At 71.4% G+C, this 55,660-nt stretch carries 57 protein-coding genes; 37 read left to right on the top strand and 20 right to left on the bottom strand.

Annotated features, from left to right (window positions below; all coding sequences use genetic code 11):
- The first annotated feature begins 354 nt into the window (after positions 1-354).
- Entirely contained in the window at positions 355-765 is a 411-nt protein-coding gene (locus ACF1BH_RS29860) for a hypothetical protein (protein ID WP_391647528.1), read from the top strand.
- A gap of 76 nt (positions 766-841) precedes the next feature.
- On the opposite strand, the gene ACF1BH_RS29855 is transcribed toward ACF1BH_RS29860, so the two are convergent.
- The 3 genes from ACF1BH_RS29855 to ACF1BH_RS29845 are packed head-to-tail and all read right to left on the bottom strand — an operon-like array spanning position 842 to position 3,041.
- Positions 842-1,021 carry a hypothetical protein gene (locus tag ACF1BH_RS29855; protein ID WP_391647527.1) on the bottom strand — a complete coding sequence of 60 codons (180 nt, stop codon included), beginning with the start codon at positions 1,019-1,021 and terminating at the stop codon, positions 842-844.
- Between the two features lie 38 nt (positions 1,022-1,059).
- Positions 1,060-2,178 (bottom strand): tyrosine-type recombinase/integrase, encoded by a 1,119-nt coding sequence (locus ACF1BH_RS29850; protein WP_391647526.1) that lies wholly within the window; start codon positions 2,176-2,178, stop codon positions 1,060-1,062.
- Positions 2,175-3,041 carry a helix-turn-helix domain-containing protein gene (locus tag ACF1BH_RS29845; RefSeq protein ID WP_391647525.1) on the bottom strand — a complete coding sequence of 289 codons (867 nt, stop codon included), beginning with the start codon at positions 3,039-3,041 and terminating at the stop codon, positions 2,175-2,177. The genes ACF1BH_RS29850 and ACF1BH_RS29845 overlap by 4 nt, the downstream gene beginning before the upstream one ends.
- A gap of 111 nt (positions 3,042-3,152) precedes the next feature.
- Here ACF1BH_RS29845 and ACF1BH_RS29840 point away from each other — a divergent pair, with 111 nt between their 5' ends.
- The 3 genes from ACF1BH_RS29840 (at position 3,153) to ACF1BH_RS29830 (ending at position 5,701) form a co-directional block, all read left to right on the top strand.
- Positions 3,153-3,527, top strand: coding sequence for a hypothetical protein (locus ACF1BH_RS29840; protein WP_391647524.1), 375 nt, complete (start codon positions 3,153-3,155; stop codon positions 3,525-3,527).
- Positions 3,528-3,833: 306 nt separating this feature from the next.
- Positions 3,834-5,210 (top strand): hypothetical protein, encoded by a 1,377-nt coding sequence (locus ACF1BH_RS29835; protein ID WP_391647523.1) that lies wholly within the window; start codon positions 3,834-3,836, stop codon positions 5,208-5,210.
- Positions 5,207-5,701 (top strand): hypothetical protein, encoded by a 495-nt coding sequence (locus tag ACF1BH_RS29830; protein ID WP_391647522.1) that lies wholly within the window; start codon positions 5,207-5,209, stop codon positions 5,699-5,701. The genes ACF1BH_RS29835 and ACF1BH_RS29830 overlap by 4 nt, the downstream gene beginning before the upstream one ends.
- A 783-nt stretch (positions 5,702-6,484) precedes the next feature.
- On the opposite strand, the gene ACF1BH_RS29825 is transcribed toward ACF1BH_RS29830, so the two are convergent.
- The 10 genes from ACF1BH_RS29825 to ACF1BH_RS29780 all read right to left on the bottom strand — a co-directional run bounded on the left by ACF1BH_RS29825 (position 6,485) and on the right by ACF1BH_RS29780 (position 16,946).
- A complete protein-coding gene (locus ACF1BH_RS29825) occupies positions 6,485-7,705 on the bottom strand; it encodes a zeta toxin family protein (protein ID WP_391647520.1) in 1,221 nt (406 codons plus the stop codon).
- A gap of 19 nt (positions 7,706-7,724) precedes the next feature.
- On the bottom strand, positions 7,725-8,222 hold the full coding sequence (locus ACF1BH_RS29820) for a hypothetical protein (protein WP_391647519.1): 498 nt from the start codon (positions 8,220-8,222) through the stop codon (positions 7,725-7,727).
- A 113-nt stretch (positions 8,223-8,335) separates the two neighbouring features.
- Positions 8,336-8,917, bottom strand: a complete 582-nt coding sequence (locus ACF1BH_RS29815) for a hypothetical protein (protein WP_391647518.1) — start codon at positions 8,915-8,917, stop codon at positions 8,336-8,338.
- Positions 8,914-10,695, bottom strand: coding sequence for a type IV secretory system conjugative DNA transfer family protein (locus tag ACF1BH_RS29810; RefSeq protein ID WP_391647517.1), 1,782 nt, complete (start codon positions 10,693-10,695; stop codon positions 8,914-8,916). The genes ACF1BH_RS29815 and ACF1BH_RS29810 overlap by 4 nt, the downstream gene beginning before the upstream one ends.
- On the bottom strand, positions 10,692-12,233 hold the full coding sequence (locus ACF1BH_RS29805) for an ATP/GTP-binding protein (RefSeq protein ID WP_391647516.1): 1,542 nt from the start codon (positions 12,231-12,233) through the stop codon (positions 10,692-10,694). Before ACF1BH_RS29805 ends, ACF1BH_RS29810 begins: the two co-directional genes overlap by 4 nt.
- An 11-nt stretch (positions 12,234-12,244) precedes the next feature.
- Positions 12,245-13,753 (bottom strand): SCO6880 family protein, encoded by a 1,509-nt coding sequence (locus tag ACF1BH_RS29800; RefSeq protein ID WP_391647515.1) that lies wholly within the window; start codon positions 13,751-13,753, stop codon positions 12,245-12,247.
- Entirely contained in the window at positions 13,743-15,080 is a 1,338-nt protein-coding gene (locus tag ACF1BH_RS29795; RefSeq protein ID WP_391647514.1) for a hypothetical protein, read from the bottom strand. Before ACF1BH_RS29795 ends, ACF1BH_RS29800 begins: the two co-directional genes overlap by 11 nt.
- Before the next feature lie 20 nt (positions 15,081-15,100).
- A complete protein-coding gene (locus ACF1BH_RS29790) occupies positions 15,101-15,883 on the bottom strand; it encodes a hypothetical protein (RefSeq protein ID WP_391647513.1) in 783 nt (260 codons plus the stop codon).
- 23 nt (positions 15,884-15,906) lie between these two features.
- Positions 15,907-16,161: a hypothetical protein gene (locus ACF1BH_RS29785; RefSeq protein WP_391647512.1), complete on the bottom strand. Its 255-nt coding sequence runs from the start codon at positions 16,159-16,161 to the stop codon at positions 15,907-15,909.
- Entirely contained in the window at positions 16,158-16,946 is a 789-nt protein-coding gene (locus tag ACF1BH_RS29780; protein WP_391647511.1) for a hypothetical protein, read from the bottom strand. Before ACF1BH_RS29780 ends, ACF1BH_RS29785 begins: the two co-directional genes overlap by 4 nt.
- 422 nt (positions 16,947-17,368) lie before the next feature.
- Here ACF1BH_RS29780 and ACF1BH_RS29775 point away from each other — a divergent pair, with 422 nt between their 5' ends.
- The 7 genes from ACF1BH_RS29775 (at position 17,369) to ACF1BH_RS29745 (ending at position 24,912) form a co-directional block, all read left to right on the top strand.
- Positions 17,369-18,265, top strand: coding sequence for an NlpC/P60 family protein (locus ACF1BH_RS29775; protein WP_391647510.1), 897 nt, complete (start codon positions 17,369-17,371; stop codon positions 18,263-18,265).
- The gene (locus ACF1BH_RS29770) at positions 18,262-18,897 is read left to right on the top strand and encodes a hypothetical protein (RefSeq protein WP_391647509.1); all 636 of its coding nucleotides are present in this window, start codon (positions 18,262-18,264) and stop codon (positions 18,895-18,897) included. The genes ACF1BH_RS29775 and ACF1BH_RS29770 overlap by 4 nt, the downstream gene beginning before the upstream one ends.
- The gene (locus tag ACF1BH_RS29765) at positions 18,894-20,495 is read left to right on the top strand and encodes a hypothetical protein (protein WP_391647508.1); all 1,602 of its coding nucleotides are present in this window, start codon (positions 18,894-18,896) and stop codon (positions 20,493-20,495) included. The genes ACF1BH_RS29770 and ACF1BH_RS29765 overlap by 4 nt, the downstream gene beginning before the upstream one ends.
- 133 nt (positions 20,496-20,628) lie before the next feature.
- Positions 20,629-21,558 (top strand): ParA family protein, encoded by a 930-nt coding sequence (locus ACF1BH_RS29760; protein ID WP_391647507.1) that lies wholly within the window; start codon positions 20,629-20,631, stop codon positions 21,556-21,558.
- Positions 21,558-22,739 (top strand): hypothetical protein, encoded by a 1,182-nt coding sequence (locus ACF1BH_RS29755; RefSeq protein ID WP_391647506.1) that lies wholly within the window; start codon positions 21,558-21,560, stop codon positions 22,737-22,739. Before ACF1BH_RS29760 ends, ACF1BH_RS29755 begins: the two co-directional genes overlap by 1 nt.
- 134 nt (positions 22,740-22,873) lie before the next feature.
- Positions 22,874-23,671 carry a hypothetical protein gene (locus ACF1BH_RS29750; RefSeq protein ID WP_391647505.1) on the top strand — a complete coding sequence of 266 codons (798 nt, stop codon included), beginning with the start codon at positions 22,874-22,876 and terminating at the stop codon, positions 23,669-23,671.
- Positions 23,668-24,912 carry a hypothetical protein gene (locus ACF1BH_RS29745; RefSeq protein ID WP_391647504.1) on the top strand — a complete coding sequence of 415 codons (1,245 nt, stop codon included), beginning with the start codon at positions 23,668-23,670 and terminating at the stop codon, positions 24,910-24,912. Before ACF1BH_RS29750 ends, ACF1BH_RS29745 begins: the two co-directional genes overlap by 4 nt.
- 127 nt (positions 24,913-25,039) lie before the next feature.
- Here ACF1BH_RS29745 and ACF1BH_RS29740 read toward each other — a convergent pair whose 3' ends face one another.
- The 3 genes from ACF1BH_RS29740 to ACF1BH_RS29730 form a co-directional block, all read right to left on the bottom strand.
- Positions 25,040-25,702, bottom strand: a complete 663-nt coding sequence (locus tag ACF1BH_RS29740) for a hypothetical protein (RefSeq protein WP_391647503.1) — start codon at positions 25,700-25,702, stop codon at positions 25,040-25,042.
- A gap of 31 nt (positions 25,703-25,733) precedes the next feature.
- Entirely contained in the window at positions 25,734-26,447 is a 714-nt protein-coding gene (locus ACF1BH_RS29735) for a hypothetical protein (protein WP_391647502.1), read from the bottom strand.
- Positions 26,448-26,533: 86 nt separating this feature from the next.
- Positions 26,534-26,938 carry a hypothetical protein gene (locus ACF1BH_RS29730; protein ID WP_391647501.1) on the bottom strand — a complete coding sequence of 135 codons (405 nt, stop codon included), beginning with the start codon at positions 26,936-26,938 and terminating at the stop codon, positions 26,534-26,536.
- Between the two features lie 1,438 nt (positions 26,939-28,376).
- Here ACF1BH_RS29730 and ACF1BH_RS29725 point away from each other — a divergent pair.
- From ACF1BH_RS29725 to ACF1BH_RS29710, 4 genes are all read left to right on the top strand, one after another.
- Positions 28,377-28,910, top strand: a complete 534-nt coding sequence (locus ACF1BH_RS29725; RefSeq protein ID WP_391647500.1) for a winged helix-turn-helix domain-containing protein — start codon at positions 28,377-28,379, stop codon at positions 28,908-28,910.
- The gene (locus tag ACF1BH_RS29720; protein ID WP_391647499.1) at positions 28,910-29,230 is read left to right on the top strand and encodes a hypothetical protein; all 321 of its coding nucleotides are present in this window, start codon (positions 28,910-28,912) and stop codon (positions 29,228-29,230) included. Before ACF1BH_RS29725 ends, ACF1BH_RS29720 begins: the two co-directional genes overlap by 1 nt.
- A 359-nt stretch (positions 29,231-29,589) precedes the next feature.
- Positions 29,590-30,105 carry a hypothetical protein gene (locus ACF1BH_RS29715; RefSeq protein WP_391647498.1) on the top strand — a complete coding sequence of 172 codons (516 nt, stop codon included), beginning with the start codon at positions 29,590-29,592 and terminating at the stop codon, positions 30,103-30,105.
- A gap of 26 nt (positions 30,106-30,131) precedes the next feature.
- Positions 30,132-30,341, top strand: coding sequence for a hypothetical protein (locus ACF1BH_RS29710; protein WP_391647497.1), 210 nt, complete (start codon positions 30,132-30,134; stop codon positions 30,339-30,341).
- Between the two features lie 177 nt (positions 30,342-30,518).
- On the opposite strand, the gene ACF1BH_RS29705 is transcribed toward ACF1BH_RS29710, so the two are convergent.
- A complete protein-coding gene (locus ACF1BH_RS29705) occupies positions 30,519-31,334 on the bottom strand; it encodes a GntR family transcriptional regulator (protein ID WP_391647496.1) in 816 nt (271 codons plus the stop codon).
- A 558-nt stretch (positions 31,335-31,892) separates the two neighbouring features.
- Between ACF1BH_RS29705 and ACF1BH_RS29700 the strand changes: the two genes are divergently transcribed.
- The 17 genes from ACF1BH_RS29700 to ACF1BH_RS29620 all read left to right on the top strand — a co-directional run bounded on the left by ACF1BH_RS29700 (position 31,893) and on the right by ACF1BH_RS29620 (position 45,202).
- Positions 31,893-32,294 carry a hypothetical protein gene (locus ACF1BH_RS29700; protein WP_391647495.1) on the top strand — a complete coding sequence of 134 codons (402 nt, stop codon included), beginning with the start codon at positions 31,893-31,895 and terminating at the stop codon, positions 32,292-32,294.
- A 112-nt stretch (positions 32,295-32,406) separates the two neighbouring features.
- Entirely contained in the window at positions 32,407-32,694 is a 288-nt protein-coding gene (locus ACF1BH_RS29695) for a hypothetical protein (RefSeq protein WP_391647494.1), read from the top strand.
- A complete protein-coding gene (locus tag ACF1BH_RS29690; RefSeq protein ID WP_391647493.1) occupies positions 32,691-33,332 on the top strand; it encodes a hypothetical protein in 642 nt (213 codons plus the stop codon). Before ACF1BH_RS29695 ends, ACF1BH_RS29690 begins: the two co-directional genes overlap by 4 nt.
- Positions 33,329-33,745 (top strand): hypothetical protein, encoded by a 417-nt coding sequence (locus ACF1BH_RS29685; RefSeq protein WP_391647492.1) that lies wholly within the window; start codon positions 33,329-33,331, stop codon positions 33,743-33,745. Before ACF1BH_RS29690 ends, ACF1BH_RS29685 begins: the two co-directional genes overlap by 4 nt.
- 163 nt (positions 33,746-33,908) lie before the next feature.
- Positions 33,909-36,161, top strand: a complete 2,253-nt coding sequence (locus ACF1BH_RS29680; protein ID WP_391647491.1) for a hypothetical protein — start codon at positions 33,909-33,911, stop codon at positions 36,159-36,161.
- Between the two features lie 106 nt (positions 36,162-36,267).
- Positions 36,268-36,729 (top strand): hypothetical protein, encoded by a 462-nt coding sequence (locus ACF1BH_RS29675; RefSeq protein WP_391647489.1) that lies wholly within the window; start codon positions 36,268-36,270, stop codon positions 36,727-36,729.
- The gene (locus ACF1BH_RS29670; protein WP_391647488.1) at positions 36,729-36,950 is read left to right on the top strand and encodes a hypothetical protein; all 222 of its coding nucleotides are present in this window, start codon (positions 36,729-36,731) and stop codon (positions 36,948-36,950) included. The genes ACF1BH_RS29675 and ACF1BH_RS29670 overlap by 1 nt, the downstream gene beginning before the upstream one ends.
- Positions 36,951-37,238: 288 nt before the next feature.
- Positions 37,239-39,233: a hypothetical protein gene (locus ACF1BH_RS29665; RefSeq protein WP_391647487.1), complete on the top strand. Its 1,995-nt coding sequence runs from the start codon at positions 37,239-37,241 to the stop codon at positions 39,231-39,233.
- Between the two features lie 2 nt (positions 39,234-39,235).
- Positions 39,236-39,655: a hypothetical protein gene (locus ACF1BH_RS29660; protein ID WP_391647486.1), complete on the top strand. Its 420-nt coding sequence runs from the start codon at positions 39,236-39,238 to the stop codon at positions 39,653-39,655.
- 99 nt (positions 39,656-39,754) lie between these two features.
- Entirely contained in the window at positions 39,755-40,612 is an 858-nt protein-coding gene (locus ACF1BH_RS29655; RefSeq protein ID WP_391647485.1) for a hypothetical protein, read from the top strand.
- On the top strand, positions 40,612-42,009 hold the full coding sequence (locus tag ACF1BH_RS29650) for a DNA/RNA helicase domain-containing protein (protein ID WP_391647484.1): 1,398 nt from the start codon (positions 40,612-40,614) through the stop codon (positions 42,007-42,009). The genes ACF1BH_RS29655 and ACF1BH_RS29650 overlap by 1 nt, the downstream gene beginning before the upstream one ends.
- 90 nt (positions 42,010-42,099) lie before the next feature.
- A complete protein-coding gene (locus tag ACF1BH_RS29645) occupies positions 42,100-42,606 on the top strand; it encodes a hypothetical protein (protein WP_391647483.1) in 507 nt (168 codons plus the stop codon).
- Between the two features lie 23 nt (positions 42,607-42,629).
- The gene (locus tag ACF1BH_RS29640) at positions 42,630-43,085 is read left to right on the top strand and encodes a Pycsar system effector family protein (RefSeq protein ID WP_391647482.1); all 456 of its coding nucleotides are present in this window, start codon (positions 42,630-42,632) and stop codon (positions 43,083-43,085) included.
- 30 nt (positions 43,086-43,115) lie between these two features.
- A complete protein-coding gene (locus ACF1BH_RS29635; protein ID WP_391647481.1) occupies positions 43,116-43,271 on the top strand; it encodes a hypothetical protein in 156 nt (51 codons plus the stop codon).
- A gap of 149 nt (positions 43,272-43,420) precedes the next feature.
- Positions 43,421-44,182: a hypothetical protein gene (locus ACF1BH_RS29630; protein ID WP_391647480.1), complete on the top strand. Its 762-nt coding sequence runs from the start codon at positions 43,421-43,423 to the stop codon at positions 44,180-44,182.
- 121 nt (positions 44,183-44,303) lie between these two features.
- Entirely contained in the window at positions 44,304-44,681 is a 378-nt protein-coding gene (locus ACF1BH_RS29625; RefSeq protein WP_391647479.1) for an HIT family protein, read from the top strand.
- Positions 44,678-45,202, top strand: a complete 525-nt coding sequence (locus ACF1BH_RS29620) for a nucleoside 2-deoxyribosyltransferase domain-containing protein (protein ID WP_391647478.1) — start codon at positions 44,678-44,680, stop codon at positions 45,200-45,202. Before ACF1BH_RS29625 ends, ACF1BH_RS29620 begins: the two co-directional genes overlap by 4 nt.
- A 172-nt stretch (positions 45,203-45,374) precedes the next feature.
- Here ACF1BH_RS29620 and ACF1BH_RS29615 read toward each other — a convergent pair whose 3' ends face one another.
- A complete protein-coding gene (locus tag ACF1BH_RS29615) occupies positions 45,375-45,527 on the bottom strand; it encodes a hypothetical protein (RefSeq protein ID WP_391647477.1) in 153 nt (50 codons plus the stop codon).
- 53 nt (positions 45,528-45,580) lie between these two features.
- Positions 45,581-45,832 carry a hypothetical protein gene (locus ACF1BH_RS29610; RefSeq protein ID WP_391647476.1) on the bottom strand — a complete coding sequence of 84 codons (252 nt, stop codon included), beginning with the start codon at positions 45,830-45,832 and terminating at the stop codon, positions 45,581-45,583.
- A 154-nt stretch (positions 45,833-45,986) separates the two neighbouring features.
- Here ACF1BH_RS29610 and ACF1BH_RS29605 point away from each other — a divergent pair, with 154 nt between their 5' ends.
- From ACF1BH_RS29605 to ACF1BH_RS29595, 3 genes are all read left to right on the top strand, one after another.
- Positions 45,987-47,231, top strand: a complete 1,245-nt coding sequence (locus ACF1BH_RS29605) for a hypothetical protein (protein WP_391647475.1) — start codon at positions 45,987-45,989, stop codon at positions 47,229-47,231.
- Positions 47,224-47,763, top strand: a complete 540-nt coding sequence (locus ACF1BH_RS29600) for an N-acetyltransferase (RefSeq protein WP_391647474.1) — start codon at positions 47,224-47,226, stop codon at positions 47,761-47,763. The genes ACF1BH_RS29605 and ACF1BH_RS29600 overlap by 8 nt, the downstream gene beginning before the upstream one ends.
- A 97-nt stretch (positions 47,764-47,860) precedes the next feature.
- On the top strand, positions 47,861-48,373 hold the full coding sequence (locus ACF1BH_RS29595; RefSeq protein WP_391647473.1) for an HNH endonuclease: 513 nt from the start codon (positions 47,861-47,863) through the stop codon (positions 48,371-48,373).
- Between the two features lie 361 nt (positions 48,374-48,734).
- On the opposite strand, the gene ACF1BH_RS29590 is transcribed toward ACF1BH_RS29595, so the two are convergent.
- Positions 48,735-49,259: a hypothetical protein gene (locus ACF1BH_RS29590; RefSeq protein ID WP_391647472.1), complete on the bottom strand. Its 525-nt coding sequence runs from the start codon at positions 49,257-49,259 to the stop codon at positions 48,735-48,737.
- Between the two features lie 414 nt (positions 49,260-49,673).
- Here ACF1BH_RS29590 and mobF point away from each other — a divergent pair, with 414 nt between their 5' ends.
- Positions 49,674-54,170, top strand: a complete 4,497-nt coding sequence (gene mobF, locus ACF1BH_RS29585; protein WP_391647471.1) for a MobF family relaxase — start codon at positions 49,674-49,676, stop codon at positions 54,168-54,170.
- Between the two features lie 98 nt (positions 54,171-54,268).
- Positions 54,269-55,540 carry a PQQ-binding-like beta-propeller repeat protein gene (locus ACF1BH_RS29580; protein WP_391647470.1) on the top strand — a complete coding sequence of 424 codons (1,272 nt, stop codon included), beginning with the start codon at positions 54,269-54,271 and terminating at the stop codon, positions 55,538-55,540.
- Positions 55,541-55,660 lie beyond the last annotated feature (120 nt).

Here is a 55,660-nt window from a genome sequence, read left to right as displayed (position 1 = left end):
GTTCACGACCGCGCCACCTCGCCTGCGGGTGTGAACCCCCTGGTGGCGCGGGCGGCCGCAGCCGCCTGGCTCAGGAGTCTGCCGTCCGCGCCACCCCGGTCGGCGGGATTCCGGCGCTCCCTCGGAAACCGCCACGGTGCGCCACCCCGAACCTGCGGGGCATATGCCACGTCTGGGAAGGAATCGCCAGAGGGGAATGTCGTCATCCGGCTGCGCCGGTCGAGCCGTTGGCCTCTGACGTGGCGCTCAGCCGGGTCGTCCCCTGCGGCGTGTCCGGGATGCCGTGCAGCGGATGCGACGTACCTGCGACATAAGGGTGCTTTCATGTCGGAACCCCCTTACCTCGGAGGACCCATGGACGAGTTGACCGCCATGCGCTGCACCCGCAACTTGCTGGAGGTGCTGGAGCCGCAGGAACGTGACGCCGCCGTCGACTGGCTGGACGCGATGCTCGGCGACGGAGACCTGTCGGAGGTGCATCTCGCGACGGCGACCGCCATCCTGACCGACCGGCATCTCCCCTATGGCCTCATGGCGCGCCGGACCGCGTACCAGATGCTGGCGATGTTCAACCCCATCGCCCGGCGCCGGGCGATGGAGTGGCTGCGGCCGGCGCTCTCGGTCACCACGGGGCGAGGGCCCGGCGTCCGGCCGAAGGGCCCGCTCCCTGACGGAAGGCGCGCCCCCGCCCGCGACTTCCTGTGCGTCTGCCGCCGCCGGTGCCGCTGGGACGGATGTACCGCTTCGTCCCGGACAATCTCCTGATATGCGAGATAGAGACAGCACAGCACACCGCCGCGTGGTCGACCTCGCGCGTGGCCTGCGAGACAGCCGCGTGCACTCAAGCCGGTTCGACATGGTGGAAGAGCTGGAGCGCCTCACGCCGCTGGTCGACGTTACGGACCTCGTCGAGGCGCTTCTCGATTCCCTTCTGCTCGTCATCGGCGAAGCCGCCGCGGAGTCCGGGCGGGACGCGGAGGATTACCTCCTGACGGTGGAACTGGAGCGGACCGACCGACACGGATGAGTGGCCCAGGGGACGACCAGGCTGAGGCGATGTCAGCTCGCGTCCGAGACGCCGCCGGTCTCCAGAGCCCCGGCGAGGTCGGCGCCGAGGCCGTATCCGGGGCTGTCGTCGAGGAGTTCTTTGCGCCGGTTGTAGCGCTGGGTGGTACGGGAGTCCTTGTGGTCGGCCCAGCGCTGGACCTTGTCGGGGCGGGCGTTGGGCTTCTCCAGAGCGTGGGTGACGGCGTCGCCCTTGACGCCGTGCGCGCCGCGGGGTGTCAGCCCGGCGCGTTTGGCCAGGGAGTGCAGCAGCCGCCACACGGCCGGCTCGTCGAGCCGGCCGCCGGACGCGGTCTGGAACAGCCAACCGTCCGTGCGGCCGGCGAGGTAGGTCTGCAGGGCGTCCCAGGCCACCGGCGGGATGGGCTTCTTCTTCCGCCCGCCGCCCTTCATCTTCTCCAGGAGCAGCACGTGGTGGCCCTTGTCGTACCCGAGGTCCTCGACGCGGGCGTTGAGCAGGGAGTCGATGCGCAGGCAGAGGGTGTAGAGCATGAGCAGCAGGGCGTAGGCGCGGGCGCGGTACGCGGCGGCCCGGTGGTGGTCGCGGGCGGTGCGCAGCAGGGTGTGCCACTCCTGCTCGGTGTAACCGGGGGTGGGTGAGTAGTCCGGGTCGATGTAGGGGCGTTGCACCGCGTCGAAGGGGTTCTTCACCCCGTCGTCGCTGACCTTGTCGAGGTAGCCGAAGAAGGAGCTGGCCGCTGACAGGGCGTTCGCCCGGGACGCCTCGGAGTACGGCTTTCCGGTGCGGGTCATCTCGCCGGGGCGGCCGCCCTTGACCCGCACCCAGGTGGGGGCCGTCTCCAGGTGCAGGCGGAAGGTGTCGGCGAGGCCGAACTTCACCGCCATCGGGTGCGCGCCGTGTTCCCGGGCGAACTCCTCGAACACCTTGAAGCCCCGGGCGTACGACTTCTGTGTGTTGGCGGAGCGCTGGTGGGCGATCCATCCGCCGGCGAGCGTGGGCAGCGCGTCGTCCGCGCCGTACAGGCCGACGAGGTGGTCGTACAGCTTCCGGGCGTGCTCGGGCCACAGGTCCCGGGGGTCGCGGTGGACCGTGGCCAGGGTGCCGCGCGCGTCGCGGGGGGCGAGGGCGTCTCCCGTCGGGACTGGCCTCATGCTCCCGCCGTCCCGCCCGGAGCGGGGCCGTCGGAGAGGTGGTCCGGGTCGGTCTGCTCCAGTAGGGCCGCCAGGTTCATCACCTGAGCGGCGACCAGCGGGTCGGTCTTCAGCTGCCCGTGGGCGATCAGGTTTCTCACCAGGCGGAGGTTGCGCTCGAACTCGGCGAACGTCTCCTCCGGTCCCGGCTCGGCGGGGGGCGGTTCGGCCTGGGCGTTGGCGAGAGCCCGCCGGACGCCTCCTTCGAGAGGGCGGCGGGCTCGCCGGCGTACCGGGTACGTGCGGCGGACGAATTTGTACACGTCCGCGAACTGCCCGTTCCTCCCGTACTCGCTGGGCGGTAGGAAGTCCAGCAGGGTGCTGGCGACCCCCAGGGTGTGGCCCGGGGGCGGCAGAGTCGTCCTGCGATGGCGATGGGCCTCTACGTAAGCCAGCAAGACGCGGTGGACGGTGCTCCTCGGGATGCCGGACCGTTCCGAGACCATCCGGACTGACGGGTATCCCGCGGCGGCATACAGCTCATGGAACCGGCCGGACACGGCCATGTTCGCGATCCGGGCGTCGATGGGCCAGGGCTGCGGTACCAGTTGCGAGGCGTCCTGGGCGTCACGCAATCGCTTGCGCCAGGCGTGGAATTCGTCCGCCGGGACCGCGCACGCCTTGAGGAAGGCGAACAGCACCTCCTCCGTGGGGGCCTGCCGGCCGGATGCCGCCCGCGAGAGGGAGGCGGGGCTGAGACGGGATCGCTCGCCCATGGCGTGGTAGCTGAGTTGTGCGGCGGCCTTCAGGTCCCGTAGCCCCTGGGCGAGTTCCCGGAGCGGCTGCGGGGCGTCCTCGGGCAAGGGCGTTTCGGGGCGGGCCATCAGCGCTGACCTCCTTCATTGTCGCGTTGTTTCATTATTGCGTAGAGTTTGGGACAGCGTGAGAATCCGGGGGTGCGCTGTCCCCGCAGGTATGCCCTCGAAGGGGAATTGATGTCTCTACTCCAGGTCCAGGTGCTGGGGTTCGTCCTGGTCGTCGCCTTCATCGCCGCGTTCACCGGACACCGGCTGGCCGTCGCCGACGGCGCCGCGGCCGGGACGGCATGGGGCTGGGCCGGGCTCAGCGCGGCGGCTGCCGTCGTCGACCTGGGCATCGTGTACAGCGCGTTGGAGCTGTCCAAGGGCTCGCCCAGTCCCGCCCGGATCGGCGCGACGCTCCTCGGTGTGCTGTGCGCGGTCGCCGTCGCCGTCGTTGCGTACGGCCTCGCCGGCACCACCGCCAGCCGCGGCTGCCGGTGGTGCATCACGGCAACCGCCTTCAGCGTCGCCATGAGCGTCTTCGCCGTAATGCTCAACCTTGTGGGCTGACCGACCCGCACCCCACGTCCGGCCCGATGCCGGGCGGAGCGAGCGCTCCGCCCGGCATCGCCGTGTCCGGAGACGGATGTGCCGGGCCGGGGCGCGGCGAGCGCCGTCCGGGGCGAATGTGCGACCTTCGAACCCGGCAAGGCGAACAATTCACCTGATTCCATCACATCCTGATCCCGAGACAGCATGGGCACAGGATAACCGTAATTATCCTGTGCGTTCGTTCCGGCCGCTCGGATGGATGAACCTCGACCTGATTGTCAAGGAAACCCTGACAGTGCCATCCGTCAGGACTATCTTGACGACATGGAAGAAGCGAACGAACCCGCCGAGCGCGAGCAGCCCCCGGCCCTCGCCCCGGCCGACGAGGCGATGCTCGCCCGCGCGCAGATCCTGCGCGAGATCACCGACGCCGCCCTGCGCGACATCGCCGGGCCCTACCCGGCCAACGATTCCGGCCGCGTACTGCGCGACGCCCTCTACATCCAGGGCCTCGCCGACAAGCTGGTCGACCAGGCCGTCATCGCCGAACGCGAACGCCGCGCCAACTGGACCGACATCGGCCACGCCGCCAGCAGCTCCCGCCAGGCCGCCCATGAACGGTGGAACGCGAAGGTGGGCGCATGGGTCCTCATGGAGCGCCGGCGCACGGGCATCGGCCGCGGTCCGGCCGACCCCGCCGCCCACGCCCGCCACCTCGACGAGTGGTACGAGGACCTGATCGGCGAACCGCGGGCTGTCAGCACTCTGCTGACATCCCTGGAAGACGAGGCCGCCCGCGCCGAGGGCAACGCCCGCCGCACCGAGGCCCGCCAACTGCACGACCGGGCCGAGGCACTGCGCACGGAGATCGACGCCGCGTACAACGCGGCGATGGCCGCCATCGGCACCCCGGCCGCCGAGGAGAAGAAGGAGGTGTGGGCCGCCAAGCACCACGCCCGCTCCGACGTCTACGAGCGGCTCGCCGTCGTCGAAGAACCCGTCGCCCCCGAGCACCGCCGCCGCGCGGCCGCCCAGCGCAAGCTCGCGCAGGACATCACTCGGGACCGCGCCCCCGCGAACCTGCCGGCGGACGACGGGACCCGCCAGCAGATCCGCGCCGCCTACCTCGACCTCACCGACGCCGAGCGCCACGGCTCCAAGCGCGCAGTGGCCGCCCTGCTCGCCGAACGCCTCGACGGGGTCGACCCCGACAGCATCCGCAAGCAGCTCGACGCCGTGATCGAAGCGGAGCGAGCGTCCTTCCTCCTCGACATCGCCGCCTGCGCCGACCCGGACACCGCCCAGTCGACGGCGACCTCCCTGCTGCAGGGCTACGCACCGAACACCGACTTCCGGCAGAGCACGAGCCACCGGCTCCTGTCCCGCTACCTGATGGCCGCCGCCCTGGACGGCGCCGACGCGAACACGCTCCACACCTGGTTCACCCACCCCGACGACCGGCGCCCCATCGAGCTGCTGCGCTCCGGGCCCGTACCGGAATGGGCTGACGAGTACGAGGAGACCCTCTCCTCCACCCTCAAGACCCACGGCAACGCGCTGACCGTCCTGCAGTCCGTTCTGCAGGCGCACGTCCCCTCAGGTCACGAGGAACGCCCGATGACCGAGCCCATCCAGGCCCAGCTGGCCGCGGAGCGCAAGAGCACCGACGACATCACCGAGGAAGCGAGCACCGAGCGATGAGCACACCCGAGTACGAGCACTGGCAGAACCTGACCGTCCGCCGCCCCGACGACGTCCGCACCGTACAAGGTGGCCCCGTCCCGCTGCCGTGGCAGATGGAAAAGCAGGTCCTGCACAACGACCGGCTGACCAACAACGTGCTGCCCGCCGACTTCCCGCACCAGGTCGAGCGCGGCGACGCCGGCGACGCCCTGACCTGCCTGGCTCTACGTGAGTCGATCCGCCGCGACATCGAACGCGGTACCGGCAGCCGGATCCACGAGGCCGTCGAACTCGGCGCCACCTGGAACGAGGTTGCCGCCGCCCTCGACATCACCCCGGACGATGCCCGCGACCTCCTGCGCCGGTGGGCCGAAGGTCAGCACCACCTGTTTCGCCACGACGTCGAACGCGCCCGGGACAACCCCTTCGGCCTCGGCCCCGACCAGCATGCCGCCGTCCTCGCCCTCGCCGAACTGGGCAACGACGAGCGAGCCACGGAGGGACGCTGATGTCCGCTGACGAACCGCCGCTGCCCCGCATCGGCCGACCCGCCAACGGCAACCGCACCTTCCACGGCCCTGTCACGACCGAGACCCACGAGGGCGGGGTCGCCGTCATCACCTTCACCGGCGCGGAGGAGAGCGATGTCCTGCACGCCGCCGGCGCCTGGATGAACGAACACAGCAGCGTCCTGCTCATCAGCGTCAACTGGTACGGCGACTTCCTCTCCCCCTACGACGAGGTTGACGACGTCCCCGGCCCGCCCCGCCACCGCCTGGACCTCACCGTCGACCGGACCGGCGAACGCTGGCCAAACTGGTCGAGGGCCCCGGCGAGATGCTTCGCCGGGGTCCTTCGGCGTTCAGGATCACGTGGCGTGGGCGCAGGTGGCGCGCGGGCGGCGGCAGGCGTAGACCGGAGATATGGCAGGCGCGCGACGAACCTGTGCGATGTGCCACGAGCCGCTGCCCTCCGGCGCGGCACCGCGGCGCCGCTACTGCTCAACCGCGTGCAAGTCGGCCTGGTTCCGGCAGTACCGCCGCAACGCCCGCGCGCTGGACCTCATGGCCGCCCACACGAGGGGTCAGGGGCCCACCTGCCCCACGTGCGGACACCGCCTCGCCCCGGGCTACTTCACCCGCTCTGACCAGACTTTTTGTTCTGGCCGCTGCCGGACCGCGGCGTGGCGTGAAGCCCGTCGGGCGCGCCATGCGGAGGTGGTCGTGTGACGGCTACGCGATCCGGTCGGCCACCCCGCGCCGGGTGGCCTTCGCCCCCGCAGAGGGGCGGCTTCAGCGTTCCGGCCCGCGATCCCGGTCTCTGGCCCGGCGCTGCTCGTCCCGTTCGCGGGTCGGTTCAGCCCGGTCACGGCTGGCCGGTCGTTCAGGGTTGCTCCGGGACGGGCGAGGGGCCTGCGGGCTGTTCGATGACGGGAGCGGCTGTCGGCCGGCCATCCGGGCGCGGAGCTGGTCGAGCTTGTGCTGGACGCCGGGGCTGCGGCCGTCCTCCCCGCGCTCCGGCCGAGCCTGTTCGCGGTCGTCCTGCGCCGGGGCATCGCGCTGCTGCGGGACGCTCCGGGGTTGCTCGGCCTCGTACGTGCGGTGCGTGATCTGACCGGACCCGTCCCGCTGCCAGCTCTCGGTGTGCTGAGGCGCCGCCGTCATGTGCGGGGTGACGTAGCGGTCGAGGCCACGGACAGCTTCGTGCCGTTCGATGAGGGCCTCGGCGTTGTCGGCGCACACCGTACGCTCCGGCCCGTTGGCGTACATCGGGTCGAGGACCTCGCCGGGCACCCAGCGGCCGCCCAGTTCGCCGGAGACGTCCTGGCCCAGTTCGGCGCGGGCCTCGATCTGCTCGTAGGGGCCCTGCCAGCGGCCGACGACCCGCTCCCGCGCGACGTGTTCGGGGGCTTCCACATCCACGACGTGGATCTGGTAGCCCTGCTGTTGCAGGGTCTCCGCCAGGCGGTGCGCCTTCTCGCCGTTGGCGAGCGTCCCGTCGATGACGACGTTCTCGCCGTCGGCTATCGCCTGCCCCTGGGCCTGCTTGGACAGCAGGGACGACTCCTCGTGCACCAGGGCGGCGAGTTCGCGCGGGTAGAACCGCTCCCCCGGTTCGCCCATGCCCTCCGGTACCAGTTGGGCGTAGGAGCCGTCGCGCATCGCCTGCTGCAGGAGGCGGTCCTTCATCTCGTCCGGGTCGATCTGCCGCCATGGCTCAGGGCTCAGGCGTTGGCACACGTCCGGTAGGACGGAGGACTTGCCGGCGCCCGAGGGCCCGGCGGTGATGACTGCGATCCGGTCGCGGCCGGGTTCGGGCGTCTCGGCCTGCCAGGCGTTGAGGAGTTCGCGGTGCGTACGTGTCCGGGCGGCCGTGGGCTGGGGCCGGCCGTCGATGTGGACGAACCACTGCGGGTTGCGGATCGTCGCCGTGGGCGCGTCGAGGTCCAGCCGACCGTCGCGGCCGGCCTCTTCCAGGGCGCGGCGGTGCGCGGCTACCTTCTCCGGGTCCAACGGGCTTCTCTCCCTGTTGTTACTGCTGCGCGGCGCGGCGGCGCAGGATTTCGTCGTACGTATCGTCGTCGATGAACCCTTGGACCAGGGCGTCGTGCACCTCGTCGAACGACCCGGGCGTCGTCGTGGCGGCCGCGTCGTCGTGCAGCCCGTCGGTGAAGGCGCCGGCCGATGCGTAGGGCCAGGTGGTCAGCTCCTCGACGAGGGTGGTGCGGTCGATCTCGTCGGCGGCGTAGCGCATGGCGACGTGGAGCGGGCTGCGGCCGGCCCGCCCCTCGGGAAGGGCCGGCAGGTCCCGGGCCTCGGTGACCAGGGTGCCGACGGCGACGTGGGAGAGCCCCATCTCGCGGCCGATGTCGCGGTGGGTGACGCCGGGGGCGTCGGCCGCTGCGAGGGCGGCAAGGGCGGTGCGCTCGTGGGCGAGCGCGGCGCGGGCCTTGTTGGCGGCGCGTACGGCGAGTTCGGCGGCGCGGGCGTCCCGGGCGGCTGCAAGCGTCTGTTCGGTGGTCGGTGTCACGACTCCCCCTCTTGGTAACCTTCACTTACCAGCTTGGTAAGTGAAGGTTACCGCATCGGATTCGAGGGCGGTACCACGGGGCGCGTACTCCGCTCCCTCCCGTCGGCCCGGTCTCAAGGCCCCTGCTCGTCCAGGGGGTCGGACGGTGCTGGCAGCGTGCTCCGGTCGGTGGCCGGCACCGGCTTCGGGGCGGCGTGAGTGCCGTTGAAGCAGGCGCGGGTGATGCTGCTGCAGGCCCGGCGCAGGGTGTCCTCCCGGTACCGGTCGTGCCAGTACACCGCGGCGTCGCCGGTGCCGTCCGTCTTCATGTCGGTGAGCATCGCGGCCTTCCACGCCGCGTGGAGTCCGTGCAGCTCCTCGGCGGCGCCCTTGTGCCGGGGCCAGCACGGCGGGAGCCGGTGCTCGCCGCTGACCTCGTAGTGGCCCTGGTACCAGTCGACCCAGTCCGCCAGGTCCGCCCACTGCTCCGGCGTGGCCCGCTCCACCCAGCCGGCGGGCTGAGGCGGCTCCTCCTCGCCGGCACCTTCCTCTTCCCCGGCGGCCAGGTCGACGACTTCCTGCAGCTGCTCGCGCAGCGCACCGACCGCCTTCTCCAGGCGGCCGGTGCGCTCCATGCCGTCATCGGCCACCGCCGAGACGAGCATGACGAGTTCGTCGAGCTGGTCCTCCAGCCCCTCCAGCGTCAGACGGCTCACGACTTCTCCAGCGAGACGGCGCCATCACCGTCGGGGGCGTCGGCGGGGGCCGGTTCGCCGTACAGCCGCTTGCTGTCCGCGACCAGCTGCGCCAGCTCGCTCTCCCAGTACGGCTCGGCCTCGATCATCATCGGGGCGACACCCTGCATTATCACGACCATGCGCCGCGGCGCGAGACGGCCCAGCTCCGACACCGGCAAGATCGCCTTCTCCCGCGTGCCCTCGGACAACTGCTGCACGCCGACGAGGGAGCGACTGTCGTTGGAGCGGGTGACCTGCGGGGCGTCCCACTCCCCGACCAGATCGCTGACCCGCTTGAGCAGAACGGAGGTGTCGGACAAGCCGCCCCCGTACGTCTTGCAGGCCGCGGCGTCCCACAGGGTCTCCATCCCGTGTTCGCCGAACGCCTCGACGCCCTGGCCCCAGGTCTGCAGCCACGCCAGGACAACGATGCCCTTGCTGCGGTAGTACGTGTAGAGGTCCGGGAGCTGGCGCCACCGCACCGTGTTGGCGACCTCGTCGAGCGGGGCGACGAGCGGCGGGTTGAGGCGGCTGCCCGGTGCCCGGTCGGCGGCGCGGTCCGCGGTGGTCAGGACGGCGGCCGACAGCGCGGTCGTCAGCGGGGCCGCGGAACCAGCGCCCTTGCGGGAGAGCAGATACAGCGTGTCGGTGGAGGCGACGAAGTCCTCGGGGCGGAACTCCGGCCGCGTCGCCAGCTGGTCGTCGGGGCAGGTCACCCACCGGGTGATGTCCGGGTTGGTCAGCCACCCCACGAACACCTCCGCCGTCGCGAACACGCTCTCACGGGTCTTCTCGGGCAGCCGACGCATGCCCTGCAGGCCCACCGCGGCGACCGTCGCGCCGTGCGCACGCAGGATGTCGTCGGGGTCGGTGTTCTGCGAGTCCGTCAGCCACTCGTAGACGACGGTGACCTGCCGGCCATCCAGCGCGGCCGCCAGCAGGCACCACGCCAGGACGCTCTTGCCCTTCGGATCGAAGAAGCCATCCGCGCGGGCGCGCTGCTCGGCATCGGAGTTGGCATCGGCGAGGACGCCCATCAGCTCCTCGGCATCCGACAACTTCCGGATCTGCCGCAAGGGGTTCCACCACCACGAGGGCGGCTCCCCGACGATCTCCTGCGGGTCGAAGACCCACGTCTCGCCCTTGTAGGAGCGGCCGAGGCGGGTGAGCTTGACGACGTCGTCCTTGTTGGTCGAGGCCATGCACGGCCCGGGGGCCCGCAGGATCGCCGGCACCACCTGGGCGACCGACTTGTGACGGCCGGGACCGGCGATCGTCAGGTGCAAGAACTCCCACGGCGCGAAGACCCGCTGGCCGGTCGTCACCGAGCGGCCGACGCAGATCCCGGGCGCGGCCCCGTCGATCTGCAGCCGCTGCGCGGTGCGCTCGACCTCCGCCCGCAGCGCGACGTGGTCACGGCGCGTGGACATCCGGCGCGCGGCATCGTCGGTGACCTGGGTGGACACGCCCGCCCGCCACCGGCGCCGTACGGCGCGGATGACGACGGCGCCGACCGCCACCGCGACGGCGCCCTCGATGAGCGCGAAGACGGTGGCCGCGCCGGTCCACTGCCACTCGCCGGTCGCCAGGCCCAGCAGCGGCGTGAACGGCGCGGTGATCTCCCATACGCCGGTGGCCCACCACTGGGCGGCGGTCAGGGCGAGGTAGACCGCCGCGACCAGGAGGAGGACGCAGCCGGCCGCGACCGCCGCGGCGATCTGGCCCGGGGCCAGCCGCTCACCGCCGCCGCGCCTCACCGCTCCGCCTTGGTCAGCTCGGTGCCGCCGGTCTCGTCGGCGATACGGTTGGCCCACTTCTGGTTGGTGTCGTTGAGCTGGATCTCCGCCGGCGTCAGCGCCGTCTGCACCGGGATGCCGGCGTTCGCACCCGCCTTGACGAGGAACTTGCCCCGGCCTGGCGGCGGCATCTCCTGGCCGGTGCGGATGTCGATGCTCGGGGGGATCGACCACTCGACGATCAGCTCGCGCTCGCGTGAGGACAGCGGGACGATGCCGCCCAAGGCGTCCATCTCCGCGCGCGGCAGCCCGCCGAGGAACACCATCCCGGACCGCTCGACGAAGCCCTTCGCTTTGCTCCGGTCCTCGGGGTTGGGCAGGGAGAGCAGGTCATCGGTGGAGTGCGTGGTCATCGACTGCCCGATGCCGATCTGCCGGTTCAGGCGCGTCAGCTCGTCGACCCGGTCCACCAGGCCCACACCGGCGCGCAGGATCCGCCACAGTTCATCCAGGACGAGGAAGAAATTCCTCCTCGGGGCGAGGCCGGCCTCGGTGAGCCGGTCGTGCGCCTCGATCGTGGCGAACGCCTCGGCCCAGCACGTCAGCAGGACCGCACCCTCCAGCGTCTTCTCGGAGGCGGGGATCGCGGACAGGTCGATCGACACCGGCCGGTCCAGCGACAGCCGGTGCGACGTCTGCCGGTTGAAAGTTCCGGCGAGCGTGCCCTCGACCAGCGACATCAAAGATTTCAGCAACGGCTTCACCGCCGCCCGGTACTGGCCTTCGTCGTCGGCCAGGACCATGGCCCGCAGTCCGTCGGGCCCGGTCTTGAGGAGTTCGACCAGGTCGCCGAGGAGCGCTGGCCGTCCCAGGTCGACGTCGTCGAGCAGCTCGATCGCCTTGCCCAGGAGGGCTTCCTCGTCACCGCTGATCGGGGATTTGCGGACGATGGAGACCAGCGCCGCCACCATCGTCGAGCGCCTGCCGGTGGCCTCGTCCAGCAGGCGGCGGCGGGCGGTGCCGGTCAGCCGGGCCGCGGCCGCGCCCATCTCGCCCAGGTCGAGGGGATTGAGCGAGCCCATGCCGCGCCCGAGCTGGATGACCTGCCCGCCCAGGGCGCGGATCAGGTCGGTGTACTCGCCCTTGGTGTCGCCGGGCACCAGCGAGACCGTGCCGCGGAAATCCAGCCCCACGATCATGCGGCGGTTGATGGTGCTCTTACCCAAACCTGGTTTGGCCAGGGTGAACATGGACGGGTTGGCGATCAGCCCGGCCCGCTCGAACCAGGCGATCGGGTCGCAGCACAGCGTTGCGCCGGTCACCAGGTTGCGGCCGAGCGGCACCCCCATCATGGGAGTGCCGGCGCCGACCGTGAACGGCCACAGCCCGCACACCTGCTTGGACGTGCCGCGGTATTCGGTCGGCAGGTCCAGGTACGAGGTCCGCCCGCCGTTCGGGCCGCGTAGCCCGCGGGCGCCGATCCGCGCTGGCAGGCCCCACGTACGGCCGCGCACCGCCAGCCCGGCCTCCTCCTCGGTCTTCTTCGTACGCCGAGCCACGGCGCACCCCCTTACTTGAGCGTGTTCGGCAGCTTCAGCGAGACGTGCTCCGGCAGGATCACGCCGATCGGCAGGGCGGCGAGGAACGCCGCGTCCTGGCTCCCCCAGGCGTAGCGCAGCGCGATCCGGGCCGGGGCCGAGAGGTTGTCCACCGCGGTCTCCGCCGCCAGGACGCGGTGTTCGCCGTCGTCGCTGTCGTTGACCGTGGCGGTGACCACGAGGCCGAACAGCGTCAGCCCGGCGCCGCGCGCCTCTTCCTGGCGGGTCTTGCTGGCGGCCAGGTACTCCGCATCCGCGCGGGCCTGCCCGTTGCGGGACGTCTCCGTACGGGAGCGCGCCGCGCGGAAGTCCCTGTCGGCGATGGCCGCGGCCTCGGCCGCCGAGTGAGGCCGGTAGATCAAGGACACCCGCTTGCGATCGATGTCGCCGTGCGAGGACAGCAGCGAGCGCAGCACGTCGGAGAACACCTCGCCGCGCGGCGCCTCGCCCATCATCCACGTGACGCTGGTCGCGCCGTCGTGCCAGTAGGACTTGGGCTTGGCGACGTGCGTGGTGGGGCCGGCCTGGGACCAGGTGAGCCCGGAGTCGGTACCCGAAGCCCGCGCCTGGTCGATGAGCTGAGCGGCTCCCGGCTCGTAGGCGGTGCGCACGATCTCGGCGAGTTCGGTGGCCGACAGCGGGCCGGCCGCCCCGGCGCCGGTGGAGGCCAGGCGGTTGGTCAGCGACGGCAGGCGGCGGCCGATCTCCACGGCCATCTCCGAAGGCGACCGCACCTTGCGGCCGAGCGAACTGGCCGCGTTGTAGACGAAGGACACGTAGGTGTTGATCGTCGGAGAGCCGGACGGGTAGGTGCGGTCGATGTCCGCCATCACCTGCTGGGCGAGCGGGGAGGCGTTGGCGGAGCGCTGGTGGGCGATTTCGGTGTGCAGCTTCTCGCCCGAGTCCGGGGCGACCTCGACCACCACCTGGAACCCGACCAGGTTCGGCTCGCCGCCCATGGACTGCATGAACTGGCCCCAGTTGGCGACCCAGGTGTCGATGTCGCCCTGGTCGACGAGGGAGCCGCCCTGGGCGCTGCAGGACAAGGTCACCGCGAAGTGCTCAACCTGGCGGTAGTGGATCATGCCGAAGGCGCGGGCCAGGCCGTCGGTCGCCTCGTACATGTCGGAGGCCATCGCCAGGCCCGGCAGCAGCGACTTGCCGCCGGGAACCTTTGAAAGCACGCCGGATCGGTACACGTTTTGACCTTTCATCACGCCCCGTGCCCAGGCCAGGCGCGAGTAGAGCAGGGTGCCCATGTGGCGGCCGTAGCGGTCGCGTACGGCCAGCGGCACGAGCACGAGCGCGCCGACGAACGCCGTGGAGGCCGCGAATGCGAGGTTGATCGGTGCGGATCCGCCGGCCACCGCGAGGAACACGAACAGGACGGCCGTGGGGACCAGGCCGAGCCCGCCCAGGCCCGGCGGGCGGGGGCGGCGCCAGTTTCCGTAGGTCCGCAGCGGTTCGGTCTCAGGAGCCACTGGGGCCACCTCCCTCGGTCGCGTCCTCGAATCCCTCGACGACCTTGTCCTTGACGGCCTTGGCGGTCTGGGCGCCGATGGCGACCGCGACACCGGCGGGCCCGGCGGCGGATCCCGCCGCTGCGGAGCCCGCTGCGGCGGAGGACGACCCGGCCGTTGCCGTGCCCGCCGCTGCCGTGCCGCCGCCCGCGGAGGCCGTTCCGGCTGCGCCACCGGCGGAACCGGTGCCGGCCGCCGTGGTGCTGCTGCCGAGCGACCCGCCGTCGGAGACACCGCCGGACGGAGTGGACCTGCTCAGCCCGACGTTGGAGGACCCCGTGGGGGAAGACTCCGGGGCGGCCGCGCTGGACGAGGAGACGCCGGACGAGGAGGACCCGGACGGGCCGCCGCCGGAACCCATCTCGGACAGGCGGCCGACGGCGTCCCCAGCGCCGCCGATGGACCCGCCACCCGTGAGCGCGACACCGGCAGGCTGCAGCAACCTGAGGAGGGCCGGCAGCACGATGACCGTGGCGGACAGCAGCACGAAACCGGTGATGCCGCTCCCCAGGTCCTGGTTCGTGCCGGAGCCCATCAGCCGGTAGGCCGCCGCATACACCGTTGCGGCCGCGGGCTTGAGGAGGAGGAAAGCCAACGTCCACGACAGCCAGCGGGCCAGCCAGCGCGAGCCCAATCCCGTCACGGCCGTCGAGGCGGGAATGGCGACGGTGCCGGCCAGCAGGACCAGCACAGCCGCCCGGAAGTACATGATGATCAGCTGCAGCAGACTGAAGATGCAGGCGAACAGGACCAGCAGCAGCGGCACTCCCGGGCCGCCGAGTTGCCCAGACAGCCCTACGATCGCCAGCGCGGCCAGGCCCAACTTCTCGTCGGCATGCGCGCCGAGCGACTGGTCGATGATCCAGCTGGTGTAGGAGTCGCCGATCGCGATGGCGATCTGCACGCCAGGGATGAACATGCCGTTGATCAGCACCAACTTGACCATGCCCTGGAGAATGTTGCGCATCTCCTCGCCGCTGCCACGCAGCGAGTACGCCATCCGCGCACCGGCGATGACCAGGCATATCCCGGTCAGCGCGGAGGAAAGCCACAACGTGTGGGTGTCCAACCACTGCGCCACCGACGTGGCCCCGTTGACGGACTCGCCCGCCTTGCCAGTCACGGGGTCGACCCCGGGCGTGGAGACCTTCAACCACAGCGACGTGATCGACTGGACGACCTTCCCCAGACCGGCGGCGAGGGACCGCAGCAGGTCCTCGATCCAGTTGCCGACGGTGTCGCCCACGACATCCTTGGCGCCGTCGCAGCCCCACGAGATGGGGGGCACGCTGCACAGGCCGCCGGGCACTACACGCCCCCGAAGGGGATGTAGCCGTCGAGGCTGGTCAGCTGGACGCCGGGGGTGTTCAGGCCGCCGCCGGGCGGCGGCACGACCTTCCAGTCCCCGCCGGCCCACTGGACGGTGATGTCGGACGACTTCAGCGACTGCGCGGCCTGCGAGCCGTTGACGAGGGAAACGACGGTGGTGGCGTCGGTGTAGGACACGATGCGGAAGCCCGAGATCTGAGCCATCTGCCCGCTCTGGACAGGCTGGTCGATCTTCTTCAGCTGCTTCTCCAGCGCGTCCCGGGCGGGGCCGGGCAGAGCCTGGGCCCGCAGCGGCGCGGTGTCCGGCGCGGACAGAATGGAGCGGTAGAACCCGTTGGCCGCGGCCATGAGCGCCCCGCGCGGGGTGTGCGCGTAGCAGGTGGCCGTCTGCCCGTCGATCTTGAGCGGGCCTGCGCTCTTCGAGCGGGGCAGGGCAACGGTGTTGACGAGGTCCCAGGAGACGTCGTCGGGTGCCGTGGTCGGCACGGTCTTGTCCGTGTCGGACGGTGTGCAACCGTTGTTGTCGCCGTGCTCCGGCGCCTGGTCCCCGCCGCCGGACGTCCCGGAGCCGGGCGACGCCGCGGCGCTGGTCCCGCCCGGCCGGGCCCCTGCTGTTCCCCCGCCGCCCTGGTCGTCATCACCCGAGGTGACGACGACGAAGACGCCCAGCAGGACCACAACGAGGATGATCGCGGCGGATGCAATGAAGAGCCGGTTGCCGCCGGCAGCTTCGTCGCCGTCGCCGGTGGTGCGCTTCGCCATGTGGCGCTCCCCCTAGAGGTTGATCAGACGAGCAGTGCGTTGGCCAGCGTGGACCCGGCGGAGATGATGATGGAGCCGACGCAGGCACCACCGAGCGCCTTCATCGCGCGCTGCGAGCCGTGGCCGCCGAAGTAGGCCCAGCACAAGATCGCGCCGGAGATGATGAACGCCAGGCCGGCGGCCCAGGCGGCGACCCAGGTGACCCAGTCACCGATCCGCGTGATCTTGCTGCAGGCGCCGGGCGGGCACTCTCCGATGGCCAGCAGAATCGTGTTCACCGTGGTTCCTCCGTTGGGTGAGTCAGGTTCAGGTCGAGACGGGTTCGCGGGTCGGGCGGCGGCAAGGCCGAGCCTGGCGGGCCGCCGGGGTAGCCGGTTGCTGCCGGCAGCGGGTCCTGGGCGGGCTGCGGAGCGTACTGCGGCTGCGGGGACGGGCCGGGCGGCAGGGCCAGGGTGATGTGCGGCGGCGGAAGCTGGCGCAACGTTTCCTCCAGCGCGACCAGCGCCTTGATGCGCTTGGCGGGCCGTCCCCCCTCGCGCCACTCCTCGATCCAGGGCACCTCCCAGCTGGCCTCCACCGCGCCGGTCAGCACCCGGATGCGGTCGCGGACGGACCGCGGGGCCTTGGTCGGCGCGTCGGCCATGAGCACCAGGCCAGCGACACGCGTGCTCGCCGGGGCCAGGCCGGTGTGCCATTCCTGCAGGGCAGCCTGCGCGCAGGCGAGGCCGTGCGCGTCCGCCCGCGCCACCAGCACCACATGGATGTTGGAGACGGCGCCGTGGATGTCCGGCCAGTGCCGCATCGCGTCAGCGCCGCCGCCGACGGTGCGCAGAAGCGTGGAGACGCCCGCGCCGCCGTGCACGCCCAGTGCCCACCAGATCGTTCCCGGGGAGGGTGGCATCGGCAGGGTGCCGAGCTGTATCTGCGGGGCCTGCACCGACAGCTGGCGCTGAGCCGGCTGCAGGGTGCGGTGCGTCTGCGGCGGAGGTGCGGGCCGGTGTTCCTGCGGTGGCATGGCGGTGGTCTGCGGGGTCACCCACAGATCGGTTCGTTCGTCCCCCATCCCTGTCCCTTTCTCCGCTACCACAAAAAGCGTGATCGCGGACGATTACAGTACCTTCTCAATCGACCAGGGTGACGAACAGATTCGAACGGCGCGGAATGGCCGTTGATGCCGCGCGAGCTCTATTGGGGCCGACAGGGGGTGTGGGTTATGCGAACTCAGAGAAATGGAAGGCCGCCTGACGGGATATCTGCGGGCTGCGCTTCCCGTTTCCGTGTTCCGAGGCGCCGCAAAGGGTTCATATCGGGCACTCGTGCGCGAAGGGTCCAACTGAACCCACCCAAGACGGGTCTTAGTGGACGTTACATTCCTGTCGGAATGTTTTCTTGGGGATTTGGGCGTGCCGCATGACGGGAATTCAGAAACGAGCTTTTCGCGCCTGCGCAGTAGCAACCGCCCTGAGCTTGGCGGCCGGTTGCGGAATGGTCGACGGCGGCACCACCCGAGGCGGGCTGAGCGACGCCGTCCCGAGCCAGTACCGGGCCTGGATATCGAAGGCGGGCAGCATCTGCTCTCAGATACCGCCCGCCGTCATCGCCGCGCAGATCGAGGCGGAATCCGGGTGGAATCCCCACGCACGGTCGCCGGTCGGCGCGCTGGGGCTGAGCCAGTTCATGCCCGGCACGTGGCAGACGTACGGCACGGACGGCGACGGCGACGGTAAAGCCGACCCGTTCAACCCGGCCGATGCCATCCTTTCCCAGGGCACCTATGACTGCGTGATCGCCAAGGAATTGCTGCCGGGTATCGCCAGCAAACAGCTGTCCGGCGACATCGTCTCCCTGACGCTGGCCGGCTACAACGCGGGATCCGGCGCCGTGCGGCAGTACGGCGGCATCCCGCCCTACTGGGAAACCCAGGGGTACGTCGCCCGGATCCTGAAACTGGCCCGCAAGTACCAGGGCGCGAACGCCTCCGACAGCGGACCGGCGGGAACCGGCGCGGGCGCCAAAGCGGTTGCCGCGGCAAAGAAGTACCTCGGGGCCCCGTACATCTGGGGCGGCGGCGGCGCCTCCGGCCCCACCGGCGGCGGCTTCGACTGCTCGGGCCTGACCCAGTACGCCATCTACGCCGCCACCGGCAAAACCATCCCCCGCACCTCGCAGACGCAGCGCGGCGCCGGCACCTCCGTTGCCCGCGACGCGATGCAGCCCGGCGACGTCATCGTCATCAACAACGACGGGGTCTGGGGACACGTCGGCCTCTACGTCGGCAACGGCCAGATGATCCACGCCCCCCACCCGGGCGACGTCGTCAAGCTGGTCCCCCTCGACGCGTACTGGAAGAAGTACCCGTGGGACGTCAGGAGATTCACATGAGCACGACCACAAGGACCAGGGCGCGCCGCACCGCCGCCGCGGCCGCCGTGGCGATGCTGGTCGCCACGGCGGCGGCCTGCAGCAGCGAGGACCAGGACCGCCCGGCGCCGAAGCCGTCCACCTCCTCCCCCGCGCCGACCGCCCACCCCACCGCCACCTACTCACCCCCGCCGACGATGCCGACAGGGAAGCCCGGCACCCCCAAGGGCGGACTGCCCAAGGACGTCGACGAGAAGGACGCCACCGCGGTGGCCAAGGCCATCGCCGAGGTGGCGTTCACCTACGACACCCAGCTCGACCGCACGCGGGCCGACGCCCAGCGCCGGACCGCGCGATGGCTCACCCCCGCCTACGCCAAGACGGCCCTGGGCCAGCCCGTCGCCCCGCCCGGCGCCAACTGGGACCAGATGGCCGCCCACCACGGCTACACCACCGTCACCGCCCGCCAGGCCCACGACACCGCCCCCGCCGGCACCCCGACGAGCGCCTACCGCCAGTTCGAGGTCACCGTGAAGTTCCGCGGCCGCGGCAGCTGGACGGGTCCCGACGAGCACTGGGTGACCTGGCTTCACCTCACCCGCAGCACCGCCAGCAGTCCCTGGAGAGCCGACAGCATGCGAGTTTCCGCGTGACCCAGCACACCGACCCCGCCGCCGTACCCGCCTGGCCCGCACCCGAGGTCCGCCTCACCGGCCAGGGCACCGTCGACGTCGACGGAGTCACCCTGCGCCCACCGGCGGACCTCGACCCCGCCGAGGCCCGCCGGTGGGCGGTCCAGCACGTCGCCAGCAAGTACGCACGCCTCGGCCGGCCGATCCGCGTCACCGCCATCGAAACCGACGGCGCCCGCATCCCGCTCATCGTCCACCCCGACGGCACCGTCCAGGCCGCTCCCGTGGAAGTACCCACCCGTCGCCGCGGCCTGCGCCTGCCCGCGCCCGCCCCCCGCAAGGGCAGCGTCGACCTGAACAAGAAGCCCGGCCAGCAGGAACCCGCGGCCGCCGCATCGCAGGCCCGCGGGCTCATCGCCGCAGGCGTGTTCCTCGGCGTCATCGCCCTGATCGCCGTGATCGTCCTCACCGCCGGCGGCAGCGGCGACCCCACCCAGGCCCCCAACACCCGCACCCGCGCCACCGCCTTGTCACCCGCCACCCCGCCACCGGCGAACCTCCCCGTACCAGCCCCTGACGGATGGACGACCCGCGCGGCCTGGGCCCTGCCCGTCACCGCCGACGTCACGCCCGCCGTCGCCCCCGACGGAACCGTCGCCGCCGTCAACGATGACGGCGACCTGGCCGTCATCGACCCGGCCACCGGCATCACCCGCTGGACCGCAGACCTGTCCGGCAGCGCCGGAGCGCTTGTGTTCACCCGCATCGACGGCCACGACGTCCTCGCCCTCAGCAGCGGCCAGACCCTGAACTACTGGCCCCTCGACGGCACCGAGCACCCACGCACCACCGTGGACCTCCCGGCCAGCGGCGGCACCCTCTCCTTCACCGGCACCTCTCCCCTGGCCGCCCTCGACCAGGCGACCGCCGGCGTCATCCGCAGCGACGCCGTCCGCACCGTCGACCTGCCGGTGAAATCCACCGCGCTCGCCGCCGACGGCACCGACGTCCTGGCCGCCGACGCCACCGGCCACGTCTGGCACCTCTCCCCCGACCAGCAGCGCCCCGGAAAAGCCCTCAAACTGCAGCCCCCCGGCGGCAAGAACAACAAGAGCGGCGCCCACCTGACCCGCGTCCTGGGCGTCGACAGCACACGACTGGCCGCCCTCTGGCAGACCGGCAACACCGTCTCCGCAGTGGTCTACGACGCCCGCAGCGGCAAGCAGCTCGCCACCGCCAAGGCCGGAACCGACGCCGACACCTCCACCATGCGCGCCGACGGCGACCTGGTGGCCATCGGCCCGCTGCTCCTCAACACCGCCGACGGCAGCGGCCGCAACGTCACCGGCACCACGCCCCAGGCCGCGGCCGGCGGCCGCATCTACGCCGTCGACCAGCAACAGCGCACCCACGCCCTGACCGCCGACACCGACACCGTCATCGGCGGCGACGACGTCGCGCTCCCCCTAGGCGTCGCCGACCGGCGTGCCCTGGTCGTCGCCGACAAGCTCGGCCAGCGGATGCTGTACGCCCTCACCCCCGGCACCGGCGGCCAGCAGCCCGCGCCGGACGCCTCCGGCCAGGTCGACCCTCCGCAGCCCCCGGGGCAGGGCCGGTAGAGGCAACGCGGCAGCAGGTACGTGTAGTTGAGCCGGGGCGCGGACAACCCCTGGCACCACTAGCGGAATCGCCCCGTCCGGCAACGAGACCGACGGGGCGACCGCCGTGCTTCACCCGCTACGGTTGCGGGCTATGCGAGAAACACAAGCACAGACCGTACAGGTACCGCCTCTGCGCGACGACCTGGCGTTCCTCGACATCGTCACCGAATGGGACATCGAGTCGGACTACCAGAAGTGGCGGCCGGGCATCGTCGTGCCCGCCACATTCCTGTCCGGCCCCCAGCTGTCGTACGTCATCGCGGTGGCTAACCAGAAGGGCGGCGTAGGCAAGACGCTGACCGCCTTCGAGCTGGCCATGGCCATGGTCGCGCGCGGCAAGCGCGTGCGCCTGATCGACGCCGACCCGCAGGCAGCCTCCCTGACCTCCTGGCTCCGAGTCGTCTACCCCGACGGCCTGCCCGTCGAGGAGCGGCGCTCCCTCACCGACGTGTACTTCGACCGGTGCACGTTGAAGGAGGCCACCTACCCGACGGCCTATCAGGGGCTCTACCTGGTCCAGTCCTTCCCGGACCTCGCCACGGTCGAAAGTGAGCAACCGACCGGTTCGGAGACCTGCCTGCGCTTTCATCTGCGGGAGGAGAACGACGACGTCGACGTGACGATCATCGACTCCGGGCCCAGCCTCGGCACGCTCACCGTATCGGCCCTGGTCGCCGCGCATGACGTGGTGATCCCCGTTCAGGCGGCAAGCGGCCTGGACATCGAGGGCGCCGCCGCGCTGCACCAGACCCTCGGAACCGTCACCACCCGCATGAACAGAGACCTGCGAGTGGCCGCCATCTTCCTCACCGACTTCGAACGCTCCAAGCTGGCCCGCAAGATCGGCGGCGAGATGGCGAAGGCATTCCCGGACGCGCTGGTTGTACCTGCCCGAACCTGCGTGAAGATCGGCGACGCCCAGTTCGCCAAGCAGGCCCTGCGCCACTACGCGCCGGAAGCCACGACGGTGCTGGACTACGACCGCGGCGCCGGTTTCCTCCTCAACGGGGCGGCCCGCTGATGTCCATTTCGAACATGTTCTTGTCGCCGGAAGCGCAGAATCCGTCGTCCGCCGCCGTGGCGAAGCGCACCGAAGCGCTCCTGGACGGCAGTGGCCGGGCCGCGGCCGACCCCATCGAAGCCCTCCGCCAGCTCCGCGCTTCGCTGCCGGACCTGGACGACGTGCGGCCGGTGGGCGAGGGAGACACCTCGGACCTGACCGACACCGAGTTGCGGCAGAAAGAACAGACCGAAGGCGCCATCCGCACGGCCGTCGCGGCCGGCAACGAAGCCGTATGGATCATCGCCGAGGGCATGCAGCGAGCCGCCAAGGGCAAGTGGTGGCGGCGGAGTCACGACACGTACGAGGCATACGTGCGCGACCTCACCGGCCGCTCGGCCTCCTATGTCCGGCGGCTGCGCGCCGGCGCCCCGCTCGCACTGGAAACGGCGTCCCGCACCGGTCACATGCAAAACCCCGGCCAGAACGAGCAGACCCGAAAGGTGCAGAGCCAGTTCGGCACCGACGCCGCGGTCATGTTCTTCGACGTGGTCAACGAGGTCGTTGAAGAACTGGGAGGCAAGCCCACCGCCGAGGACCTGCGCGCCACCCGCGAGGTGCTCCCGGCCGCCCTGCCCGAGGTGCCCGAGCAGCAGCGCGTCGAGATGGAACGCGCCGCCCGGCGCGCCCTCGGACACGGCCCGGACACCGCGCCCGATGAGGAGACGGAGGACGGGGAATCGAACAACTCGAACAACGGCGTGCGAATTCGCACACCGGAGGCCGCCGGCGGTGGGCAGCAGACCGAGGCGGCAGGCAGCCCGGCGGACGACGCCACGGGCGGCACCGAGGAAGAGATCGTCGATGCCGAGATCGTTCCCGAGCCGATCGTCGCCCTGATGGACGCCATCAAAACGCTCAACGCCCTCAACAAGAGCATCAGCAAGGACACTTTCACCCAGGCCGCCCAGGAAGGCGAGGCGGCGGAGTACGCCGAGCTGCGCTCCAAGTTCCTGACCAGGGCCACGACCCTTCAGAAGAAGGCGCTGCGCGCGCCCGCCGTCTACAGCCCCGCCCCTTCCTGCGGGACGTGCGGGACCTTGACCGCGCCCAGTACGGCGGACGTGACGCCCGGCAGGGCCGGCGCCTACTGGTGGTGCTCGGCGTGCGAAACAACCCAGGGCGACCGCAAGCCGCTGTAGGGCGCGCGCCCTTCCGCCCTGAGGCAGGCCGGCCCGCACCCCGTGTGCGGGCCGGCCTTCGCGTTGGGTGCACACCTTCGTGGCATTGTCAGTGTTCCGCTGACAATGGGGCATGTCAGTGAAATGCTGACGCCATGGCGATGGATTCCACGAAGAGGCGCGCGCTGAAGCAGGCGGCCGAGGAGCTGCTCAAAGACCGCTACAACGACGGCCGCGACATCCACGACCCCGCCGCGGCAATGAAGTCCGTACGGGCCGCCGCGTACGGCCACCACTCCACCCGCGGAGAGGGGCGCTCGGAGGTACCGGTCGACGACGTCCTGGCCGCCCTCACGCAAGTGGAAGGCGCGCGCCAGCAGCTGGAGCGACTGGAGCTGGACCTGATCCGCGCAGTCCGCGCCCGGGGAACCTCCTGGCAGAGGGTCGCCGACAGCCTCCTCCTGAGTAGCCGGCAGAGCGCGGAGTCCCGGGCGATGCGGCTGGAGAGCGCCGCCAACAACAACCACCAGGACCATGACGTCGCCGGTGCACGCCTCCAGCGCTCCCGCCAGCGAGCCGCTGACGCGTGGTGCGAGACGCACGAGGACCGCATCCGCGCCGTCGGGGAGCGTCTCTACGACGCCGCGGGCGCCTGGACGGAGATGGACACGAACGTGCTGGTCGCCTCCCACATGCACCAGCTGGGCGCCACGCTCGCCGCCGGCGGCAGCGGCCCGCAGCTGATGCAGTGCCTGGAGCACCTGAAGGTCACGTTCGCTCCGTACGGCGAACCGCGCCTGGCGCCGACCACCGGCGCGCGGGCCGGCGGCAAGGAGGTCACCGTGAAACAGGCCGCCGTGGCAACCGAGGCCCGCGACGCGATGCTCACGCTGATCGACGAACTCTCCAACGTCCGTCTCGCGGTCGTCGGCGCCCGGGAGACCCGGTCGTGACCGCCGTTGACCGGTCGCTGACCGGCGGGGCACTGCTCGCGGCCGCCGCGGCCGAGGTGACGAGCTGGCCGTCGACCAGCGCGTCCCGCGCCCGCCAGGTGCGCTGGGTCGCCGGCGAATACGGCCGCGCCCTGGCCCACCCCGACCATCCACTCACCGACGAGGCCACCGTCCAGGAGATCTACCGCTACGAACACGTGGCGCGCTACCTGCGACTGGCCCGCAGCGGAGCCCTGCGCCTCCGCGCGGCCCGCGACCCGGGCAAGCGATCCGACAACAGCGAACAGATCCGGCTGGAAGTCCTGAGACTGCTGGTGAAGGCGTGCGGCGCCGAGAGCGACGCCGCCCTGCCGGCGCAGCCCGACCCGCCGAGCAAGCCCACGGTCGGCACGCGCCCGCGGTCGCTGCTGCGCGCCCAGCTGACCGAGCTGGCCGACGCGCCCGGGGCGACCGCCGGCAGACTGCGGATGCTCGCCATCGGCGCGGTCGTGTCCGACACCGGCGTCCGGGCCGGTGAACTGTGCGCACGGACCGTCGAGGACCTCTCGCCGACGCTGGAGCAGCTGCGTGTCCTGCGCCGACCGCAGGGCTGGAGTGAGGCGGACGCGTACGTGGAGATCTTGCCGCTGTCCGGCCTGACCCGGGCGGCGCTGCGGCGGTGGCTGCCCGAGCGCCAGGCGCTGCTCGCCCGGGGCGCATCCGGCGAGCTGTGGGTCTCGCTGCGCGGCAACCACCTCGGTGGGCAGACCACCCCGGCCGGGACACCGCTGCAGCCGCGGGGCCTGAGCCGTGCGTGGACGCGGGCGGTCGAGGAGACGAACGCCGAGATGGCCGCCGAGCCCGACTGGCGGCCGCTGCCGACGCGCATGGAGCAGCTGCGCCGCGGTGTCCGGCCGACGGCCCGCAAGGCGCCCCGGGAGCCGGACGCCGAGCGGGCCGCTGCGCTGCTGGATGCCGTTGCCGTTCGCGGCCAGGAGCTGGCGACGGCCCGGTCGGAGGAGGTGGGCACCACCGCGGAGCTGGCGGCCCGGGTCGCCGTGCGCCAGGCGGTGACCGAGGCGTGGGCAGAGGGTGTCGAGCACGCGGTGCAGCTGGCCGTCCTGGCGGAGGCTGGCCTGCATGCCGACGTCGCGCTGGCGGCCGCGGGCTGGGAGCCGGCGCTGCTCGCCGCGGTCGACCGGGCCAGGGGGGCGGGCAGGCCGACCCGGGCGGTCGCCGCAGCTGAGCCCACCCCGACGTGAACACAGCGGCACGAAAGTCCGTGTCAGCGATTCACTGACACGGACTTTCGTGCGTCACCCCTGGCCACTGGTCAGAAGCGTCACCGGTCGTCCGAGCTGGTCCCAGCACGCCATCGGTCGGCGGTGGCTATCCCGCATGGGTGGGGAGTTGAGTCAGCGGCGATTGACGCCCCTTCGGTGTCGCACCGACGGCGTCCCAGTCAATCCGGGACGAGCGCAGCACCCGATCGAGGTCGGCCTGACGGTACAGCCGGACCGTGATGTCCTTGTACCAGGCGGACACGGTGGTCTCCGAGTGTGTCAGCAGGCCCGCGCGCAGTAGGTGGTCGAAGTCCGCGGGGCGCAGCCCGAGGACGGCCGCCGCGTCGTCCCGGGTGTACGTGCGGCCGGCGGCGGAGGCCCGGGCCACCTTGCGGCGGTCGGTGAAGCGCTCCAGCGTCAGCCCGCAGTACAAGGTGTGCCCCTTGTACTCCCCGCGGCGCGGGAGGTGCCCGCGCCGGGCGAGTTCGGCGGCCGTGCCCGGGTGGACCGTCAGGCCGTCGAACTTCTCGGCGAGGTACTCCTCCGCGCGGCCCGACCCGACGTCGGGCACGGTGCCGACCGCCGCGCGCACCGCGTCGAGGCGGGCGACGACGTCGTTGAAGACGTCGGCCGACCAGCGGCCGCCGAGGTCGGCCGCGGGGATCAGGTCCAGGCGCCGGGCCCGCTCGAACTGCCACTCCGAGAAGCCGAGCCGGTCGCCGAACTGGCGCGGCCCGTAGTCGGGAAGGGCCTTGAGGGTGGTGGTCACGTGCATCGCTCCTTCGTCGCGAGGGGAGGGGTCAGAACCGCACCGTGGATTCCGGCAGGTCGTCGGGCCGGGGCTTGCCCCAGGGGTCGAACGGCGGCTCGTCCGAGTACAGGTGGGCGGGCGGGCGCCACAGGCGCAGCAGGGCTTCAGCGACGCTGTCGCCCTCGCCCTCGCCGATCTCGCCGCCGTCCGCCTCCTTGGCGCGAACGATGTACCGCTCGGGGATCGGCTCCTGGACCAGGTCGCCTTCCTCGTCGGTGGCGCCGTCCTGCCCCGGATCGAATGCGAGGGTGATGGTGCCGCCCTCCCGCAGGAAGGCGTCGATCTCGATGCGCTCACCGTCCGGTGGGAGGTCGACCAGGGTGAGGGCGGCGACCAGGGCGACGACCGGGCGCCGGTGCCGGGTGAGGATCTGCGGCGCCCCATCGGGGAAGCGGGTGGCGGCCAGCACCACGTCCGCGAGCTTGGGGCGGGCGGAGGTGAGCGGCCACACCGGGCACCGGCCGGGGTCGGCGACCTTGTCCAGGGGGGCGAGGGCGGCCCACGTCGGGTAGCCGAGGCTCGCCGTGGTGTCCATCGCGATCAGGGTGACGGTGCCGTCCTCGGCGGCGGCCACCAACTTCCCCCACCGGGTACGGGCGTCCTCCACTCCGACGGCCGGGCCCCACTGTTCGACCAGTTCCTTGTACCGGGGAGGCACCTGCGCGGGCACGCCGGCGGGTCCTGCGGGCTTCGTCTCTTCCATGCCAATAATGTAAGGCACCTTACGGAGTTTCCGTAAGGTGCCTTACAGAAAATGGCTGAATCAGGCGTGGTGACCGGAAGGGGTGATCAGGCCTGAGACCAGTCGACGCCGCGCACGCACAAGGCGCCCTCCGCCATCTCCTCCGGCGCCGCCAGGGGAAGCGACTCCCGCCGCGGCCGGGGAGGCGGAGGTGGCGGGAGCAGCCCGGCCTGATGCTCCAGCGCGGCACGCAGGGCCTCCACTGTCGCGCCGGCGCCCGCCCTCCAGCCGAGAGCGGTCGTACGGGCCAGCCCTTCCGGCGGCTGTGCCGCCTGCTCCACGAGGTCCAGCGCCAGCGCGAGCGCCGCCACCTCCACCATCGAGACCAGGGCGGCCGGGCCCTCCTCCACCACTGTCCGACCGCACGGTTTCCAGCCCAGCTCCAGCCGCTGCCGCGCGCGCCGACCTCGGGCGCGGAGCCCCTGCGTCCACTTCTTCTGATCGCTCGTCACGGCCCCACCGTAGGGGCGGAACCGGGAACGAGGGGCTCGACACGAACCCCGCGATCCGCCCGTCGTCGATCGGATCGCGGCGCAGCAAAAACGTCCGTTTTCGCTCCACTTCCCGCTCCACAGCGCAGGACCCACTTCGGGCGGTGACGCCGCCGGCCCAGTGAACGCTCCGTGCACCTCAGCCGTGATCACGCAGACCGCGACCGAGAAGGGGCGCAGCAGGGCCCAGGAAGGCCCGGTACACCCTTCGGGACACCTGGGGCCCTGAGCGACTCCCGGACCCGCACAGGGCCGCTCAGGGGCGCGCCGCCCTTCTCCTGTGGTCGCCGCGCGCAGCGCGTCCTTTTTCATCTCTGACCCGCACGTACGAGGTCAGGCCAGCCCCCACGGGCGGGGGCCCGTCATCACCTGGGCCACGGTGGTGCGTCAGTGCGCCGGCGTCCCGCGCCCCCGCAGGTGACGGGCCCCCGCCCCACATCCACCTACCCCCTAACAGGCCCATGGATTCGAGGAGCCAGCACGTGCCCGCCCCGCTTCTCGGATACCTGCGGCCACGTCGTGGTCGCGCCTCCGACATGCGCTTCCAGCGTGAGGGGGTCGCCTCGGGACGTCTGGGTGGCACCAGTACCGGGGTACTGGTGCCACCGAGGAGACGGAGTCCATGGGCCTGTTAGGGAAGCTTGGTTGGCACCGTGCGATCTCGGTAGCCCATCCCACGGTGAGGTGACCTGTGGGTCACTGAGGTCGTCGCTCCCCTCGCTTCGCGTGCGGCCATCGGGACAACCGCCGGGCAGTGGGCAGCACCAGCGGAGCGGAGTCCCGGGTGGTTGCTCAGGAGACGATCAAACACAAAAAGACCGCGGTGCGCAGGGTGGGGGTGAAGGTGCACACGTGACGGGTTCGAGGCACTGAACCGCAACGTCGTGGCGAACGGGTTGTGGTTACGGTCGAGGAGGCACACGGAGGAGCCGAGCCGCAGTTCGGACTCAGCCTCAGAACACCCGCCTACCCCATCGGAGGCCAGCCACAAGACCCTGAGGCAACTGCCCAAGGAGGGCCGCCAAGGCCCGAGTGGTGCGTGGCGGACGCCTCCGGCGGCCGGCGCGCAGGGCAGGCGGCAGCGCGTTTTGCCTGTATGCCTTTCCAGGTGGCCGGTCCAGGGGGGCCTGGCCCCTGGTCGCGTGCGGGGCGATCCCCGCTCCGGCGCTTGCGCCGGAGATCGGAGATAGGGGGAATCCGGCCCTGTGCCTCATCCTGCAAGTACATAGAGGGAAGCGCGGCAAATAGGCGTCTGACCTGCAGAAACGCGGTTTTTTAACCGGCCCCGTGCTGCCTCATATTGGGAAGCCAGGGGCCGGTCACTGTTCCTGAGGGCAACAGTTTCAACGGAAGGGACGCCGGGGGTGTTGACTGTTGCTCCCAGGAACAGTGTTGTGCAATGATCACCGCGACACTGTTCCCTAGGGGAAAGGTGACGGCTGCTGCGATGTCAGCTGCACCGAATCGGGTTCGCCGATTCGTCGAGGCCGAGACTGGCGAACGGCGCGAACTGATCGAGGTTGAGGGCGACGACGACCGTCGTCCTACGTACAACTTTCCGGGAGGCTTTAGTGCAGTAAGCAACCGAGTGGGGCTGGCCGTTCTGAACAAGGAGTCCGGCCTGACGCCGTGTGACCGCGACGTCCTTGCGTTGCATGTGCACGGCCCGGAGAAGCGCGGGGACGTGCTCCGCTGGTCCCGTGAGGCGATGGCCGACTTCATCGGCAAGAAGACTCGGAGTGTCTCTGCGTCGATCCGGAAGTTGGTGAAGGCCGGGCTACTCTTCGAAGCGGAGAAGCACGGGCGGACGACCTACTACCGGACGACGCCTCACCATGCTTCACGTGCCGGCGGCGAGCAGCAGCGGGAAGATGCTGCTGCGTACCGCTTGCCGGTGGTGCCAGGTCTCCCTGACAGGAAGGAATCGGCGTGATGAGTGATCTCGTTTCAAGCGGGATCGACCCGGTCGTCTTGCGTCAGGTCATGTCCCTTCCGCATCCGCAGATGCGGATAGTGCTGTATTACCTGACCGAGGCGAAGGACCCCGAGTTCGGCGACGCGGTTGTGAAGACGGGTGAGAAGATCGCCAAGGAAATTGCCATGAATCGGCCTCTGCTGTCCAAGACGCTGCCGATCCTTGTCGAGGCGGGTTGGCTGCGTCTGGCCTCCCGGCACGGGAACGTTAGCTACTACGGCTTGGGTGCGCTCGCTGAGGCGCGGAGCAACGTTGTGCCGCTGCGCCGCACCGCATGAACGTCTCACACTGGGCATGAATCCGGGGCTGAGCTGGAACTGTGCCTCAGGTGGACAGTATGGGGAAGTGAAGCGCCCATACTGTTCTCTAGGGCGACAGTGTCGGCAGGTGGGGTCGTTGTTGAGTGCCCCTGCGTGACAGCCTCTACAGGTCTCGATGGCCCCCGACGCTCCGGCGCGGGGGCCATCAGCATTTCGGGATGCCGCGTGCGGTCGGTCGGAAGATGGAGGGGGTTGCGCGGGCAGGGGTGCGTCACGAGAGGAACGGGCGGGCACGGTCGAGTGGCTCCCGTGATCGGGAACTGCACCCAGCGTGTCCGTGATTCGCGGACACGGCCGTGCGGTGGCAGGCTGCCACCATGGCGACCATCGACCCGGCGGCACGCGAGCAGCAGCTCCAGGACGCCCAGGCCCTCCTCCAGGACCGCTACGGAGACGGCCGGCCCTGGCACGACCCCGTACGCGCGATGCACGCGGTCCGCGCGGCCGCCGACGGCTACGGCCTGGCCGACGGCGCCGAACCGGTGGACGTACCCGCCGAGGACGTCCTCGCCGCCCTCACCCAGCTCGACCAGGCGCGCGCGGACCTCGACGTCCTGGAGCGCGTGGCCTCACCCGCGCCGCCCGAACCCGCAATGCCTCCTGGCAGCAGATCGCCACCGCCCTCGGACTGTCCTCCCGCACCAGCGCGGAATCCCGCGCCGTCCGCCTGGAGCGCGAAGCCGCCAGTCGCGGCGCCGACCGCTACCCCGACCAGCTGCGCGCCGCCCATGCCCGCGACCGCGCCGGCGATGCCTGGTGCCGCGCCAACGAGCCCCGCCTGCGCGAGGCCGTCTTCGACCTGGCGACCTTCAACTGCACCTGGCCGGAGCTGACCGCCGCGGCGTCCGACAAGGAGCTGGTGGCCTGGGTGAAGGAGCTGGACGGGCCCGGCCTCGCCGCCCGGCTCCGCGGCCTGCGGCCGATCCTTGTGATCGGCCCTCCGCCGACCGCCGAGGCGTCCAACCCTCTGACCGCCGCCGCCCTGCGCGACGAGATCCTCGCGCTCCTGGACGAGCTGATCGCCGCCCGCCACGGCCTGTCAGCTCGCGGCAGCATCCCCGACAGCTGACGCAGAGAAGCCGGGGGGCGAAGCTGGTGGGCGGCTGGCGGGTGAAGCCGTACGGAAAGGGTCCTGTCCGCGAGTCGCGGACAGGACCCTTTCCGTACGGCAACGCACGACGAACCCCGCACTCCTTGGAGTGCGGGGCCTCTGTCATACCTGGGTGTGTTGCCCGGTGGCCGTGGGTTAGTCGGCCTGCGCTGAGGGGCGGACGGGAGCCACGGGCCACTTGGCGGATTTGCCTCGCTGGAGCTCTCCCACCAGTTCGACGCGGTCTCCCGGGATGACGCGGATCGTGACCTCGATCGGCTTCCCGGTGCGGGCTGACGACCCGACGATCACGGACTCCAGCACGGGGATGGAGAGCGCGATCCCCAAGAGCTTCGCCTCCTCGCGGTCTGGCATTCGAGGGCGGAGTCGTTCTTCCCAGGTGATGGGACCGTGGCCAGCTTCCTCTAGGCGGTCGATGTATCCGCCAGGTCCGGGAGAGGGTTCGGCGACCTCCGGGGCATCTGCGACAGCCTCGGGGCTGAGCCAGGTGTCAACGATCTGGAACGGTGGCTCGCCGGCGGGGCTCGTGACGCGTCGGCGGCGTAGGACGGGCGTCTCGGAGGGGAGTTCGAAGGCCCCGGTCACCTCAGCGGGAGCGGGCAGTTCCTTGCGGAATGGCTTTCCGTGGACTTCCCAGGGCTCATCTGGTCGGGCTGCGGCGGGGAACACGTAACCGCGCTCGGGGTCGCGAGCGACGGTCACGCCGCGTGTGATGCGGCGACGCACCGGGGGCTCCAGGACGATCGATCCGCGGCGCTGGGTGGCGCGGATCAAACCCTCTTTCTCCAGCTCCTTGTACGCGTTGCGGGCAGTTTCGTGGTGGACGCCGTGCTCGGCTGCGTATGTCTTGACCTGCGGCAACGTCGACCCGGGCGGGTACGTGCCGTTTGAGATCGCGGTGCGCAGTTCCGCGGCGAGCTGTCGCCACTTCGCGGCTCGGGGTTCGGTCATCAGGGCTGTCTCTCCTCGGTTCGGCGTCACCACCAGCCTAGAACAGACCTAGGTTTTAACGCCTCCCCCCCCCGTCGCGCCTAGATGGAGAGTTCGAAAAACCTAGGATTATTGACACGGCGGGTGCGGTGTGGTGTCATCTTTCTGGGTCGCGAAAAACCTAGGTTTAACGCCTCTCGATCTACGTGCTTGACGGCATGGCCATGCCGTAACTGCGCCATTGGGAACCGGCCCGTCAGGGCTAGGCCGACCGGACGCCGTGGCCTTGAGAACTCAACAGAGAGCTGATTTTCGGGCGCGGCGCCTCTGCCGTCCTTCGGGACGAGACGACCCTCTCGCCAGCAGTTTTCCGGTGGCGAGGTCTTGAGCGGGGGGTTGGCCGCACGGCAGCCCGAGAGCGGGATACAGGGCCCCAGGGGTGGGGCCGGGGTGCGATTCCCTGCCCGCTCACCGCGCCGCTACGACGGCGCGACCCCCACGACGAGCGCCGAAGGCGCAGCGGCGGTGCAACGCCGTGTCGCGGGGGTCCACGGATCAACGACTTAGGAGCAGATCCGCATGACCATCATCCCATCCGCCGCCGTGCCGCTGCGCCCGACCGCCCTGGTGGACGGCGTCGAGGACGTCATCGCCCAGGCGTGGACCCTCCGCGAGGAGGTCCAGCCGCTCGCTCACCTCGACGCCGAGGTCACCGTGACGGTGGCGCCGGGCGAGATCACCACCACCGTCGAGGTCGCCCCGGAGGCCGTCGGCCTGCTGCCGGCGCTCCTGAAGAAGCTCGACAACAGCGCGTTGGCCTGCACCCCGGCGCTCATCCGCATCACCGGGACGATGTGCCAGGGGCGCGTCACCCTGCACATCACCGCGGACAGCTCGCGGATCTCCGTCGGCGAGCTGACGGAGATCACGGCCGCCCTGGACGCCGCCCGCGACGAGGCCACGAAGGCGGTGGCGGCATGAGCGGCGACATGTCGCGGTCGGAGGACCGCGAAGAGCTGTCCCGCCGAGTCGCCGAGGACAACAAACGCTCGACTGGTGGCACCGGCAAGGCCGTCCCGGGGGTGCAGCAGTGATGGACCGCACCCACCTCACCGTCTTGTGGCGGACGCTGCGGGACCGCGTCGACGAGCTGCACCCCGCGGCGCTGGCCGCGCTGGTCGGCGTCCTGCTCGGCCTGGCCTTCGGGGCCGGCCTGGTGCTGGAGCCCGCGCTCGTCGCCGTCGCCATCGCCGCCGCGGCGCTGACGAAGGCCGCGGTCGTCCTCGCCGCCGCCGGTCTCCTCGCCCGCTGCGCCGTCCGCCTTGCCTTCCACCACTTCACCCGCCCGCGTCCGGGCACCGTCAGGGGGTACTCCGCATGATCCGCCTCATCACCAAACGCCGTCTGGCCGAGCTCACCAGCCAGCGCGACCACGCCGAGGCCCGCGTCAGCGCGGTGCAGCTCCGACTCGCCCGCATCAAGAGCGAACGCGACGACCTCGACCACACGGTCGACGACAACGCCCTCCTGGCCCAGAAGCGGGCCTCCGTGTTGGAGAACGACCTCCGAGCGGAGACGAAGCGGGGGAACGAGCTGGCGGCCGACCTGACGCGGGTCATCGCGGAGGTGGCCACGCTGCGGACGGTCGAAAAGCAGCTCCTGGACGTCATCGACCACTTCTGGCGGGCCGCTGAGGCGCCGGTCGAGGTGCTGGTCCGTGACGGCCTGGTGCACAGTGCCCACCGCACCCGTAAGGCCGCCGAGGACGCTGCCCGCGCGGCCGATCCGTCCATCGGCGACGTCCCGTGGGGGCCGACCCCGGTGGACAAGGACCGCCGGGAGGGCTGGATCGCTACGACGCACCGGCTGGCGGAGACCGAGACCCCGCCGCACGTCGAGGACCTCGCCGAGCGCTACCACCACACGGACCGCGGGGTGCCCGGGGCTGTGCCGGACGGATGGGCCATCACGCAGGCCCCGCGGGTCGGCGACGAGGTCGCGGTGGAGGTGCAGGCATGAGCACCCGTTACCTCCTCGCGCGCACCGCGCGGTTCACGGTCCGCAACGTGATCCCGTTCGCGGTGGCTGCCGGCGCCATGGTCGGCGCCGCGCAGCTCACCGGTATCGAGATCGTGGCGATCGCCCGCCTGGAGGGCGGGACCGACGTGCTGCTGGCAACGGCAGCTGCGGTGCTGGGCTGGGACCACGACGTCACCCCGCGGTTGGAGCGGATGGTCGAGCGCCTGTACCTGGCGGGAGCCACGACCGACCAGTGGCTGGCCCACTTCGAGCTTCAGGAGTCCTGGCAGGCGCCCTCGCCCACCGCGGCCGCGTTCCGCGCGGAGCACGGCGACCCTGCCCACTGGACGGCAACCGACTACGAGACGCACCAGAACCTCGTAGCCCGAAGGGCGCCCGATGACCTTCGGTGAGCGGAACGCGGCGATCACCGCCGACCAGAAGGAAATGGCCCCCGGTGCGCACACCGTGCTGGTCGGCCGGGTGGCGGAGCTGGCGGCCACCTGATCACCCACCCCCTGTGGTCCCGCACCGATCCGATCGGTGCGGGACCACCTCGTATGGAAAGGAGGCGGCGTGGCCGCCACAGCCACTCGCGGCACCAAGAAGGCGGCGTCCCGGAACGCTCCGCCGAAGAAGAAGACCCCGGGGCCCCGTACGGCGGGGCGGGCGGGGGGCAGTCCTCAGTCCGCTGACATCGTGGACGACGGCAACGGGATCCTGGACGATGTCCGGCGAACCGCAGCTGACAAGGCCGCAGCGCTGACTGCCCAGGCCGAGGACCAAGCGGCGCTGATCCGCCGAGGCGCTGCCGCCGACGCCCGGCAGACCGTGATCGAGGCCGCTGAGGAAGCCGGCCGCAGGCTTCAGCAGGCCAGTACCGAGGCGGGCGAGGTCCGTATCGCGACCCGGGCTGCCGCAGCCCGTCACCGCAACCTCGCCGACCGTGCCGCTGCGGCCGCCCGACACCGCGCACTCGACCAGGCGCAGCAGCTGCTCGCCGCGTCCGCGGGGCAGGCCCGGGGTATCCGCCAGGGCGCGGTCGCCGATGCCCGGCAGGTGCTGGTCGAGGCCGCTGAGGAGGCCGGCCGCAGGCTGCGGCAGGCCGCCGAGGACGCGGACGCGGCGCGCGCTGCCGCGGCGAAGGACGCGGCCGACGAAGCCGCGGCGCTGATTCGCAGCGCCGAGGAGCAAGCCGGGGAAATCCGCCGGGTGGCCGCCGCTGATGCCCGGCAGGTCCTGGCCGAGGCGGCCGAGGAGGCCGGTGACCGGTTGCGGCGCGCGGCCGTGGACGCGGACAGCGTCCGTGCCGCGGCCGAGCAGGATGCTGAGGAGACCCGCGAGGACGCCCGCCGGCAGGCCAAGGCGTCGATCACGGAGGCCCGCGCCGTCGCGGGCCGCCATCGTGCTCAGGCCGAGCGGGCCGCCCAGGCCATCACGGACCGGGCCCGGGATCAGGCGCGCAAGCTGCTGGACGAGGCGGCGGACCGGGCAGCCGAGCTGGTGGCCGCCCACCGTGACGAGTACAGCAGGGCAGTGGCCGACGCGGCGAAGATCCGCAGCACGATCCAGGAGCAGGCGGCCCAGACGCAGGCGATCCTTCAGACAGCCGAGTCCGAAGCCGCCCTGATCCGCCGCCGGGCCAAGCTCGACCTGGACGAGGAGCTGGCCGAGCGGCGCGCCGAGATCGAGGTGGAACTGGCCGCCGCCCGCCGGGCAGCGGAGCAGGTCCGCGCCGACCTCGCCGACCAGCACCAGGCCCTGCACCAGGAGCAGCGCGACCAGCTCGCCGCCGACCTGGAGGAGATGCGGAAGAAGGCCGAGGCGCAGGCCCGTCAGGACGCCGCTTCCGTCCTGGCCGAAGCGGCGAAGGAGAAGGAGCAGCTTCTCAAGGAAGCGGTCGAAGCCACCGCCCGCGCCCGGCGGGACCAGGCCGCCGCCGACCAGAAGTACAAGAAGGCGCTCGCCGCGAAGGCCCGCCGGGCGTCGTGGGCGCAACGGCGGCTGCGGATGTCGGTCCTGTTCTGGGACATGGCCGTCTGGGCGGCGCTGTTCGCCGCGATCGGGCTGGCCGCGACCGGCGAGTACCACCTCGCGCAGATGGTGGGCTTCGGGAAGTTCTCGCCGTTGCTGCCGGTCGCCATCGACATCTACTGCATCGTCGCCTTCAAGCGGCAGCGGGACGTCTACCCGGCGCTCTTGCTGATGTTCGGCGCGAACGTCACCTACCACCTCGCCGCGCCGGACGCGACGGGTGACGCCGGCCTGATCATCGCGGTGGTGACCATGTTCGTGGCCGTGGTCTGGCGTGTGCACAACTTGATGGGCCACGGCCAGCCGAGCGTCTCCCCGGTACCGGACGAAGACGACGGCGGTGAGCGCGAGGAGCCCCGGCCGTCCGGTACCGGTACCGGTACCGGTAGTCGGCCTCCTGCCGGTACCGGTAATCCGTCCGGTAGCGGCGGCGGTAACCCGGCCTCTACCGGATCCGGTAACCCGCGTTCTACCGGATCCGGTAACCGGTCCGGTAAAGCGTCCGGTACCGGATCCGGTAGTCGGTCCGGTAAGACGTCCGGTAGCCGGTCCGGTAAGGCGTCCGGTACCGCATCCGGTAAGGCGTCCGGTACCGGATCCGGTAGGGCGTCCGGTAGTGCGCCGTCCGCAGAGACGCGCGAGGCGATCCGTACCCGGGTGCGCGAGCTCATGGACTCCGGCGCCGAGGTCTCCCACGCGGAGCTCGCCCGGGAGTTCGCCCTCGATCCGGTAACCGGCCCCGAGTACGTCCGCAACCAGGTCCGCGCCGTCGAGCGCGCCCGCATCAGCGCCTGAGCCGGGTAGCCCGGCGGCGCAGCCCTCCCCCCCCGTATCCGCGGGGCTGCCGCCGTGCCTCTCCAGGGGGCGGCGGCCCCGCCCCTTTCCCTGTCAGGAGAGAGACATGAACGGCAGTAAATGGACCCCCGATCACCTGAAGACCCCCGCCGACCGGGCGATCCACCTGGAGCAGCGCAGGGCGCAGCTCCTGCCGATCGTTGACGACCTGCGGCGCCTGGCCCGCGAGATGGCCGCGCTGGTCAAGGAGATGGACAGCATCGAGGGCGACCTGCCGGGCCAGGCCGCGCTCCGCGCCCGGCACGTGACGAAGCCGCTGTTCAAGGCCGCCGACGACGTCGAGGCGGCCGTCGGTGACCTGGTCGCGTTCAACCAGCGGTACCAGCGCTCCTACGAGGAGCTGCCGGAGAAGCGCGCGGAGAAGCGGGAGGCGAAGCACCGGCGGAAGCTGGAAAAGGCCGGCCGCCGCCCGGAGATCGAGTCCGGGCAGTCCAGCACCGCCCCCGTGAAGGCCACGGCCACGGACGAGTTCGGGGACGTCTTCGACGGCCTGCGGCGGGGTGCCTGATGGCTGCGCAGACCAAGGCGGAGCGTCAGGCGGCCAACCGGCGGGCGCACTTCGAGAAGCGCCAGGCGGAGCGGGCCGCGCGCGGCCCGCGCGGGCTGGCCGAGTCGTGGATGGAGCGGGCTCGGGCCGTCGCCGCGACGAGGGAGAAGAGCGGCGACGACGAGGTCTGGAACGACCTGGCCCGCACGATCTCGGTCTGGGTCTCCCGTTACGAGCAGTGAGCGCCGCCTCCATCAATTCACCGGTCAATCCGGGGCTGTGACCGCCTCGCGCACGCGTAATGCGGAGGCGCGGACACACGGGCGCACGGACACGCGCGCGCGTACGCGAGGCGGTCACAGCCTGTCAACCCTTTCTGGGAAGGAATCATGAGCGACGAGACCGACGGCACCCCCGGCCGGCCCGGCCGGGTGCTCCCGTTCCGGCCGACGGGAGGGGGCACGCCCCCGCCTCCTCCCCCACCGCCGCCGCCATTGCCACCGATGCCGCCGGCCCCACCCACCGTTCCGGTGACCGACGAGGACGAGGACTTTGAGGAGCCCCCGCCGACCCTGGTCCTGCCGACGGTGTCGATCCCCGAACCTGCCGTCCCTCCCCCGCCCGTCCCCGCCTCACCGGCGCACGGCACGGCGCTCCCGGCCGCGCTGTGGTCAGAGGCCCGTGACGAGGGCGACGAAGAGGCCGAGGGCGGCCGGGGCCGGGACGGCCTGGGCGGAATGATGGTGGCGTCGATCGGCATTGCGGTCGCCGCCCTGCGCGGCATGACGCAGTGGGTGGACGACCGCCGCCAGCGCTTCCAGGAGCAGGCGCCCGTTCGCCTGGCCGCGGCGAAGGCGAAGGCCGGACGGATCAAGGACCGCGCCGAGCACGAGTCCGCCCTGGCGGCCATCGGCCACGACGCGGCGAAGGCCCGCGCGAAGCGCGTGCAGTCGCCGACCGAGTTCGGCCGCGACGCCACCAAGAACAAGGGCGGCGGCAAGGGCGGCTCGAAGGGGACGTTCGGCGAGAGCGGCGGCACCGGGGGCGGCCGTGGCGGGAAGTCCGGAACCGGTGGCAAGAACGACCCCGGTGCCAAAGGCAAGGGCGGCGGTAAGGGCTCGACGGGGCCGGACGGCTCAGGCGGCAAGGGCAAGGACGGCTCCGGGCCGGGCTCGAAGAGTCCGAAGTCCGGCAAGTCACCGAGCTCCAGCGCGTCCAGCCCGAGCCTGGAGCGGGCCCGTGGCCGCCAGGAGCGGGCCGCGGACAAGCGGCGGGCGAAGGACCAGCGGGCCTCGGACCGTGCGGCGGCCAAGCTGGAGGACTGGGGCAAGGGCCGGGACCGCAAGCACGGTTCGGAGGACGACCGGCAGGCCGTGAAGGACCGCATCCGCAACGGGCGTCTGGAGGCCAGGGCCGATCGCCGCGACGCGGCCCGGGAGGCCCGCCGGCAGGAGCGGGCCGCCGCCAAGGAGGACCGCAAGGCCCGGCGGAAGGCACGGAAAGCCGAGGAGGAGGACCGCACGACGCTCGGGAAGTCCCTCACGGAGGAGGCGGAGCGTCGGCTCACAGAGCGGCGCGGGGACCTCGACCCGCCCGTGCTGAGCAGGCACAGGAAGGACACCCCGGCCGAGGGCGGCTCGAAGAAGAAGCGGGCCCCGAAGGGATCGTCGACGGCGCCGCCGAAGGCCACGTCGCCCGGGAGCGAGGGACCGGAGACCGGGGGGCCGACGGGGTCCGGGCCCGGGTCGCGGTCCCGCCGCACCCGCGAGCACCAGCCGCCGCCGCGGGAGGAGCCGCGGGCGGACGGGGAGTGGCTGCGGCCGCCGCCCGGCATGCGGGTGGAGTACAAGACCACGCTCCACCGGACCGACTGGGAGGCCCAGGGCCGTGCCAGGGCAGCGGAGGAGCGGGCGGAGGTGCTGCGGCGCCGGGCCCGGATCAACAACGTCGCCGCCCCGCGCCCGGGTCTCCCGCCCGGCCCCGCCGAGCCGCAGACACCGCCGGCCACCCCGGCTCCCCCCACTCCCTCAGCACCGCCGCCGAGCACCAGCTCGCCGGCACCGAAGAACACGAGAAAGGAGGCGATCCCGATGCCCGGAGCCGGAGGACCGCCCGCACGATCCGCCCCGCCGGTAGGCAACACACAGTTCGGCGACAGCGACCTGACGGTCTACGACGTCATCGACGCGGACAAGGACATGGCGGAGGAGATCCTCGCGGGCGCCGAGCACGCCCTTCAGGTCGCCGACCGCTGCCAGCGCCTCCAGGCCGCCCTGGAGGGCCTGCGCGCCTCCCTGATCGCCAAGAACGTGCCCGGCGTGTTCGTCAGCTGGTGCACCCGGCTGATGGACCGGGCCGGGGTCGTCGAGGACAAGGCCACCGCGGTCGCGGCGGGCCTGCCCCGTGCCTCGGAGGCCATCTCCCTCGCCGGAGACATCGCGGCCGAACACGACAAGCCCGTCGCGGACGTCGTACGCGACATGGGCCACACCGCACCCGCCGCATCCTCGTACCACAAGGAGTAGCCATGGGAATGGACCTCGCCCGTGCGGGCAGCAAGGTCGCCGAGCTGTTCGTCGACGGCGTCACCTTCACCGTCGCCACGGCCAAGCTGGGGCTGGCGAGCATGGCGATGCTCGCCCTCAGCGAGTCCGTACGCGGCGCCTACAACTACGTCGAGGACTGCGCGCACCAGGTGGACACCCTGGCCGACACCGCGTCTGCCATGTGGGTCTCGGGCGCCGTCGTCGACGCCCACCGCGACGCCGCTGGTGTGATGCGCGGCGTGCTCTCCGACGCCGAGTCACTGGCGGCCGAGGCGGAGGAGATGGCCGGCGACTTCCGCGCCGCGAAGGACGGTCACGAGGCCGACTACGGGCCCGTGCACGACGCCATCGTCTCCAAGCCCGGCGAGCTGGCCACCCGGGAGTACTACAGCAACCGCTGACACGCTTCGGGCGGATCCGCCCGAAGCGGAAGAGACCACCGACCCCGCGGGGCGGCCGGAGCCGATGGCCCGGCCGCCCCGCCCGTTTCTGGAGGAACCATGCTCGCTCGCGTGCGTGCGGTGGCCAGCCGCGCCACCGCCGGCCGTGCCGCAACCGTCGCCGGGGCCGCGGTCCTCACCGCGGGCCTGGCCGCCGACTCCGTCACCGTCCCCGGCGTCCTCGCCGCCGTGACGACCGCCGGGATCGGCCTGGCGACCAACATCAAGATCCTCAAAGCCCCCGCCGCGGCGCGGGCCACAGCCATCGGCGTCTACCTCGCCCCCCACGCGGGCGCCGGCGGCCTCCTGGTCGCCGAGCGCCTGGCGCCCGACACCGGGATGTCCCTGCTCGTGCAGGCGGGCGTGGTGGCGCTGTGGACCGGCGCCACCTGGGGCATGCGCCCCGGCCGTCTCGCCCGCGACGTCGTCGACGAGGCGGTGGCCCAGGAGCTCGCCGCGCTCGCCGAGGCTGCCGAGGCGGAGGAGACGGCGGAGGAAGTTCCGGCCCCGGTCGTCTACGACACTCCGCAGGCCCGGTGGTGGGGGGAGAACATCGCGGTCGAGGGCGGCGTCGCCCCCGGCACCGTGCTCGTGGAGCACCGGCAGGTGACCGATCAGTGCCTCGCGCTCGTCATCGGCTCGGCGACGAGGGGGAAGGCCGTGTCGCTCGGCAAGGACTTCATCCCTGACCTGTCCGCGTACCTGGACATGCCGGAGGACCTGATCGAGGTCGGGCCCGTGCCCGGCCGCGGCGCCGGAGTCCAGCTCCTGGTCCTGGGCGTGCGCCCGCAGCCCGCCGAGCCGGAACAGGCCGCCGACGACGATGCCGCGTTGTGGGAGGAGATCGCCGCCACCGCGATGCCCGGTGTCGAGCTGATCGAGGCCACCACGTACACCGTGCGCAAGGAGCTGACCTGATGCCGGACGTGCGCGAGTACGTGCTCAAGACCCCGGCCGGCGGGGTGAAGCGCTACGACCACGAGGCGCTCTGCGACCTGCTCAAGGTCGAGGACTACACCCGCGTGATCTTCGAGCAGGGCGTGGGGCGCCAGGCCATCGTGCGGGTCTACCCGTCGAACCCCCTGATGAACATGCGGGAAATCAACCTGCACGACCTGATGCTGGACGCACGAGGCCGTGTCACGCTCGGCACCTACTTCGACGGCTCGCCACTGCGGTTCCGGCTCTTCGACCCGAAGACCGGCAACGCCCAGCGCGGCGCGGTCTTCGGGACCACCGGCGCAGGCAAGTCCCGCCTGGTGCAGGCGATCCTGATCGCCTGCAAGCTCTCCGGCATCGTCGTCCACTTGGCCGACCTGAAGTCCGGTCAGTCGGTGCCCGAGGCCAAGGGTCACGTCGCCACCCGGGTCACCACGCAGTACGAGACGATCCTCATGCTGCGCGGCCTGGTCGCCGAGGCCGAACGCCGCATGGCCGCGTACGCGGAGATGGGCCGCTCCGGGTTCGTCAAGGACGCCCCCGACCCGCTGGTCTACGGCATCGTCGACGAGGCCAACCGGCTGCTGGAGAAGGGCGCCCCGTTCCGCGACGAAGGCGCCCGGCTCATCAAGGAGCTCGGGCGGACGGGCCGGTCGGTGGGCGTCGGCATCATCATCGCCGCGCAGGCCGGCCACCTCGACGAGCTCGGCGGCAGCGACACCCTGCGCGGCATGCTCAAGGAAGGCGAGGTCATCCTGCTGCGCTGGTCGTCCGCGATGATGCAGCAGCTCGTCGGCGACGGCCTGGTCCCCCGCGGCGAGGCCCTCCAGCCGATCCCGAAGGTCGTCGGCCAAGTCCAGCGGGTCCGCCGGTACAACGAGGCAGCGGCCGACGACGAGGACGACGTCAACAGCCAGGGGATGCTCTACCACCTGACGTCCCGCCGCCCCACCAGCATGGCCCGGACCTACGTCGTCGGCAGCGTCGAGCCATGCGTCGGCTACGACCCGGTGATCCTCGCCCTGTACGGCGACCAGCCGCCGCCGGGCGACGCGATCGACCTGGAGGCGTACATGACCGCCAAGGAACGCAAGGCGGCTGCTCGCAAGACGAGTGACAGCGCGAGTGTTCCCAGCGCGCCGCCCGTCGGGGCGGATGAGACGACCCCGGCGACGATGACGACCGCTCAGCGGATCCTCGCAGCGCTGCCGCCCGACGGCATGACCGTGGTGGAGCTCCAGGAGGCTCTGGCGGACGACGGCGGCCGCCCAGTCCGGCGCGGCACCTTCAACACCACCATCAGCACCATGCGCGACCGCGGGCAACTCGCCCGCCCCGACGGCACCCAGCGCATCATCCCCACCCCCGCCGACTGACCACCCCGCACAGCCGACCGCAGGCCCGGAGCCCTCCCCCGGCTCCGGGCCTGCCCCATGCCCACGCTCAGCCCGCCGGAGGACCCCGCCATGTACGAGCCGACCACCCACTCCCGTCAGCCGCTCAGCGAAGCCCAGGCCGCCGCCGAGGCCGCCCGCCTCATCGCCGAGGGCTACAGCACCACCGGCCCCACGGCCACCAGCTACAAGGACAAGGACGTCGTCCCGCTGCCGACCACGGGGGACGCCGTGCCCTGTGCCCAGCCCGGCCGCCCGCCGATGAGCCAGAAGGCGACAGATGCCAGCGCCCTGATGCTCTCCGGCAGCGTCGCCGCCCTATCCGCCGGCGGTGCCATCTCGCTTGTCCTTTACACGCTCGGGCAAGTCGACCCGGTCACCCTCGCGGTCGGCGCCGCCGGGCCCGTCGCCCTGGTCCTCGCCGCCGGATCGCTCCTGAAGGCCGTGGACCGCACCAAGACAGCGGCCGCGCCAGTGGAGGTCCACCACCACTACACCGGCACGGTCCGCCAGGAGAACACCACGGTCTCCAGCACCACGAAGGGCCTGTTCGCCAAGAACCGCAACGACGTCCGCTAACCCTCTCCGGAAGGACCCCGCCCGTGCCCAAGGAACTCGACACCGACGCCCGCCTGGACGCCGTCACCGCCACGGTGCTCGCGGAGATCAGCCGCACCGACGCCAAGTCCGGCGTCCTGCTCACCGCCTTCTCACTGCCGCTGGCCGCGCTGGTGGCCGCCATCCCCGGCAAGCCGATGCCGGGCGTGTCCGCCGTGCTCGTCGGCACCGGCGCCGTCGGCCTGGTCGCCGCCATGCTCGTCGTGCTGACCGTCGTACGGCCGCGCCTGACCGGGCACCCCCGCGGCAGCTTCCTCTACTGGTCGCTGTGCACCGCCGAGCAGCTGCTCGCCGACCTCGATGCGCCAACCGACCGCGCGGCCCACGTCGTCCGGCTCTCCAAGATCGCCCGCCGTAAGTACCAGGGGCTGCGCCTGGCGGTCGACATCACCGCCGTCGCCCTGGTCGCCCTGGTCGCCGCACTCCTCGCCGCCATCTGACCCCACACCCGACAGAGAGGACCGATCACCATGACCGTCGCTGAACTCCGTGCCGTACTCGCCGACCTCCCCGGATGGGCAGCCGTTGTCATCCCCGTCACCTCACCCGGGGAAGACTTCGCCGAGGACGTCGACCTGACGTACACCGACTACCACGCCGGCATCCTCACCCTCGACACCAACTGACCCGCACCACCAGGCCCCCGGCCTGCCTCACCCCCGCCAACCGCTCAACGCCCGCGCCTCGGCGCGCCCCGCTGCCCGCCCGTCGTGCGGGACGGGCAGCGGGGCGCGCCTGGCGACCATCTCGTCCGACTCCCGAAAAGTGAGGAACCATGACCACCACCGCCCTGTTCAACCCGTTCGCCGGCCCGGCCTCCGAGGACGGCGCCGCGTGGCGCGGATACAGCGGCCAGCTCGTCACCAGCGAGCAGATCGCCCGCCACATGGAAGCCGCCGCCACCCTGATGCGGGCCGGGAAGTGCCGGCCCGACGTCGACCCGGCCCTCGACGCCGCCCAGGCACCCGGGGTCGGCGACGAGGACACCCACCAGTTGGCCTGCCTGGTGCTGGAGACGCTGCTGAAGCGGAGCACCGGCGCCCGCGTCGTGCTCCTGTCGCAGTGGGCAGGGCACCCCGACCGCACCCCGCAGATGGTGGAGGGCCTGCTGCGTGACGGTGCCGGTCTGGTCCGCCGCCTCCCGCAGGGCGCCGACCTCGGCAAGGTCCTGGGCCTGTTGACGTTCTCGTGGTACGGGGGCAGCGGGGCCGAGGTCACCGGCGACGCCGTAGCCCGCCACGTGGAGGCAGCCGCCGCCCTGATGGAGAGCCGGGGCTGGGACCCGCAGTTCTACGACATCAACACCGGCCACGGCGTGACGGACGCTCTGCAGGCCACGCTGCTCGACGGGCACGGCACTCGCGACACCAAGTACGTCGCCGTCACCGTCATGGAGCGACTGCTCGCCGCCCTCCTCGAGGCCCCCGTCGTCCTCCTGAACGAGTGGACCTTCCACGGCCAGCGCACCCTGCCGGACGTGCTGAAGCTGCTCAAGTCCGCCGCCGCGTACGCCCGCGCGTTCGGCCCCCGGGCCTGATCACCCGCCGCGGAACGAGCTGCGCGGCAGGCAAAGACGCCATCACAGGACGTGGGGTCAGGATGCTCGAACCGTCCTGACCCCACTGCGCTCATCATCCACCATCTGAAGGGGAAACACCTTGACCTGCACTTTCTGCACCATCGCCGCCGGGGAGGCACCGGCTGCCATCGTCCGTGAGTGGCCCGATGCCCTCGCGGTCCGCCCGCGCAGCGGCGGCGTGAACGACGGGCACGTCTTCGTCCTGCCGCGTGTCCACGTGGAGGACGCCGGTGCCGACCCGGACGTGACCGCCTCGGTGATGCGCCGGGCCGCCGAGCTGATGGCCGAGCAGGACGCCGCGAACTTGATCACCTCGAAGGGCGAGGCGGCGACTCAGAGCGTCCACCACCTTCATGTCCACGTAGTGCCCCGCAAGGAGGGCGACAACCTGCCCCTGCCCTGGACCCCGCAGCACACCGCCCGCGCCACCGTCGCGCAGAACGAAGCCACCTCATGAGCACCGTCAACCTGATCATGGCCCGAGAGGGACTCCCGGCCGGTCCGTCCGTCTTCCTCGCCGGCCCCACCCCCGACAGGAGCGCGCCGGTCCCGTCCTGGCGGCCCGATGCCATCCGTGCCCTGGCCGCGCAGTGGACCGGTGACCAGCCGCTGACCGTCCTGAGCCCCGAATCCCGGAACGGTGAGCGCGCCGACCGCTACGAGACCCAGGTCGACTGGGAGACCAACGTCCGGAAGACGGCGAGCGCGATCCTGTTCTGGATCCCCCGCGACATCGTCGTTCTCCCCGGATTCACCACGAACGTGGAATTCGGTCTGGATGTGACCAGCGGCCGCGCCGTCCTCGGCTGCCCGCCCGACTGCCCTGACCCCCAGCGCAACCGCTACCTGATCTACGTGGCCCGCCGCCACGGCGTACCGGTGTGCACCACCCTGGCCGACACCGCGGCCGCAGCCCTCCAGATCGTCCGCCACCACATCACGCACCCCGCCCCGCCGACCCGCGGAGGCACCTGGTGACCAAGGAGAGCCACTGAACAAAAGCGGGCCCCGTCGGGGCCCGCTTTTTTGCGTTCGGAATCGCCCCGGCCCAGCCGTCGTCAGGCTCGTTCACCAGCAGCTAGAGGCCCCGGTCACTTCGCGGTGACCGGGGCCTTTTGCCGTCCGGCCTCGGGGGGGAGCCGGACGGCGGTCAGGGACGCTCGACAGGGACTGCGGTGCCGGCGTGGACACGGTAGGGCCTGTCCCTGTCGGCGAAGACGATGGCGACCCGCGGCGCCCCGGGGGTCGAGTAGTCGTCATGGACATCGACGACGGTGTGCCGAGTGCCGTCGGGCAGCGTCACGATGTCGCGGCGCCTCAAGGTCCATGCAGCCCGTGGACGGTCCGCCATAGCCCTCACTGCTCCGGTGTCCGCAGGGCGAGGGCGTCCACGCCGGCGTTGACGACGACGGCGAGCTGCGCGACCACCGCGGCGGAGCAGCCGCCGAGCTCGACGAGGTCCCGGCCGAGGACGGTCCCGCCGTTGCGCATCGAGGGGAAGCGGAGATGGACGCGTTCCAGCGCTGTGCGCAGTGCTTCCACTGCCTCGTCGGCGTCCACCTCCACCTCGTTGCTTGCCTCGTCGCTCAGATTCGTGGGTGCTTCCACCAGGGCCCCTTTCGTCGTGGTGACCTACGACGAGCTAACCGCCACCGGGGGCGGTTCAGGCATGACGAACCCGCACCTTTCTGCTCCTCACCACCATGACGAATTGACCTGCCCTTTAACTGAGGTGACGGTCAGCCAGCTCTACCGTGCCCTCATGGGACGGGCGAAGAACCAGGCGCTCAGCGCCTGGATGGATGAGCACAGCGTGACGGCTCTGGAGCTGGCCGAGCGGGTCAACGAGGCCCTGATGACCCTCACCGGGCGCCGGGGACGCCTCGATGAACGGAGGATCTTCAGCTGGCTCTCCGGCGAGACCCGGTGGCCGCAGGAGCGGCAGCGCCGGGCCCTGGAGAAGGTGACCGGCCACGGCGCCCGGGTCTTAGGGTTCATCCCCCGGAGTGCAGCGCAGGAGGACGACGTGCACCGACGCGAATTCCTGGCGGCCGCCGGCGCCGCCGCCCTTCCCGCCCGCGGCCAGGTGGGCACCGGCGACGTCGCCCAGCTACGCGCCCGCATCGACGCCCTGGCGCAGCACGACGACGCCCACGGCGGCAGCCGCCAGCTGGAGGAGACCGCGCTGCTCCGCACCGAGCAGGCGCACGACCTGCTCCAGCGCACCGTCGTCTCCTCCCGAGTACGCGGCGAGCTGTACGCCCTGGCCTCGGATGCATCAACCACCGCGGCGTGGGCCGCGATCGACACCCACGCTCCCGGCCGCGCCGCCGACCACCTCCACCGCGCCCTGGCGCTCGCCGGCATGTCCCACGATGCGGCCGCCGAACTCCGGGTCTGGCACAACCTGTCGATGCTCGCTTCCCAGGAAGGTCGGCACGCCGACGCGCTCGCCGCAGCGCGCGCCGCACGGGACTCCCGCGCCGCACGGCGCGACCCGTTCCTCGCATCCCTCGTGCACGCGCGGACCGCCGCCTGCCACGCCCGCGCCACCAGCCGCAACGGCGTCCTGCGCTCCCTCGGCTACGCCGAGCAGGCTCTCAGCCGCGCCGACGACCGCGCCCGACCGCGCTGGACGCACTTCCATGGCGCCGCCGAGCTGCACGGCCTGGCCGCGGTCTGCCACCTGCGGCTCGGGCAGTACGACCATGCCGAGTACCGGGCCCACCACGCCCTCGCCCAGCTCCCGCCCGAACTCGTCCGCAACCGCTGCTACTACACCCTGCAGCTCGCCCTGGCCCAGGTGCAGCAGGGCGACATCCACGGTGCTTGCGCGAGCGCTGACCGCGCCCTCGCCCTGGCCGGCCCGAGCGGCCCCTCGGCCCGCATCCGCGCGCTCCTGGCCGACGTCCGCGCCCACCTGTCCGCCGCCGCTCCCGCAGAGCCAGGCGCCCGCGACTGGCTGGAGCGCACCACCCCCACCCCGGAAGGTGACCACCGTGTCTGACCGCCTGCAGCACGTCCCCGCGCAGCAGTACCCCGAGGTCCGCGACCTGCTCCTCGACCTCTACCGCGAGATCTACGCCGCCGAAGACGCGGCCTTCCACGACCTGGAGCGGTTCGCTGAGCGGTCCGACGCATACGCCCGGCACCCGGGATGGACCGCCGTGATCGGCCGGACCGCGGACGGCCAGGCGACCGGCTACGCGTTCGGCGCGCCACTGCCCGAGGGATCGCGGTGGTGGCGCAGCGCCCTCCAGACGCTGCCGGAGGAGTACACCAAGGAGGACGGCGCCCGTACGTTCGCGGTCTTCGAGCTGATGGTCCGCCAGGGATGGCGCGGGACCGGCGAGGCGGCCCGCATCCACGAAGCCCTGCTGGACGGCCGCCCCGAGAGCCGGGCGACCCTGCTGGTCGACGCCACCCACGGCGCCGTACGGCGCCGCTACGAGGAGTGGGGCTACCGCCACATCGGCGACCAGCAGCCGTTCACCGACTCCCCGGTCTACAGCATGCTGGTGCGCGACCTTCCCGAGTAGCTGACCGTCAGGTGTCCCGTACTCTCGCTGGGACCGATTGCAGCGTGCCGACCGGGGGGGCGACGTGGGAGAAAAGGCGCAGCGCGCCCTGGCGTACGTGGCTGACCGCAGCGTCCTGGTCCCGCACGGCTGCCGCTACTGGACGAACGCGCTGACGGACGACGGCTACGCCAAGGCCGTGATCACCGTGGAGGGCCGGGAGCGTACGGTCCGCGTCCACCGGTGGCTGTTCGAGCAGGTGGTCGGCCCCGACCCGCTGCCGCCGTCGAGCGTCGTCGCGCATGCGTGTAACGAATCGTTGTGCGTGCGCCTGGAGCACCTCTCCGGGGTGTCGCAGCGGGCCAACCTCGCACAGATGGCCGCGCAGGGCCGCAGTGCCGGCCGCGCCCATCACGGTCGGGCCGACACTCGCGGGCCGCTGGGACGGGCGCAGGCGATCCAGGCCGCCCTCCGCGGCGGGCTCGACCTGCCGGCGCTCGCCGCGGCGATGCGCGACGGCGACCCGCGCCCGCTCGTGCGCCGAGCCCTGGCAGGTGGGTATAACGTCGACGCCTATCTGGCCGCCGTCGAGGCGAGCGATCCCAGCGCCGCCCAGCTCCCGCTCTTCTGACTGCTGCGGCCGGCCGAGGGCGCGCCCAAGGCCACATGGCACGCGTAGCCGCTTCTCGTCGGCGGCTGCGGCGGTTCCTGGGTGCGAAAAGACGGCTGGCTACGGAGAGGGAGGGGGAGGGGTGCCCCCCCGTTGCGGTGCAGCAGGGCGGACGGGGCCGGACGCCGTACTCACGTCGTCACGGATGCGGGCGCGTGAGGAGACCTGACGGCCCGTAGGGACTGATGGGGAGCAGCTGCTGCCGCGATGTGGCACAGGTCGTGGGGTGGCTCCGCTCGACGCGGGCCGGACTCGCCACTCGCTGACCCGGAAAGCGAACAGCCCCACCTCGGTTCGAAGTGGGGCTGTTCGCTTTCCGGGCTCAGGCTGCCGATCCTGGCGGTTGGGTCACGCCCGTGGCTGCCGGTTCCTGCTGTCCGTTCTGCTGCTGCGGAAGGGTAGCCGAACCAGCCCCGGCAGCGTCGGCGGCGCCCGCATCGGTCGAGGCGGAATCCGCCCCGTCGGCATTCTCAGTGGACTGCCGCTCAGCCGCCGAGCGCTGCTCGACGTTGGCCTTGGCCGCACGTACCTGATCCACCGTGATCCCGAGGCGCTGCGCAGCCTCGGTCTGGTTCACGCCGGAGCTCAGCATCGCGACCACGAGCTGGTCGGCCTCGGTACGTTTCGAGGCGGCCAGCTTCTCGCGGCGTGCCCGCAGTGCCTCAACCTGACGCTCTGTCTCGTCCTCAAGGTCTGCTATCTGCTGTTCGAGCAGCGTGAGCTGGGTGGCGATGTCCAGACGTGCCGCCTCGGCCGCCTGGAAGGCGGCGGCCCGTTCGGCCGCGGCCTTCCGGGCCTGGATCGCCCTCGATGACTGCCGCTTCTTCCGGGCGGGGGTCTCCGCCATGTGCTGCACCTCCCGTTGTGTTCGGACTGGTGTGCGCCATTCTGCCCGCTGCATTCCTCAGACTCCCTGGTGCCGGCTGCCACCCGCTCCCCCGGGTGGGCGGAGGGAGGGGAGGTCCGTGCCGGGTGAAGGGCGCTCCAGGGAGCGGCTGCTTTGCAGCGCGGTGTTCCACCGCGCGAGCGCCTTCCCACAGTCGTGCTCGGAGAGCCCACCTGTGGATAGCCGCCACACAATTTGTGTGTGACCGAGAAGAAGTCTTGAGAGCGATCTCGCCGCTCGTGCATCGCAAGCTCGCACCCACGCAGCATCGATGCACTCTCAAGACTTCTTCTCGGTCGGAGCTCTTGCATTATGAATGTACTAGGGTTTGTAGCACTCCCCGGAAGGCGGTGGGTGCCGGTAAGATCACCCGCCATGATGACCGTCCACAAGTTGAGTGCTGGGGACGGCTATACCTACTACCTGCGCGAAACTGCTTCCGCAGATGTTCGCCGTCCGGCCGACCAGGAACTGGGCGACTACTACCTGGAGTCAGGAAATCCGCCCGGCGTTTGGATGGGGTCCGGTATCGAGGCCCTGGGAGTTTCCGGCACGGTCACGGAACCCCAGATGAAGGCCCTGTTCGGCGAAGGGGTCCATCCGGAGCGAGACCGAATCGTTGCAGAGCGAATCGCCGCGGGCGACAGCGTGAAGAAGGCCATGCGGGCCGCGAAGCTGGGACGCTCGTACTACCGTTACCACCAGGCCGACACGGCATTCGGTCGGAAGCTGGCCGAGGACCTGCAGACGTTCGAGCGTCTCAATCACCGCGAGCCGGATGCCGCCGATCGTGCTGAACTACGCGGCAAGGCCGGTGCGGTGACCTTCCGCAAGGAGCACGGCCGAGGTCCATCCAGCACAGAGGAGCTGGGGCAGTGGATATCCGGCCAGGAGCACTCCAAGGCCAACCAGGCCGTCGCCGGATACGACCTGGTCTTCAAGCCCGAGCCCGGCATCACTGCCCTGTGGAGCCTGGGCGCCCCGGAGGTCCAGCACGCCATCGAGGCGGAGCATCAGGCTGCGATCGGCGACACCCTGCAGTGGCTGGAGAAGAACGCGATCATGACCCGCACCGGGGTCAACGGAATCGCCCAGGAGAACGTCGCCAGCGGACTCGTGGCCACCCGGTGGCGGCACTACGAGAACCGCAACGGCGACGCCATGCTCCACGATCATGTCGTCGTCTCTAACAAGGTCCAGGGCGTCGATGGGAAATGGCGATCGATCGATGGCACGCTCCTGCACAAGATGGTCGTGGCGGCGAGCGAGCACTACAACGCCCGAGTTCTGGAGCGGACGTGTGAGCGCCTGGGACTGCGCGCTGAAGCCCGCGAAGTGACGCCCGGCAAGCGCCCCGTCATGAGCATCGCGGGCGTACCCGAGGAACTGATACAGCTCCAGTCCACGCGCGGCACCGACATCAAGCGGCGCACCGAGGAGCTGGTCGCGGAGTACCGCCAGACCCACGGACGCGAGCCATCTACCAAGAAGATGTACGCCATTGCGAAGCAGGCAGCGCAGGATGGCCGGCCCGACAAGAAGAAGGCTGAACCCCTGGCGGTCCTGCGCAAGCGCTGGCGGAAGCAGGCCGTTGCGGAGCTGGGTACGGACCGAATAGACACCCTGCTCCAGACTGCCAAAAGAGCCGCACAGCAAATACGGCCGGGACGCGCGGCCGCGGCGAACATCGACGTCAACGCCGCCGCCCAGCAGGTCCTCACGACGGTGTCCGACGAGCGAAGCGTATGGGGCCGGCGGCAAGTTCTGGCCGAGGCCCAGCGGTGGGTGACGCAGACCCTCAAGGGCGCCGATCCGGGTCGGAATCTCGTCGAGCGCATCACGCACAGGGTCCTCACCGAGGGGTCGGTGAAGATCACTCCACCCGACCCGAACCCGCAGTTCGCTCCCCTCCAGAGGGCCGACGGCACCTCCATCTATCGGCATCGTGAAACCGAGATCTATACCAGCAACGAGGTACTGGCAGCCGAGGACCGTATGGTCGCCGCCGCACGCACCGACGTCATCCCAGCGGTGACCCCGGACATCTACAACCGCGTGGAAGCCGCCTACCAGCAGGCGCATCCTGACCGGCCACTCGACGCCGGACAACGGGCCATGGCCCGATCCTTCGCGACGTCCGACCGGCTCGTCTCGGTGGCCATCGGACCAGCTGGTGCAGGCAAAACCACCTCGATGCGGGTCGCCGCTGACGCGGTCCGGGAAGGCGGAAACCGCGTCATCGGACTCGGCCCTTCAGCGCGGGCCGCCGCCGAACTTTCGGACGGAATCAACGCACCCGCCTACACCCTCCATGAATGGCTCGGAGCCCGCGAACGGCTCCGAGTAGGCGGCCGTGTTGGCCCCGAGTTTCGACTCAACCAAGGCGACGTCGTGGTGGTCGACGAAGCCGGGATGGCCGGCACCCGGCGACTGGCCCGCGTGGTCGAGGAAGCCGCCGCAGCAGGGGCCCTCGTCCGGCTCGTCGGCGACCCGTACCAGCTGGCATCCGTCGAGTCCGGTGGCGCCCTGCGGCTGCTCACCACCGAGGTAGGGGCGGTCGAACTGGAGGCTGTACATCGCTTCAGCAATCCCGAAGAAGCCGCCGCTTCCCTGACGCTGCGCAGCGGTGAACCGGACCAGGCGTGGGACTGGTACCTGGCCAACAACCGCATCGTTGCAGGCAGCCACGACGAGATGCTCCACCACATCTTCGCCGACTGGCAACAGGACCAGAGCCAGGGCCATACGGCCATGATGATGGCCGATGACAACGACACCGTCGCCCAGCTCAACGCCCGTGCGCAGGCGTGGCGAGCAGGGACCGGCGAGATCGACATGCGCCGCGGAGTCGCCCTGCGCGATGGCCTTGAGGCCCATCGCGGCGACCTCGTCGTCACCCGCCGCAACGCACGGAAGAACACGCTCCGCGGCGGCCGCGACTTCGTCAAAAACGGCGACCAATGGGAAGTGGAGAAGGTACGCCGCAACGGCGATCTCGTCGTAAGACACACTCGCCACCGCGGCCGCACAATGCTCCCGGCCGACTACGTCGCGCGGTACACGGAACTGGGGTACGCCAGCACCGGACACCGCGGCCAGGGCGCCACGGTGGACACCGGATCGGGCCTGTTCAGCCGCAGCACGACCCGCGAGTCCGCCTACGTGCAGACGACGCGCGGCCGCCTCACGAACCGCATCTACGTCGTGCTGGAGAAGGGCGAGAAGATGCGCGACGTCCTGGCCTCCGTCGCCCGCAACACCCAGGCATCGCTGTCTGCCCGCGAGACGATCCGTACCGAACAAGACCGGGCCTGGAACATCGGCAAGCTCGTTGCCGAGTACCACGACGTGCACGATCGGGCGGCGGGCCTGCGCTACCAGAACCTGACCCGCAATGTGCTGGGCCCGGCCGCCGAGCACCTGATTGCCGAGGACGCCTGGCCCGCGGTCACGCGTGCCCTGCGGGATGTCGAACGAGCCGGATTCGCCCCCGAGAAACTCCTCAACCGTGCCTACCACCAGAGGGATTTCGGGGACGCCGAGGATTCCGCGGCAGTCCTTTCCTGGCGCCTGGACAACCACCTCACCGAAGCCCGCGAGGCCCAAGACCGGCTGGAGAAGCACCAGCCCACCAGGCCGCTGGCCGACCTCACCGACACCCAGCTGCAGAGCCTCGCCGACCGTGCCGGTGCCCGCCGCCGTACCGCCCTGGATGCGCTGCGCCGCACCAGCGCACGGTTGGCCGGTCAGCCCAAGCACGTCGTTGTCGACGGCCTGCCCCACCCGGCATGGCCCAGCCGGACATACGGCGACCTCACCCGCAGACAGCTCTCCGACGCCATTGCTCAGGCACGGCGCGACGGCCGGATCGCCACCATCGAAGGCGCCCGCGATGCCGCCCGTGAAGCTGCTGAAGACCTCCGTACGCTGCGCAAGGAACAGCAGCTGCGGGCGTCGATGAGCAGGCTCGACAGGGTCCGCGAGGAGTGGCAGCGAGAGCCTGGTACCGGGCACGCCCACACCTCCCGCCAGCCGGTGGAAGCCACCCTCGACGAGATGCGCACCGCCCCGCACGACCAGGACCAGGCGGCCGTGCAGCTGGCGCGCGCCGACCTGATCCACCAGCGTATCCGGGCGGAGCAGCGACTGCGAACGATCCTCCCCGGGGCCGCCAAGACGGTGCCCGACAGCAGCAGCGAGGCGGTGCCGCAGTGGCTCGCCCCGCGCGACGTCGAGCGCGACGCACACACCCCCACCGCGTGGCGCTCCCATCTGTCCGAGCGCCGGCAGATCCTGGCCGACCGCCTCGGCCAGACTGGCCGCGAACTTGCGGCGGATCCGCCGGCCTGGACGCGGCCGCTGGGCCCCGTACCCGCGCAGGGCACCGAACTTCGGGAGACCTGGGAGCGCACCGCGGCCCTTGCCGATGCCTGGCGCGCCCGCCACCAGACCCGCTCCACCGAGCCCGGCATCGGATCGCGCCCCAGCAGTCAGCAGGACGCCGCCGAGTGGGACAAGCTGCACGAGCAGGTCGCCACCACAGGCCGCCGCGCCCGCGCCACCGAAGCCGCCGCCGCCCGCGGATCCGCCCTGGCCGACCGGCCGGAGCCGGCGCAGGAGACCGACCAGAGCAGCGGCGTCGAGGGCCGGCACGAGGCCCGGCGCCGCACGATGGCCGACCTTCGTGCACGCCTCGACCGCGGCCGCGAGGACCGCGCGGCCATCCTCGACCGCACCGAGGACGGCCGGTCCGCGCGCCCGCAGACCGGCGGCCAAGGCGACGAGGGCCGTACGGCGGCCGCCCGCCGCGAGCGCGATGAACGTGATCACCAGCAGCGCGACGACCGCGACCGTGGCGGCCCCGAGCGCTGACCGCGATCCGGTCAATTCCGCCGAGGACCTGAACGCGGGCGCCGCCACGCATAGGTTCGCAGGACGACCAGGCCCCGGACGATGAAGGAATACCTCGAATGCGCTCGATCCTGAAGGTTTCCGCCGCGCTGTCAGCCACCGCCACGCTGGCGCTGGTGACCGGGTGTGGCGGGGCTACGGAGCCAGGGGCTGACCACAAACCGAACCCGAAGAAGACGGCCAGCGCTCCCCCGCGCAAGAGTTACGACCCGCCGCAGAAGTTCGCCGCGAAGGGCGTCCCGCTCCCCGACGTTGCCGCCGGCGACAGCATCAGCCTGGCGGGCACCATCCGCAAGGCGCCGCCGCTCGTGCTGCACGGGACCGACGCTTACGTCGCGGCCGCCGACAGCCTCCAGGTCATCGACACCAGCACGGGGACGGCGACCTCGGTCGTGCGGCCGCGGCACAAGACAATCGTCGAGAAGGACGCAGAGACCAGCGCCCCGGTCCTGACCCCGGACGGCCGGCAGGTGCTCGCCCCGTTCGTGGTCGAATTCCCGGGCAAGGGCACCACGCCCAGCCGAGCTGGCGTCGAACTGGACGCCGTGGACACACGCACGGGCAAGGCCAGCTGGACGCTCGACCTCGACGACTTGCCCAACTGGGCCAACTCGCCCGAAACCCAGGTCCGCGTGGTCGCCGCGACGAAGAGCACCGCCGTGATCAGCGTGGCCGCCGGCGAGCGCGGAGCGACGTACGCCGTCGACCTCGCCACCTGCAAGGCCACCTGGCACAACGACGAGGTCGCCGCGGCAACCGTCATCGGCAATACCGCCGTGGCGCTCACCAGCAAGGACAGCGTCCGCCAGCAGGTCATCGGCCTCGACATCGACCACGAAGGCAAGCGCAGCTGGAGCAAGCTCGACGGCTACGAGCTGACCGTACGCCCCGCCGGCCCCCACCTGGTTGCCGTCATCGGCCGCGACTACGACAGCGGCGACGACATCGGCGTGCTGCTGAAGCCCGACGGCTCCAAGGCCACCGACCTCACCGGCGACTCGCTGGGCCTCACCTGCCACTACGACGACGCGTCGGTCACCGTCTGCCAGACCGAGGAACCCCGAACGCTCGCCCTGGACGCCGAGACCGGCAAGCAACTGTGGAACCTGCCGGAGAAGGGCGCCAACCGCGTCGTCCCCACCGTCACCGCCGCCTGGCACGGCGTGGTCTACGGCACCACCAGCAACGGCCCCGTCGTCCTGGACGCCAAGACCGGCGCCGACCGCAGCGCCTCCCCCGGCGCGGCCCCGGCCGCCGTCAACGAGTACACCGGCATCGCCCTCGACCAGGACGAGCGCCACACGCTCGTCGCCTACCCTGCCACCGGCTGACCGCTCGCTCCCGGAACAGAGCGAAGGCCCGCGCCGATGGCGCGGGCCTTCCGGTTTGGAGAGGGAACCCGAGGGTCAGACACTCCCTTTGGTGGCACCGCGATGCGAACAGGCTCCACC

Source organism: Streptomyces sp. NPDC014733 (genome assembly GCF_043083385.1).
Classification (GTDB): domain Bacteria; phylum Actinomycetota; class Actinomycetes; order Streptomycetales; family Streptomycetaceae; genus Streptomyces.
The sequence above is the reverse complement of the archived record's forward strand: the minus strand, read 5'-3'. Positions and strand labels throughout refer to the sequence as shown.

Excerpts from the sequence above, each read along its gene's own strand:
- ACF1BH_RS29860 (WP_391647528.1), top strand. The coding sequence starts at position 355 with ATGGACGAGTTGACCGCCATGCGCTGCACCCGCAACTTGCTGGAGGTG.
- ACF1BH_RS29850 (WP_391647526.1), bottom strand. The coding sequence starts at position 2,178 with ATGAGGCCAGTCCCGACGGGAGACGCCCTCGCCCCCCGCGACGCGCGC.
- ACF1BH_RS29845 (WP_391647525.1), bottom strand. The coding sequence starts at position 3,041 with ATGGCCCGCCCCGAAACGCCCTTGCCCGAGGACGCCCCGCAGCCGCTC.
- ACF1BH_RS29840 (WP_391647524.1), top strand. The coding sequence starts at position 3,153 with ATGTCTCTACTCCAGGTCCAGGTGCTGGGGTTCGTCCTGGTCGTCGCC.
- ACF1BH_RS29835 (WP_391647523.1), top strand. The coding sequence starts at position 3,834 with ATGGAAGAAGCGAACGAACCCGCCGAGCGCGAGCAGCCCCCGGCCCTC.
- ACF1BH_RS29830 (WP_391647522.1), top strand. The coding sequence starts at position 5,207 with ATGAGCACACCCGAGTACGAGCACTGGCAGAACCTGACCGTCCGCCGC.
- ACF1BH_RS29790 (WP_391647513.1), bottom strand. The coding sequence starts at position 15,883 with ATGGCGAAGCGCACCACCGGCGACGGCGACGAAGCTGCCGGCGGCAAC.
- ACF1BH_RS29780 (WP_391647511.1), bottom strand. The coding sequence starts at position 16,946 with ATGGGGGACGAACGAACCGATCTGTGGGTGACCCCGCAGACCACCGCC.
- ACF1BH_RS29775 (WP_391647510.1), top strand. The coding sequence starts at position 17,369 with ATGGTCGACGGCGGCACCACCCGAGGCGGGCTGAGCGACGCCGTCCCG.
- ACF1BH_RS29770 (WP_391647509.1), top strand. The coding sequence starts at position 18,262 with ATGAGCACGACCACAAGGACCAGGGCGCGCCGCACCGCCGCCGCGGCC.
- ACF1BH_RS29760 (WP_391647507.1), top strand. The coding sequence starts at position 20,629 with ATGCGAGAAACACAAGCACAGACCGTACAGGTACCGCCTCTGCGCGAC.
- ACF1BH_RS29755 (WP_391647506.1), top strand. The coding sequence starts at position 21,558 with ATGTCCATTTCGAACATGTTCTTGTCGCCGGAAGCGCAGAATCCGTCG.
- ACF1BH_RS29750 (WP_391647505.1), top strand. The coding sequence starts at position 22,874 with ATGGCGATGGATTCCACGAAGAGGCGCGCGCTGAAGCAGGCGGCCGAG.
- ACF1BH_RS29735 (WP_391647502.1), bottom strand. The coding sequence starts at position 26,447 with ATGGAAGAGACGAAGCCCGCAGGACCCGCCGGCGTGCCCGCGCAGGTG.
- ACF1BH_RS29725 (WP_391647500.1), top strand. The coding sequence starts at position 28,377 with ATGATCACCGCGACACTGTTCCCTAGGGGAAAGGTGACGGCTGCTGCG.
- ACF1BH_RS29720 (WP_391647499.1), top strand. The coding sequence starts at position 28,910 with ATGAGTGATCTCGTTTCAAGCGGGATCGACCCGGTCGTCTTGCGTCAG.
- ACF1BH_RS29715 (WP_391647498.1), top strand. The coding sequence starts at position 29,590 with ATGGCGACCATCGACCCGGCGGCACGCGAGCAGCAGCTCCAGGACGCC.
- ACF1BH_RS29705 (WP_391647496.1), bottom strand. The coding sequence starts at position 31,334 with ATGACCGAACCCCGAGCCGCGAAGTGGCGACAGCTCGCCGCGGAACTG.
- ACF1BH_RS29700 (WP_391647495.1), top strand. The coding sequence starts at position 31,893 with ATGACCATCATCCCATCCGCCGCCGTGCCGCTGCGCCCGACCGCCCTG.
- ACF1BH_RS29695 (WP_391647494.1), top strand. The coding sequence starts at position 32,407 with ATGGACCGCACCCACCTCACCGTCTTGTGGCGGACGCTGCGGGACCGC.
- ACF1BH_RS29690 (WP_391647493.1), top strand. The coding sequence starts at position 32,691 with ATGATCCGCCTCATCACCAAACGCCGTCTGGCCGAGCTCACCAGCCAG.
- ACF1BH_RS29685 (WP_391647492.1), top strand. The coding sequence starts at position 33,329 with ATGAGCACCCGTTACCTCCTCGCGCGCACCGCGCGGTTCACGGTCCGC.
- ACF1BH_RS29675 (WP_391647489.1), top strand. The coding sequence starts at position 36,268 with ATGAACGGCAGTAAATGGACCCCCGATCACCTGAAGACCCCCGCCGAC.
- ACF1BH_RS29670 (WP_391647488.1), top strand. The coding sequence starts at position 36,729 with ATGGCTGCGCAGACCAAGGCGGAGCGTCAGGCGGCCAACCGGCGGGCG.
- ACF1BH_RS29660 (WP_391647486.1), top strand. The coding sequence starts at position 39,236 with ATGGGAATGGACCTCGCCCGTGCGGGCAGCAAGGTCGCCGAGCTGTTC.
- ACF1BH_RS29655 (WP_391647485.1), top strand. The coding sequence starts at position 39,755 with ATGCTCGCTCGCGTGCGTGCGGTGGCCAGCCGCGCCACCGCCGGCCGT.
- ACF1BH_RS29650 (WP_391647484.1), top strand. The coding sequence starts at position 40,612 with ATGCCGGACGTGCGCGAGTACGTGCTCAAGACCCCGGCCGGCGGGGTG.
- ACF1BH_RS29645 (WP_391647483.1), top strand. The coding sequence starts at position 42,100 with ATGTACGAGCCGACCACCCACTCCCGTCAGCCGCTCAGCGAAGCCCAG.
- ACF1BH_RS29635 (WP_391647481.1), top strand. The coding sequence starts at position 43,116 with ATGACCGTCGCTGAACTCCGTGCCGTACTCGCCGACCTCCCCGGATGG.
- ACF1BH_RS29630 (WP_391647480.1), top strand. The coding sequence starts at position 43,421 with ATGACCACCACCGCCCTGTTCAACCCGTTCGCCGGCCCGGCCTCCGAG.
- ACF1BH_RS29620 (WP_391647478.1), top strand. The coding sequence starts at position 44,678 with ATGAGCACCGTCAACCTGATCATGGCCCGAGAGGGACTCCCGGCCGGT.
- ACF1BH_RS29605 (WP_391647475.1), top strand. The coding sequence starts at position 45,987 with ATGGGACGGGCGAAGAACCAGGCGCTCAGCGCCTGGATGGATGAGCAC.
- ACF1BH_RS29590 (WP_391647472.1), bottom strand. The coding sequence starts at position 49,259 with ATGGCGGAGACCCCCGCCCGGAAGAAGCGGCAGTCATCGAGGGCGATC.
- mobF (WP_391647471.1), top strand. The coding sequence starts at position 49,674 with ATGATGACCGTCCACAAGTTGAGTGCTGGGGACGGCTATACCTACTAC.
- ACF1BH_RS29580 (WP_391647470.1), top strand. The coding sequence starts at position 54,269 with ATGCGCTCGATCCTGAAGGTTTCCGCCGCGCTGTCAGCCACCGCCACG.